This window comes from Phocaeicola salanitronis DSM 18170, from assembly GCF_000190575.1.
Lineage (GTDB): Bacteria > Bacteroidota > Bacteroidia > Bacteroidales > Bacteroidaceae > Phocaeicola > Phocaeicola salanitronis.
In genome coordinates, this window is the sequence record NC_015164.1 from 2,620,001 (window position 1) to 2,677,671 (window position 57,671).

At 48.1% G+C, this 57,671-nt stretch carries 41 protein-coding genes, 1 tRNA gene and 1 rRNA gene (2 of these 43 running past the window's edge); 27 read left to right on the forward strand and 16 right to left on the reverse strand.

What is annotated here, in order from left to right; all coding sequences use genetic code 11:
• Window positions 1-1,351: ribosomal RNA gene (locus tag BACSA_RS11360) — 16S ribosomal RNA — on the reverse strand (it extends 181 nt beyond the left edge of the window).
• Window positions 1,352-1,984: 633 nt separating this feature from the next.
• Here BACSA_RS11360 and BACSA_RS11365 point away from each other — a divergent pair.
• The 3 genes from BACSA_RS11365 (at window position 1,985) to BACSA_RS11375 (ending at window position 4,770) form a co-directional block, all read left to right on the forward strand.
• The gene (locus BACSA_RS11365) at window positions 1,985-2,605 is read left to right on the forward strand and encodes a CatA-like O-acetyltransferase, family 2 (RefSeq protein ID WP_013618241.1); all 621 of its coding nucleotides are present in this window, start codon (window positions 1,985-1,987) and stop codon (window positions 2,603-2,605) included.
• Between the two features lie 242 nt (window positions 2,606-2,847).
• Entirely contained in the window at window positions 2,848-4,137 is a 1,290-nt protein-coding gene (locus BACSA_RS11370; RefSeq protein ID WP_013618242.1) for an MATE family efflux transporter, read from the forward strand.
• The gene (locus tag BACSA_RS11375) at window positions 4,138-4,770 is read left to right on the forward strand and encodes a CatB-related O-acetyltransferase (RefSeq protein ID WP_041584007.1); all 633 of its coding nucleotides are present in this window, start codon (window positions 4,138-4,140) and stop codon (window positions 4,768-4,770) included. It abuts the gene before it with no gap.
• Between the two features lie 46 nt (window positions 4,771-4,816).
• Here BACSA_RS11375 and BACSA_RS11380 read toward each other — a convergent pair.
• The 3 genes from BACSA_RS11380 to rbr form a co-directional block, all read right to left on the reverse strand.
• A tRNA-Asp gene (locus BACSA_RS11380) sits at window positions 4,817-4,890 on the reverse strand.
• A 169-nt stretch (window positions 4,891-5,059) separates the two neighbouring features.
• Window positions 5,060-6,340: a phosphopyruvate hydratase gene (gene eno, locus BACSA_RS11385; protein WP_013618244.1), complete on the reverse strand. Its 1,281-nt coding sequence runs from the start codon at window positions 6,338-6,340 to the stop codon at window positions 5,060-5,062.
• 162 nt (window positions 6,341-6,502) lie between these two features.
• The gene (rbr, locus tag BACSA_RS11390; RefSeq protein WP_013618245.1) at window positions 6,503-7,081 is read right to left on the reverse strand and encodes a rubrerythrin; all 579 of its coding nucleotides are present in this window, start codon (window positions 7,079-7,081) and stop codon (window positions 6,503-6,505) included.
• A 217-nt stretch (window positions 7,082-7,298) separates the two neighbouring features.
• Here rbr and BACSA_RS11395 point away from each other — a divergent pair, with 217 nt between their 5' ends.
• Window positions 7,299-8,984: a SulP family inorganic anion transporter gene (locus tag BACSA_RS11395; RefSeq protein ID WP_013618246.1), complete on the forward strand. Its 1,686-nt coding sequence runs from the start codon at window positions 7,299-7,301 to the stop codon at window positions 8,982-8,984.
• A 541-nt stretch (window positions 8,985-9,525) separates the two neighbouring features.
• On the opposite strand, the gene BACSA_RS11400 is transcribed toward BACSA_RS11395, so the two are convergent.
• On the reverse strand, window positions 9,526-11,523 hold the full coding sequence (locus BACSA_RS11400; RefSeq protein ID WP_013618248.1) for a protein-disulfide reductase DsbD family protein: 1,998 nt from the start codon (window positions 11,521-11,523) through the stop codon (window positions 9,526-9,528).
• A 180-nt stretch (window positions 11,524-11,703) separates the two neighbouring features.
• Window positions 11,704-13,095, reverse strand: coding sequence for a tRNA (N6-isopentenyl adenosine(37)-C2)-methylthiotransferase MiaB (gene miaB / locus BACSA_RS11405; RefSeq protein WP_013618250.1), 1,392 nt, complete (start codon window positions 13,093-13,095; stop codon window positions 11,704-11,706).
• Between the two features lie 284 nt (window positions 13,096-13,379).
• Here miaB and BACSA_RS11410 point away from each other — a divergent pair, with 284 nt between their 5' ends.
• Together BACSA_RS11410 and BACSA_RS11415 are read left to right on the forward strand one after the other, a co-directional pair.
• Entirely contained in the window at window positions 13,380-13,718 is a 339-nt protein-coding gene (locus BACSA_RS11410; protein WP_013618251.1) for a hypothetical protein, read from the forward strand.
• Between the two features lie 25 nt (window positions 13,719-13,743).
• On the forward strand, window positions 13,744-15,240 hold the full coding sequence (locus tag BACSA_RS11415; protein ID WP_013618252.1) for an acetyl-CoA hydrolase/transferase family protein: 1,497 nt from the start codon (window positions 13,744-13,746) through the stop codon (window positions 15,238-15,240).
• 168 nt (window positions 15,241-15,408) lie between these two features.
• On the opposite strand, the gene BACSA_RS11420 is transcribed toward BACSA_RS11415, so the two are convergent.
• Together BACSA_RS11420 and BACSA_RS11425 are read right to left on the reverse strand one after the other, a co-directional pair.
• Window positions 15,409-17,820, reverse strand: a complete 2,412-nt coding sequence (locus BACSA_RS11420) for a glycoside hydrolase family 2 TIM barrel-domain containing protein (RefSeq protein WP_013618253.1) — start codon at window positions 17,818-17,820, stop codon at window positions 15,409-15,411.
• A gap of 237 nt (window positions 17,821-18,057) precedes the next feature.
• Window positions 18,058-20,409: a glycosyl hydrolase 115 family protein gene (locus BACSA_RS11425; RefSeq protein ID WP_013618254.1), complete on the reverse strand. Its 2,352-nt coding sequence runs from the start codon at window positions 20,407-20,409 to the stop codon at window positions 18,058-18,060.
• Window positions 20,410-20,776: 367 nt separating this feature from the next.
• Here BACSA_RS11425 and BACSA_RS11430 point away from each other — a divergent pair, with 367 nt between their 5' ends.
• Genes BACSA_RS11430 through BACSA_RS11440 form a run of 3 tightly spaced genes read left to right on the forward strand, consistent with a single transcriptional unit; the run spans window position 20,777 to window position 26,657 of the window.
• The gene (locus BACSA_RS11430) at window positions 20,777-24,025 is read left to right on the forward strand and encodes a SusC/RagA family TonB-linked outer membrane protein (protein WP_013618255.1); all 3,249 of its coding nucleotides are present in this window, start codon (window positions 20,777-20,779) and stop codon (window positions 24,023-24,025) included.
• 11 nt (window positions 24,026-24,036) lie between these two features.
• Window positions 24,037-25,464 (forward strand): RagB/SusD family nutrient uptake outer membrane protein, encoded by a 1,428-nt coding sequence (locus tag BACSA_RS11435; RefSeq protein WP_013618256.1) that lies wholly within the window; start codon window positions 24,037-24,039, stop codon window positions 25,462-25,464.
• A 20-nt stretch (window positions 25,465-25,484) separates the two neighbouring features.
• Window positions 25,485-26,657 carry a TlpA disulfide reductase family protein gene (locus tag BACSA_RS11440; RefSeq protein WP_013618257.1) on the forward strand — a complete coding sequence of 391 codons (1,173 nt, stop codon included), beginning with the start codon at window positions 25,485-25,487 and terminating at the stop codon, window positions 26,655-26,657.
• Window positions 26,658-26,722: 65 nt separating this feature from the next.
• Here BACSA_RS11440 and BACSA_RS11445 read toward each other — a convergent pair whose 3' ends face one another.
• Both BACSA_RS11445 and BACSA_RS11450 read right to left on the reverse strand, forming a co-directional pair.
• Window positions 26,723-27,535 carry a M48 family metallopeptidase gene (locus BACSA_RS11445; RefSeq protein WP_013618258.1) on the reverse strand — a complete coding sequence of 271 codons (813 nt, stop codon included), beginning with the start codon at window positions 27,533-27,535 and terminating at the stop codon, window positions 26,723-26,725.
• Between the two features lie 54 nt (window positions 27,536-27,589).
• Window positions 27,590-28,021, reverse strand: a complete 432-nt coding sequence (locus BACSA_RS11450; RefSeq protein ID WP_013618259.1) for a DUF3592 domain-containing protein — start codon at window positions 28,019-28,021, stop codon at window positions 27,590-27,592.
• A gap of 480 nt (window positions 28,022-28,501) precedes the next feature.
• Here BACSA_RS11450 and leuS point away from each other — a divergent pair, with 480 nt between their 5' ends.
• The 8 genes from leuS (at window position 28,502) to BACSA_RS11490 (ending at window position 38,156) form a co-directional block, all read left to right on the forward strand.
• Window positions 28,502-31,336, forward strand: coding sequence for a leucine--tRNA ligase (gene leuS, locus BACSA_RS11455; protein ID WP_013618260.1), 2,835 nt, complete (start codon window positions 28,502-28,504; stop codon window positions 31,334-31,336).
• A 94-nt stretch (window positions 31,337-31,430) separates the two neighbouring features.
• A complete protein-coding gene (locus tag BACSA_RS11460) occupies window positions 31,431-32,327 on the forward strand; it encodes a YitT family protein (RefSeq protein ID WP_013618261.1) in 897 nt (298 codons plus the stop codon).
• 104 nt (window positions 32,328-32,431) lie between these two features.
• Window positions 32,432-33,019: a non-canonical purine NTP diphosphatase gene (locus tag BACSA_RS11465; RefSeq protein WP_013618262.1), complete on the forward strand. Its 588-nt coding sequence runs from the start codon at window positions 32,432-32,434 to the stop codon at window positions 33,017-33,019.
• A gap of 94 nt (window positions 33,020-33,113) precedes the next feature.
• Window positions 33,114-33,536, forward strand: a complete 423-nt coding sequence (locus tag BACSA_RS11470) for a hypothetical protein (protein ID WP_144005221.1) — start codon at window positions 33,114-33,116, stop codon at window positions 33,534-33,536.
• 215 nt (window positions 33,537-33,751) lie between these two features.
• On the forward strand, window positions 33,752-35,509 hold the full coding sequence (locus tag BACSA_RS11475) for a tetratricopeptide repeat protein (RefSeq protein ID WP_013618263.1): 1,758 nt from the start codon (window positions 33,752-33,754) through the stop codon (window positions 35,507-35,509).
• Window positions 35,510-35,649: 140 nt separating this feature from the next.
• Entirely contained in the window at window positions 35,650-36,039 is a 390-nt protein-coding gene (locus tag BACSA_RS11480) for a DUF3244 domain-containing protein (protein WP_013618264.1), read from the forward strand.
• A 36-nt stretch (window positions 36,040-36,075) separates the two neighbouring features.
• A complete protein-coding gene (locus BACSA_RS11485) occupies window positions 36,076-37,722 on the forward strand; it encodes a hypothetical protein (RefSeq protein ID WP_013618265.1) in 1,647 nt (548 codons plus the stop codon).
• 11 nt (window positions 37,723-37,733) lie between these two features.
• A complete protein-coding gene (locus tag BACSA_RS11490) occupies window positions 37,734-38,156 on the forward strand; it encodes a hypothetical protein (protein ID WP_013618266.1) in 423 nt (140 codons plus the stop codon).
• 166 nt (window positions 38,157-38,322) lie between these two features.
• On the opposite strand, the gene BACSA_RS11495 is transcribed toward BACSA_RS11490, so the two are convergent.
• The 5 genes from BACSA_RS11495 to nadA all read right to left on the reverse strand — a co-directional run bounded on the left by BACSA_RS11495 (window position 38,323) and on the right by nadA (window position 47,460).
• Window positions 38,323-40,614 (reverse strand): hypothetical protein, encoded by a 2,292-nt coding sequence (locus BACSA_RS11495; RefSeq protein ID WP_041584011.1) that lies wholly within the window; start codon window positions 40,612-40,614, stop codon window positions 38,323-38,325.
• A 17-nt stretch (window positions 40,615-40,631) separates the two neighbouring features.
• Entirely contained in the window at window positions 40,632-41,534 is a 903-nt protein-coding gene (locus BACSA_RS11500) for a hypothetical protein (RefSeq protein ID WP_013618268.1), read from the reverse strand.
• A gap of 216 nt (window positions 41,535-41,750) precedes the next feature.
• Window positions 41,751-43,970, reverse strand: coding sequence for a hypothetical protein (locus tag BACSA_RS11505; protein ID WP_013618269.1), 2,220 nt, complete (start codon window positions 43,968-43,970; stop codon window positions 41,751-41,753).
• Between the two features lie 25 nt (window positions 43,971-43,995).
• Entirely contained in the window at window positions 43,996-45,858 is a 1,863-nt protein-coding gene (locus BACSA_RS11510; RefSeq protein WP_013618270.1) for a hypothetical protein, read from the reverse strand.
• Between the two features lie 609 nt (window positions 45,859-46,467).
• Window positions 46,468-47,460 carry a quinolinate synthase NadA gene (nadA, locus tag BACSA_RS11515; protein ID WP_013618271.1) on the reverse strand — a complete coding sequence of 331 codons (993 nt, stop codon included), beginning with the start codon at window positions 47,458-47,460 and terminating at the stop codon, window positions 46,468-46,470.
• A 454-nt stretch (window positions 47,461-47,914) separates the two neighbouring features.
• On the opposite strand from nadA, the gene BACSA_RS11525 reads away from it, so the two are divergent.
• A complete protein-coding gene (locus tag BACSA_RS11525) occupies window positions 47,915-48,442 on the forward strand; it encodes an RNA methyltransferase (RefSeq protein WP_041584379.1) in 528 nt (175 codons plus the stop codon).
• Window positions 48,443-48,450: 8 nt separating this feature from the next.
• Here the strand turns inward: BACSA_RS11525 and BACSA_RS11530 are convergent, their stop codons facing one another.
• Window positions 48,451-49,050: a DUF4294 domain-containing protein gene (locus BACSA_RS11530; protein WP_041584380.1), complete on the reverse strand. Its 600-nt coding sequence runs from the start codon at window positions 49,048-49,050 to the stop codon at window positions 48,451-48,453.
• 100 nt (window positions 49,051-49,150) lie between these two features.
• Here BACSA_RS11530 and BACSA_RS11535 point away from each other — a divergent pair, with 100 nt between their 5' ends.
• The 9 genes from BACSA_RS11535 to folK form a co-directional block, all read left to right on the forward strand.
• Window positions 49,151-51,193 carry a helix-hairpin-helix domain-containing protein gene (locus tag BACSA_RS11535; protein WP_013618275.1) on the forward strand — a complete coding sequence of 681 codons (2,043 nt, stop codon included), beginning with the start codon at window positions 49,151-49,153 and terminating at the stop codon, window positions 51,191-51,193.
• 401 nt (window positions 51,194-51,594) lie between these two features.
• Window positions 51,595-52,374 (forward strand): radical SAM protein, encoded by a 780-nt coding sequence (locus tag BACSA_RS11540; RefSeq protein WP_013618276.1) that lies wholly within the window; start codon window positions 51,595-51,597, stop codon window positions 52,372-52,374.
• A 233-nt stretch (window positions 52,375-52,607) separates the two neighbouring features.
• Entirely contained in the window at window positions 52,608-53,513 is a 906-nt protein-coding gene (locus BACSA_RS11545) for a class I SAM-dependent methyltransferase (RefSeq protein WP_041584381.1), read from the forward strand.
• The gene (locus BACSA_RS11550; protein WP_013618278.1) at window positions 53,510-54,379 is read left to right on the forward strand and encodes a cell division protein FtsX; all 870 of its coding nucleotides are present in this window, start codon (window positions 53,510-53,512) and stop codon (window positions 54,377-54,379) included. Before BACSA_RS11545 ends, BACSA_RS11550 begins: the two co-directional genes overlap by 4 nt.
• A gap of 25 nt (window positions 54,380-54,404) precedes the next feature.
• Window positions 54,405-54,659 (forward strand): DUF3098 domain-containing protein, encoded by a 255-nt coding sequence (locus BACSA_RS11555; protein WP_013618279.1) that lies wholly within the window; start codon window positions 54,405-54,407, stop codon window positions 54,657-54,659.
• Complete coding sequence (locus BACSA_RS11560) at window positions 54,659-55,516, forward strand: undecaprenyl-diphosphate phosphatase (RefSeq protein ID WP_013618280.1); 858 nt, start codon at window positions 54,659-54,661, stop codon at window positions 55,514-55,516. Before BACSA_RS11555 ends, BACSA_RS11560 begins: the two co-directional genes overlap by 1 nt.
• Window positions 55,516-56,211 carry a tRNA pseudouridine(55) synthase TruB gene (truB, locus tag BACSA_RS11565; protein WP_013618281.1) on the forward strand — a complete coding sequence of 232 codons (696 nt, stop codon included), beginning with the start codon at window positions 55,516-55,518 and terminating at the stop codon, window positions 56,209-56,211. Before BACSA_RS11560 ends, truB begins: the two co-directional genes overlap by 1 nt.
• Before the next feature lie 102 nt (window positions 56,212-56,313).
• Window positions 56,314-57,369 carry a tRNA preQ1(34) S-adenosylmethionine ribosyltransferase-isomerase QueA gene (queA, locus tag BACSA_RS11570; RefSeq protein ID WP_013618282.1) on the forward strand — a complete coding sequence of 352 codons (1,056 nt, stop codon included), beginning with the start codon at window positions 56,314-56,316 and terminating at the stop codon, window positions 57,367-57,369.
• A gap of 2 nt (window positions 57,370-57,371) precedes the next feature.
• Window positions 57,372-57,671, forward strand: partial view of a 2-amino-4-hydroxy-6-hydroxymethyldihydropteridine diphosphokinase gene (gene folK, locus BACSA_RS11575; protein ID WP_013618283.1) — the 5' portion only. 177 nt of this gene lie beyond the right edge of the window; the window shows 300 of its 477 coding nt (coding positions 1-300); it begins with the start codon at window positions 57,372-57,374; its stop codon lies beyond the right edge, outside the window.

The following is a 57,671-nucleotide window of genomic DNA, read 5'->3' on the forward strand; positions in this document are numbered from 1 at the left end:
CGATTACTAGCGAATCCAGCTTCGTGGAGCCGGGTTGCAGGCTCCAGTCCGAACTGGGAGGGGCTTTAGGGATTGGCGCTCCGTCGCCGGATGGCGGCCCTCTGTACCCCCCATTGTAACACGTGTGTAGCCCCGGACGTAAGGGCCGTGCTGATTTGACGTCATCCCCACCTTCCTCGCATCTTACGATGGCAGTACCGCCAGAGTCCCCAGCATAACCTGATGGCAACTGGCGGAAGGGGTTGCGCTCGTTATGGCACTTAAGCCGACACCTCACGGCACGAGCTGACGACAACCATGCAGCACCTCCACGGATGTGGTTGCCCACTTGCGCGTTTCCGCGCAATGCATCCGCAGTTCAAGCCCGGGTAAGGTTCCTCGCGTATCATCGAATTAAACCACATGTTCCTCCGCTTGTGCGGGCCCCCGTCAATTCCTTTGAGTTTCACCGTTGCCGGCGTACTCCCCAGGTGGGGCACTTAACGCTTTCGCTAAGCCGCCGGCAGTATATCGCCGGCAGCGAGTGCCCATCGTTTACCGTGCGGACTACCAGGGTATCTAATCCTGTTTGATACCCGCACTTTCGAGCATCAACGTCAGTTGCGGCCTAGCAGGCTGCCTTCGCAATCGGGGTTCTTCGTGATATCTATGCATTTCACCGCTACACCACGAATTCCGCCTGCCTCGAACGCACTCAAGAAAGCCAGTTTCAACTGCAATTTTACGGTTGAGCCGCAAACTTTCACAGCTGACTTGACATCCCGTCTACGCTCCCTTTAAACCCAATAAATCCGGATAACGCTCGCATCCTCCGTATTACCGCGGCTGCTGGCACGGAGTTAGCCGATGCTTATTCATAAGGTACATACAAGCTCCCACACGTGGGAGGTTTTATTCCCTTATAAAAGGAGTTTACAACCCGTAGGGCAGTCATCCTCCACGCTACTTGGCTGGTTCAGGCTCTCGCCCATTGACCAATATTCCTCACTGCTGCCTCCCGTAGGAGTTTGGGCCGTGTCTCAGTCCCAATGTGGGGGGCCTTCCTCTCAGAACCCCTATCCATCGTCGCCTTGGTGGGCCGTTACCCCGCCAACAAGCTAATGGAACGCACCCCCATCGCACACCGGATCGCTCCTTTAATGGCGCTGCCATGCAGCCACGCCATACCATCCGGGATTAATCTTCCTTTCGGAAGGCTGGCCCGGAGTGTGCGGAAGGTCGGATACGCGTTACTCACCCGTGCGCCGGTCGCCGGCAAGCCTAGCAAGCTAAACTTCCGCTGCCCCGCGACTTGCATGTGTTAAGCCTGTAGCTAGCGTTCATCCTGAGCCAGGATCAAACTCTTCATTGTAGAATATCTTTTTCTTTTAAATGAATCCTGTCGACTGGCTCCCGTTCGTCTCTTGAATTGACGTCTCTTTTCCTTTCCTTGAATCGTACTACGTTGTTCCTATCCAAATAATCTCATAGAACGTCGCTCCCCTTACCGTTACAGCCCCTCTCAGGGGGCGTCCCTTCCGGAAAGCGAGTGCAAAGGTACAGACTTTTTCAGAAACTGCAAACAATTCGAAAACTTTTTTTGATTATTTTTTATAAAAACAATAAGACACGCTGTAAACCAGACAGTTAAATAATAAAAAGGAAAAAGGAGAAAAGAAAAAAGGCAATAGGGCATATACATATTATTATACATGCGCGCATTATTATACATGCGCGCATACGAACGCAAGCAGAAGCAGAAAGAAAAGGCATGGCAATTACTTGCATGAGTTTATGAATATACTTGCAAGAGCCGATGAAAGGGCATAACCGCCAACCCGAAACATAAAAAGGGCATCCGTTGCCATGAAACAAATGTCCATAGCACCGGAAACCTCCGTCCGCATTGGCTTCTGCCTTGCCTGTTCAATAATAATGTCTCTTTTATTCTATTTGCGTTCAGACAATTGCCTTATTTTTGTGCATTCAAAAACGAAAAATAGAAATGAAAGAAGTAAATCCGAAAGAAACGACCCGTGCATACGCATTTGAAATGTGGATAGATGCCCCCATGCCCATGCTCACCTTTTTCAAGACCATAGATGTAACCCGCCTTGCCCGGATAAGCAAACGGACTGGATTAAAGTTCAATATGCTGATGTGCTGGTGCATCGGACGGGCAGCACGCCATATCAAAGAGTTCTATATGCTTCCGGTCGGTAAAAAATTGATAGAATATGATAACCTTGCCGTTTGTGCCGTTGTGGCTAATAGAGAAGGAGAAATAAGCTCCTGCGACATTCCTTTTTCTAATGACCTGAAACAATTCAATGAAGATTACCTGCGGCTGACCAGGCAAGTTGCTGAAAGTTGTCAGAATCATGACTTGACGGATTGCATGGTGATTGGCACATCTGCCCTTGTGCAATATGAAATAGACGGAGCGGTAGGTATGTACAGCGGAGTGTTCAATAATCCGTTTCTGATTTGGGGCAAATACAAACGGCATTTATGGAAACGGACACTGGTTGTTTCTTTTCAGTTTCATCATACCCAGATGGATGGCGCGCATGCTTCGTGTTTTTTGGAGAATCTGCAAAAAGAAATCAACTGTCTGGTGGTATAATCAAGAACAAATGTTATCTTTGCAGAACTAACAGAAAAATACCAATTGTTCAATCCTATGAAATGGCAAGTGTGCATATAGCTGCGCTTAACGGATAGCATTTCAGTCATAGCTATTCAGCAACGGACAGGCTTATAACAGGTTTGTCCTTTCTTGTTTTGCCATTATTCCAAATTTATAATTATGCGATGTGCCATGCCGCTACGTGCAGCAGGACTTGTCGCATCATATCAAGTTGAACAATGAACTATACATATAAACATATTTGGCTCATCGCTTTTCCTGTAATGATGAGCATCCTTATCGAACAACTTATCAATATCACCGATGCCATTTTCTTGGGGCATGTGGGAGAAATAGAATTGGGTGCATCCGCCCTTGCCGGGATTTGGTATCTGGCTATCTATATGCTCGGCTTCGGTTTCAGTTTGGGCTTACAGGTCGTTATCGCACGGCGCAACGGCGAGCAGCATTATTCCGAAACGGGCAAGACATTCTTTCAAGGATTGTTTTTCCTATCAGGACTTGCTGTCTTTTTATGTCTGCTCTCTAAACTGTTTTCTCCAATGATTCTAAGTCGGCTGATAACTTCTGCGGAAGTCTATCATGCCGTAATTGATTATTTGGACGGACGAATTTGGGGGTTGCTGTTCTCCTTTCCGTTCCTTGCCTTGCGTTCGTTTTTAGTAGGCATTACGCAGACAAAAGCCTTGAACATGGCGGCTTTCACAGCCGTGCTGGTGAATATTCCGATGAATTGGTTCCTGATATTCGGATTTAATATGGGCATATCAGGAGCGGCCATCGCATCCTCTTTTGCCGAAGCGTGTTCATTGGCGGTGCTGGCGATTTATGTCTTACGCAAAATGGATAAACGGCTTTATGGTCTACATTGCAGGTTAGATAAGAGTGTACTGCTTCATGTCTGCCGGGTGTCCGTTTGGAGTATGTTCCATTCGTTCATCGGTGTAGCATCGTGGCTTGCCTTCTTCGTGTCTATCGAGCATTTGGGAGAGATAGAACTGGCAGCCACCAATGTCATACGCAGTGTTTCTACCTTGTTCTTTGTCATTGTCAATTCGCTGGCGGCTACTACCGGTTCGCTGGTAAGTAATTTGTTGGGAGCCGGACAAAAGAAGCAGGTAGTCCCGCTGTGTAACCGAGTTGTCCGTTTAGGATATGCTATCGGTTTACCTTTAGTTATCCTTGCTCTGATTTTCTATCATCCAATTATCAGTGTCTATACGGATAGTGCGGTTCTGATGCAGATAGCCCATCTGCCCTTTGTAGTCATGCTGCTGAACTATGCCTTTGCCCTGCCCGGCTATGTCTATATAAACGCTGTGACAGGTACGGGAGCGACACGCATGACATTTATTTTCCAAATGATAACCATCGTAGCGTATCAAATCTACCTGTGGAGCATAAGCTGCGTCAGCACTTCGCTTTCCGTGTATTGGACAGCGGAGTATCTGTATGTGATATTGCTCGGTGTATTGTCCATTATCTATCTTAAATATAAACGCTATTGAATGATGAAAAAGATATATCCACGCACAGGTGACACGCAGACCGTGTACCTGAATGCAGTCGTAAAAGACCCCTCTATCATAGTGGGTGACTATACCATCTACAACGACTTTGTGTCCGATCCGCTGCTTTTTGAACAAAACAATGTACTTTACCATTATCCTATCAATCACGAAAGGCTGGTAATCGGCAAATTCTGCTCCATCGCCTGTGGCGTGAAGTTTCTGTTCAACAGTGCCAACCATACCTTGAAGTCCTTATCCTCCTATACCTTCCCACTCTTTTATGAAGATTGGGGTTTGGAAAAATCCAATGTAGCAACGGCTTGGGATAATAAAGGAGACATTGTGATAGGCAACGATGTATGGATAGGTTACGAAGCGGTTATCATGGCTGGTGTGCATATCGGTAACGGAGCAATCATAGCTGCCCGCGCCGTGGTGACGAAAGACGTTCCGGCCTATACGATAGTCGGCGGTGTTCCTGCCCGACCGATAAGAAAGCGCTTCGATGAAGATACGATACACAAACTGGAAGCATTACAATGGTGGAATTGGCCAACTGAAAAGATACGTCAATATCTGCCCAATATCAACAAGGGAAATATAAATGAGTTATTTGAAATAAAAATTTAAGAAAACGCCCGGATTTACACGTTTAATGTAAATCCGGGCGTTTATGCGGTGCGTACGGGACTCGAACCCGTGACCCCATGCGTGACAGGCATGTATTCTAACCAACTGAACTAACGCACCATTTTTTCTTTTGTTGCTATCTCTCTCGATTGCGGTTGCAAAGGTACAACTATTTTTTAAACCTGCAATACATTTCCCTGTTTTTTTTCATTTTTTCTTCATTTTAGGAGAAAAAGGGGAGAATTTCAGCTGAAATCCCCCCTTTATAACAAGCTTCAAGTGATTTTTTTCATTTAATACGCTTATATCCGTATACTGCCAAGTCGCCCAATTCTTCTTCGATACGGAGCAACTGGTTGTATTTCGCCATACGGTCCGAACGGCTCAGCGAACCGGTCTTGATTTGTCCGCTATTCGTTGCTACAGCTATATCGGCTATGGTGGCATCTTCGGTTTCACCCGAACGATGGGATGTAACCGTAGTATAACCATGGCGGTGTGCCATCTCGATAGCATCCAGCGTTTCGCTAAGTGAGCCTATCTGGTTTACCTTTATCAATATGGAATTAGCACATCCCATGGCAATGCCTTTCGAAAGGAATTCTACATTGGTTACGAACAGGTCATCGCCTACCAGCTGGCAACGTCCGCCGATACGTGCCGTCAGTTTCTGCCAGCCTTCCCAGTCGTTTTCACTCATACCGTCTTCGATAGAATCAATCGGATATTTGTCAATCAGCTCTTCCAGATAAGCGATTTGTTCATCCGATGTACGTTTCTTTCCTTTTTCCCCTTCGAAAATGGTGTAATCGTATACTCCATCCTTATAAAACTCAGATGACGCACAGTCCATACCGATTTTCACGTCCTTGCCTGGTTCGTAGCCTGCTGCCCGAATAGCGTCAAGGATGGAGTCAAGTGCGTCTTCCGTGCCATTCAATGTCGGAGCAAAACCTCCTTCATCACCTACCGCCGTACTCAGTCCACGGTCGTGCAAAACCTTCTTTAAGGCGTGGAATACTTCTGCACCCATACGCAAGCCTTCACGGAACGAAGAAGCACCTACCGGACGAATCATAAACTCTTGGAATGCAATCGGGGCATCGCTATGCGAACCGCCATTGATGATGTTCATCATCGGAACCGGCATTACATACGTATTTACCCCTCCGATATAGCGATAGAGAGGAATGTGCAGGTAATTTGCAGCAGCTTTTGCCACGGCAAGCGAAACGCCCAAAATGGCATTGGCACCCAAATTCGATTTTGTCTTGGTGCCGTCCAGTTCCAACATTTTCCGGTCGATGGCACGCTGTTCCAGTACAGACCAGCCCGTCAAAGCCGGAGCTATGACCGTATTGATATTCTCTACAGCCTTCAATACACCCTTACCGCCATAGCGTTTCGGATCTTTATCGCGAAGTTCCAACGCTTCGTGCTCGCCTGTAGAAGCTCCGGACGGAACCGAAGCACGTCCCATTATACCAGATTCCAGCATTACATCCACTTCTACGGTAGGATTGCCACGCGAGTCGAGCACTTCACGACCTATGATTGATTTGATTTTCATACATTTATTGATTTTAAAAGTTATTTTCTATGTCCGCAAAATTGCAAACTTTCATCTGTTTTGTCAATACCTGAAAGTAGGTATTTTAAACCGCAAGGGACACAGAAATACCCCTGTATCCCTGTGTCCCCTGTGATGAATTACCGAGCTGTCAAGCAAGGCTTAATAGTTCGTTTTCTGCACTTCAAAGTAAGCTTGTGGATGCAAGCAAGCCGGACAAGTTTCGGGAGCTTCCGTACCTACATACAGGTATCCGCAATTACGGCATTGCCATACCACTTCGGTATCTTTCTTGAACACCTTACCTTCTTCTACATTCTTTGCCAGTGCAAGATATCTTTCTTCGTGCCCCTTTTCGGCAACAGCTATTTCACGATACATCTTGGCGATAGCAGGAAATCCTTCTTCATCGGCAATATCAGCAAACTTCGGATAGTCCAGAGACCATTCCTCATTCTCGCCTGCTGCAGCAGCCTTCAGGTTTTCCAGCGTAGTTCCGATGACACCCGAAGGATAGCTGGCTGTGATTTCCACCATTCCGCCTTCCAGCCATTTAAACATCCGCTTGGCATGTTCTTTCTCCTGATCTGCAGTTTCGGTAAAGATAGCGGCAATTTGTTCATATCCTTCTTTCTTTGCCGCACTTGCAAAATAAGTGTAACGCATTCTTGCCTGTGATTCGCCAGCAAATGAAATACCCAGATTCTTCTCTGTTCTTGTTCCTTTAATACTTTTTCCCATAATCGTTAGTTATTTAGTGGTTAGACATTGTTTTCTTTTCAACATTACAAAGATAGCATTATTATTCAAATTTGTAATTATTACAATCCATCTTTTATGTTCTATTAAGACTTTCTTGCCTTTTCTTAAAAGATTAACGGGAATGTAGTCGTTTATGTTCGGATAAATATATACTTTTGCACTTCTTTTTTATTATTTTAATTATTTCAATAGGTATATGAAGACATTTCAGTTTAAGCCGAAGCTGGTAGATACGCTTCGGAACTACACCCGGTCGGACTTCTCTACCGACCTGATGGCAGGCATCATCGTAGGCATCGTAGCCCTTCCGCTTGCCATTGCTTTTGGCATCGCTTCGGGAGTAAGTCCCGAAAAAGGCATCATCACCGCTATCGTAGCGGGATTCATCATCTCGCTTTTGGGCGGGAGCAAAGTACAGATAGGCGGACCTACGGGAGCCTTTATCGTTATCATCTACGGCATTATCCAGCAATACGGACTGGAAGGACTGATGATAGCGACCTTAATGGCGGGCATACTTCTTATTATATTAGGAGTATTCCGGCTGGGCACCATCATCAAGTTCATTCCCTACCCCATCATCATCGGTTTCACAAGCGGTATCGCCCTGACCATCTTCACCACACAGATAGCTGATGTATTCGGCCTGCAATTCGGAGGTGAGAAGGTGCCGGGCGACTTTATCGGCAAATGGATACTCTATGCACGCCATTTCGATACCGTCAACTGGTGGAACGTAGCGGTCAGCATAGCCAGCATCCTGATTATCGCACTCACGCCCAAGTTCTCGAAAAAGATTCCCGGCTCGCTGGTAGCGATTATCCTTGTGACCGTAGCGGTATACCTGATGAAGATGTACGGAGGTGTGACCAGCATCGACACCATCGGCGACCGCTTCAGCATCCAGTCACAATTACCCGAAGCTACCGTACCTTCGCTCGACTGGGAAGCGGTGAAGAACCTTTTCCCCGTAGCGATAACCATCGCCGTGCTGGGGGCAATAGAGTCTTTACTCTCCGCCACCGTAGCCGACGGAGTCATCGGAGACCATCATGACTCAAACACCGAACTGGTGGCACAGGGCATTGCCAACATTATCTCACCCATCTTCGGCGGCATTCCTGCCACGGGAGCCATTGCCCGCACCATGACCAATATCAACAACGGAGGCCGCTCGCCGATAGCCGGTATCGTTCATGCCATCGTGCTTCTGCTCATCCTGATATTCCTGATGCCGCTCGCCAAGTTCATCCCGATGGCGTGCCTTGCCGGCGTGCTGGTAGTAGTATCCTATAACATGAGTGGCTGGAGAGTATTCAAAGGGCTGCTGAAAAACCCGAAATCCGATGTCACCGTATTGCTTATCACCTTCTTCCTCACCGTGATATTCGACCTGACCGTGGCTATCGAAGTGGGGCTGGTCATCGCCTGCGTATCGTTCATGAAACGAGTGATGGAGACCACGCAGATATCGGTCATTACCGATGAAATCGACCCCAACAAGGAATCGGACGTGGAAACGCACGAAGAACACTTGGTTATCCCCGAAGGCGTGGAAGTGTACGAAATAAACGGACCTTACTTCTTCGGCATCGCCACCAAATTTGAAGAAATCATGGCACGGCTGGGCGACCGCCCGCAGATACGCATCATCCGCATGCGCAAAGTGCCTTTCATCGACTCTACAGGCATACACAACCTGACTACCCTGTGCGAGATGTCACAAAAGGAAAACATCCACATCATCCTTTCGGGTGTCAATCCGCAGGTGCACGACGTATTGGAACGGTCGGGCTTCTATACTTTGCTGGGCAAGGAAAACATCTGCAGCAACATCAATGAAGCACTCGATGTGGCACGGAAAGAGCTTGGCGTAAGCTGATGCCTTAATCTGTTAAAGACTTTTGAATAAGAAGGTACGTTTCTTAAAGCATGTTATAAAACACGTTTTTATAACCCTAATGCTTGCATATTTCCCAGAAGTCCGTACCTTTGCAATGTGTTTTTCATAGTATTAGATTTAAGGTTAACAAAGGTTGGAGTACAGCGGTACTCCTTTTTTTATGCCCGTACGCGATTACGTCCATCCGTTTCTTTTCCAAGCCAAGCCATAACATTCAGTTAGCTTGATAATCCAATCCGCATGGCTGCGTAGCCTGTAAGATTATTAATCTTCACGCCGGAGGATTATTAATCTTCACGCTGTAAGATTAATAATCTTACAAACGATGCAGCTATATTGCGAAGAAGTCAAAGCTTGCTTGTCATGCCGGATTTGTAATCTGACTCTTCAATTACACCGGATTTGCAATCCTGCGTGACGCTGGCGAATAAGATAAATGCATTGCCCGATAAAGAAAATAGCAAAAGCAGATGAAGATATATAAGCCGGAAAAGCCAGTATATCTTCATCTGCAGGGCACTTATTTCTTGTAGTTTTTCAGTCCTGTCTGAAGGAAATCAACGTATTTAGCGATGTCCTCGTCGTACGAATACGACTTGTTGAGCGGATTGCCTTCATTGTCTATCAAGACGTAGAAGGGCTGGGCATTGGCACCGAATTTCGAACGTTGCAGGTAACTCCACTTGTCACCTACGGTACGAAGCGTGCGTTCCTTGCCGTTTTCCATAATCTTGATAGGTTCGGGCAGTTTCGCTTTCTCGTCCACGTAGAGCGTGATAAGCACATAATCATCGGTCAGCATCTTGCTTACCTGCGGGTCGGTCCATACCGCCAGTTCCATCTTGCGGCAGTTCACGCATCCGTAGCCCGTGAAGTCTATCATTACCGGTTTACCCTGTTGGCGGGCATATTCCATACCTTCGTCAAAGTCCTGGAACTTGGCGTGTACTTCGTTTTCATACAAGTTAAAGTCTTGTGTCTGCATCGGAGGAGCGAACGCACTGACCGCTTTCAGAGGAGCGCCCCACAAGCCGGGCACCATATAGACCGCAAAAGCGAGCGAGATGAGGGCAAGGAAGAAACGTCCCACGCCCACCTTCGTCGAATCGTCATCGTGCGGGAACTTGATTTTGCCCAACAGATAGAAGCCCAACAAGCCGAAGATGACAATCCACAAGGCGAGGAAGGTTTCGCGGTCCAGCAAACGCCAGCCGTATGCCAGGTCTGCCACCGAAAGGAACTTGAGGGCGAATGCCAATTCTAGGAAGCCCAATACGACCTTGATGACGTTCATCCAACCGCCCGACTTCGGCATCGACTTGAGCCACGAGGGGAACATCGCAAAGAGTGTAAACGGCAAGGCAAGCGCTATGGCAAAGCCCAGCATACCCAATGCCGGGGCGATAATGCTGCCCGTAGTGGATACTTCCACCAGCAGGAAACCGATAATCGGTCCGGTGCACGAGAAGGAAACCAGCGAAAGAGTAAATGCCATCAGGAAAATACTGAGCAGCCCCGTAGTAGACTCTGCCTTGCTGTCGACTGCATTGCTCCATTTCGAAGGCAGGGTGATTTCGAACGCGCCGAAGAACGAAGCGGCAAACACTACCAGCATCAAGAAGAAGAAAATATTGAAGATAGCATTGGTCGACAAGGCATTCAGCGCACTCGCACCGAATATCAACGTAATGGCAAGCCCCAACGCTACGTAAATCACGACAATGGACGCACCGTATGTCCACGCGTCACGGATTCCCTTCCGTTTGTCTTTCGAGCGTTTCAGGAAGAAGCTGACCGTCATCGGGATGATGGGCCATACACAGGGAGTAAACAGGGCAAGCAGCCCGCCGATGAATCCGGCGAAGAAGATGTATACCCACGAATGCGTATCCTGTTGCTGGGTTTCGCCGAACTCGGACAATTCCTTGACGACCGGCTTCCAATAGTCAGCCGTGCCTTCCAGTTGGGCGGGAGCAGCAGGGAGAGAATCTGTTTCTGCTTGCGCCGCTATTGCTTCCGGCTTTTCTTCTGCCGGTTGCTCCGCTACAGCCGATGCGCCCGCCGCCGTTCCGCTATACGAAAAATCAACGGCGGTAGGAGGCAGGCAATTCTCATCGTTGCAAGCGCCGTATTCCAAATATCCCTTTACCACATAGTCGCCTCCGGTGAGCCGCACTTTCTGGACAAAGGTCGCATTCTTTTCAAAATAACGCACCTGCATGGAGAAAATCGGGTCCATCTGCTCTTTTTCCCCTTTGCCCGGAACCAGTTTGCCTACCAGTTCCGCTCCTTTTATTTCATCTACATTAAACGTTGCAGAGGTAGGCCCTCCGTCTCCCAAATCCGTAGAATACACATGCCACCCGGCATCAATCGTACCCGTAAATACAATCTCGGCTTCCGTAGCCGAAAGTTCTTTCCATTCAGCCTTGAACTTCACCGGGTCTTGCATCTGGGCAAACACCGGCAGGCAGAGCAAGAAGGCAAAAAGCCAACTGAGGGTCATTCTTGTTTTCATTGTTTCGTTTAGTTTTAAGTAAGTGTACAAAATTAAATGATATTTATTAGAAACACAGATTTTCGCAGATTAACGCAGATTAGAAACAGATAATTAGAATAATAATCTGCGAAAATCCGTGTTAATCCGCGTTTCTGGACTGACAGACTAATTTTCGACATCTACTTATTGGATTAAGTTCTATCCTATATTGTCTGCATTTCCAATCTCCACTCCTTTCAGTGTAGCCGAACTCGACTCGGTGATACGTACCTTCACGAAATCGCCTATGCGGTGCGTGCCTCGGTCGAACACCACGACTTTGTTCTGCTCCGTGCGTCCGAACAATTGCTCCTTCGAACGCTTGGACACGCCTTCCACCAGCACTTCGAATGTCTTGCCTACGTCTTTTGCATTGCTTTCGGCAGACAATTGGTTCTGGAGTTCTATCAACTCGTTCAGGCGGCGGATTTTCACCTCTTCGGGCACATCGTCGGGCAAATGCTTCGAAGCATACGTGCCGGGACGTTCCGAATACTTGAACATGAAGGCGGAATCGTAGGCACATTCGCGCATCAGCGAAAGGCTCATCTGATGGTCTTCTTCCGTTTCCGAGTGGAACCCGGAGAAGATGTCGGTGCTCAGCCCGCAATCGGGGATGATACGCCGGATGGCAGCTACCCGCTCCAGATACCACTCGCGGGTGTACTTGCGGTTCATCAGCTTCAGGATGCGCGAGCTTCCGCTCTGCACGGGCAGGTGGATGTGCTTGCATACGTTGGGCACATCGGCTATCACTTGGAGCGTTTCGTCGCTCATGTCTTTCGGATGCGAGGTCGTAAAGCGCACGCGCATGCCGGGTACTGCTTCTGCCACCGTGCGCAACAGCATGGGGAAAGTAATCACCGTCCCGTCCGCCTGCTCGAAGCGGTACGAATTGACGTTCTGCCCCAACAGGGTCACTTCCTTGTAGCCCTTTTGGCAGAGGTCGTTCACCTCGTTCAGGATGCTTGCCACGTCGCGGCTCCGTTCCCGTCCGCGGGTGTAAGGCACAATGCAGTAATGGCAGAAGTTGTTGCAGCCGCGCATAATCGATACATAGCCCGACACACGGTTGCCACAGATACGCGAAGGAATCACGTCGCGGTAAGTCTCGGTAGTGGACAATTCCACATTGATGGCTTTCTCGCCTGCTTCCACCGAAGCAATCAGGTCGGGCAGGCTCAGGTAAGCGTCCGGTCCCGCCACCAAATCCACGTGGTGGTTCTCAATCAGGTCCTCTTTTACCCGTTCCGCCATGCAGCCCAACACACCTACGATAAGGTGTTTCCGTTTCTTTCTCAATGCATGGAAGAATTCCAGCCGGTTCAGAATCTTTTGCTCGGCATTGTCACGGATGGAACAGGTGTTCATAAATACGGCATCCGCCTCGTCCAGCGTGCCGCAAGGCTCATAGCCCGCCATTTGCATAACGGAAGCCACCACCTCGCTGTCGGCTACGTTCATCTGGCATCCGTAAGTCTCAATAAACAGTTTTTTCGTTTCTTTTCCGGTCGCGGATTTAAAGTCCGTTCCCGCAGTCTGGTTTGTCATACGATTATTTATTATTGGTTACTAATGGATTTTCACCACAGAGTACACAGAGGCTCACAGAGGAAACAAGTTATTTCTTATTCCGCGAAAATCCGCGCCAATCTGCGTTTCAATATAAAAAGAACTCTGTGTGCCTCGGTGTTCTCTGTGGTGAAAATTCCCCCGCAAAGATAAGAAATCTATTCCGTTCCGCATGAATAAGTGATAAGTTCTTATGTTTCTTTGCCGGAAAATTACTATCTTTGGGCGATTCCTTTCACACCTTTTATTAATTAAGAACGGATATGAGCAACATTCTCGTCATTCTGATATGCATCGTGATTATCGCTTACAAGGTAATGACCCAAAAGCCGAAAGCACAAAAGCCTGCCGCTCCGAAGCCGGTCATCGGCTTCCCGGAAGAAGCGTATGAGGAGGAGGCGGAAACGCCTCTTCGGGAAGAACAGCCCAAGCCGCGCAAGGAGCCGGTACGCTACACGCAACAGATGCGGAAACCTGAGCCGATGACCTCTGCACCGCCTGCGGCGAAACCTCAGACCGAAAAGAAAGGAATCAGCCTCCGCACACGGGACGAAGCCCGCAAGGCATTCATTTACTCGGAGATATTCAAACGGAAATACTAATACATATTTTTAATACCTGAACACTATGAACTACAACCGAATGACGGCAGCCGAAGCTGCCAGCCTGATACAAAATGGCGAAATCATTGCACTGAGCGGCTTTACCCCGGCAGGAAGCCCCAAAGCCGTAACCGCCGAACTGGCAAAACAAGCCGAAGAAAAACACGCGCGGGGCGAAGCGTTCCGCATCGGAATCATTACAGGAGCATCGACCGGAGACTCGTGCGACGGCGTGCTGACACGGGCACACGCCATCCAGTTCCGCGCACCCTACACCACCAACACCGACTTCCGCAAGGCGGTCAATAACGGCGAAATCAACTACACCGACATCCACCTCTCGCAAGTGGCACAGCGCCTGCGCTCCGGATTCCTGGGACACGTCACCACCGCCATCGTAGAAGCCTGCGAACTGACCGACGACGGGCGCATCTACCTCACAGCCGGCGTAGGAATCACCCCCACCATCGCCCGCCTCGCCGACCGGGTCATCATCGAACTGAACGCGGCGCACAGCAAACGCATCATCGGCATGCACGACCTCTACGAAATGGAACGCCCGCCTTACCGCCGCCCCATTCCCATTGTCCGCCCCAGCGACCGCATCGGACTGCCCTACATACAGGTAGACCCCCGGAAGATAGCCGGAGTGGTAGAAGTGAACATCCCCGACGAGGCACGCGGATTCAGCGCCCCCGACCCCGTGACAGACAAGATAGGGCAAAACGTAGCCGACTTCCTTGCAGCCGACATGAAGCGGGGCATCATCCCCTCTACCTTCCTGCCCCTGCAGTCGGGCGTAGGAAACATCGCCAACGCCGTGCTGAGCGCGCTGGGACGTGATTCGAGCATCCCGCCCTTCGAGATGTACACCGAAGTCATCCAGAACTCCGTCATCACCCTCATCAAGGAAGGGCGCATCAAGTTCGGAAGCACCTGCTCGCTCAGCGTCACCAACGACTGCCTGGACGACATCTACCAGAACATGGACTTCTTCGCCCACAAGCTCGTGCTCCGTCCCTCGGAGATATCCAACTGCCCCGAAGTCATCCGCCGCATCGGCGTCATCACCATGAACACCGCCATCGAAGCCGACATCTACGGCAACGTAAACTCCACCCACATCTGCGGCACAAAGATGATGAACGGCATCGGAGGCTCGGGCGACTTTACCCGCAGCGCCTACATCTCCATCTTCTCGTGCCCGTCGACCGCCAAGGGCGGATGCATCAGCTCCATCGTCCCTATGGTGTCGCACCTCGACCATAGCGAGCACTCCGTCAACGTCATCATCACCGAACAGGGCATCGCCGACCTGCGCGGCAAAAGCCCGATGGAACGCGCACAGGCGGTTATCGAGAACTGCGCCCACCCCGACTACAAGCAACTCCTGTGGGACTACCTGAAGATTTCCACCAAAGGACAAACCAGCCACAGCCTCTCCGCCGCCCTGGGCATGCATCAGGTATTCCTGAAGAAAGGTGACATGCGCCTGACAGACTGGAGCGAGTTCGCCGGCTGACGCTTGTTTTTTCACCGCAGATTACACAGATTTATTTCTCTTGAACCGCAGATTGGCGCAGATTCACGCAGATTATTTTTATATTTTAATCTGCGGAAATCTGCGCCAATCTGCGGTTCAAAAGAAAATAACTTAAAAAATCTGTGTAATCTGTGGTGCCCCCACCAATCAATGCGTCTGCAACTTGGTCTTCACCGTGCGGAATCCTTCGCCTTCGGCGGTGAGGGTGATTTCGCCCGGCGTCTTTCCGGCACGGAGGATGACCAGCGCCGAACCGTTGAACAGCTTGCGGCGGTTGGTGGCGTGAAGCTCGTCAGAAACCATGTTGCCGTTGTCTACGGCTACGATGCGCGCGTCACCCTCTACCGTGAACGTCAGCTGCGTGTCGGCTTCGGGCACTTGGCGGCCCCGGCGGTCTACGGCTGTGACGCGCAGGTGCTGCAGGTCGGTGCCGTCGGCTTTCCAGTTTCCGTTGTCGGGGATTACCTCCAGCCGGACTGCCTTTCCGGTGGTTTCGATGCGGTGGCGTGCCACTTCCTTACCGGCGGTGCGGGCAATGGCTTCCAGCGTTCCGGGACGGTAGACGATGTTGTCCCATTTTATCCGGTTGCGCACCTTGGGGTTCTGCCGGTCGTTTTGCTGCACGCCGAGGCTCTTGCCGTTCAGCCGGAGTTCCACCTCGTCGGCATTGGTGTAGGTGTAGAGCGAGAGTGTGTCGCCTTCCCGGCGGTTCCAGTGGTCGCTCATGCGGTCGGTTCCGGTCTGTACGCCGTTCCACATCGCGTCGGTGTTGGCGTCTATCACGCCGATGTGCACCAGCGGCTCATCGGTGAACATGCTTTTCAGGAAATAGGCTATCGGCTTGGGCTGGAGCGAGATGTCGAATGCGCCCTGCGTCCATCCCTTGGCGGGCCATCCCTGACTTTCGCCTAAGTAGTCGATTTGTCCCCAATACGCCAGCCCGATGACCTTGTCGAGGTCCATTTCGTAGAAGTTCGGCCCCATGCCGCTGGTGTTCGCCTCGCTCTGGTAGAACATCAGGTTGGGGAAGCGGCGCGCGTCGCCGGGGAAATACATGTAACGGTAGTTATAAGAGGCGATGTCGGTTTCGTGCACCAGCGGGGCAGGCAGCGAGTCGGTTTCCAGGCTGCGGTAGCGGGGATGCATGGCTACGGTGACGAGGCGTGTGTCGTCGTAGCGCTTCAGCAGTTCGCGCTGGAGGCGGTAAGGAGTGACGCCCCAGTCGGCAAACGGCAGGTTCCAGTATTGCTGCAGCTCGTTGCCCAGGCTCCAGAACACCACGGAAGGATGGTTGCGGTCGCGCTTGATGAACTCCGGAATGTCTTTCTGCCATAAGGAAGCCCACTCGGCACGTCCGCCGCAGTATTGGTCGAGCCATTTGTCGTAAAGCTCGTCGACCACCAGAATGCCGTATTTGTCACACAAATCCATGAAGCCTTCGCTGTAGGGGTTGTGCGAGGTACGGATATGGTTCACGCCGAACGATTTCAGCAACTGGATGCGTTTCTCGATGGCACGGTCGTATGCCGCCGCGCCCAACGCGCCCAGCGAATGGTGGTTGGCGATGCCTTTCAGCAACACTTTCTTTCCGTTGAGCTTCATGCCGAAGGCGGGCGAGAACTCTACCGTGCGCACGCCGAAATGTTCGCTCACGCGGTCTGCCACCGTGCCGTCTTCGTGATAGAGCGTCATCTCTACCTTATACAGATGCGGACTTTCGCAGTCCCACAGACGGGGATTTGCCAGCCGGACCGGCTTCAACCGGTATTCGCAGGTGCGCATCCGGGCGTTGAAAGGCAATTCGTCTGTCTGGCGCGCCACTACCTGCCCTTCGGCGTCGGTTATCACCGTTTCGGTCTTCAGCGTTTTCTGCTTGGTGTAGCAAGCCATCTCCGCCTGAATGTTCACCGTAGCTTCCGCAGCGGAAACCTGCGGCGTGGTGATGTAGAGCGGATGACGCATGAAGTACACCTTCGCGTCGGTCACCACCAGACGCACGTTGCGGAACAGTCCGCCTCCCGTGTACCAGCGTGAATTCAGCGGCTCGCGCGTGTCGGCTTTCACGGCAATTACGTTCGGTTTGCCATACTGCAGGCGTTTCGTGATGTCAACCTCGAAGCCCACGTAGCCATAATCCGTCCCGCCGATGTACTCGCCGTTCAGATACACATCGCCCACATACATGATGCCTTCGAAGTCGATGACGACGCGCTTGTCTTTCCACGCCTCATCGGGGATAAAGGTCTTGCGGTACCAGCCTATGCCCATTTCCTTGAATCCGCGGCTGCTCAGACGGCTGCGGATATTGGCTCCGGGGTCGTTGTTGCTGGCCCGCTCGTCTGCCGTAGGCGGCACCCACGGCTGCTCAATCTGGAAATCATGCGGCACGTCCACCGTGCGCCAGCCGCTGTCATCGAATGCGGACTGCTCGGCATCCGCCTCGTCTCCGGCATGAAAACGCCAGCCGAAGTTGAAGTCCAGCACTTCTCTTCCTTCATTCATCGCTTGCACCGCTCCCGCCATCAGGAACGCCGCAAGCAGCAAAAACAGTTTTTTCATGGTTCTTTATAATTAACAATTAACAATTAATAATTAATAGGAAGCCTCCACCAACCTCCCCCATGAGGGAGGCTTTTGATAACTAAAGTATTTATTACGTCACGCCGGATTTGTAATCCGGTGTAATTTGATTTGCGGATTTGCAATCCGCAACACCCACGTGGATAATTCGGATTACAAATCCGAACACTCGATTACGGCGGATTACAAATCCGCCGTGACGTAAGGCTCTCTGTGTTATCTGTGTGCTATATTGTACACATACACTTGGTCGAGCACTACGCCTTCGTCCAGCGCTTTCACGCTCACCTTATGCGCCGCTCCCGAAGCCACGGAGAACGACACACGGCGGATGGTCTGGTTTGTCAGCCTGCCCTGCTTCCATTCCTCGCTTCTTCCGTACGTGCGGTACGAAATTACGTCCGACTGCTTTCCGTCTACCTCTACCCGGATGCGGAGGTCTTTTCCGTCGACCGGATGGGTGGGCACGAAGCGGAGTTCTATTTCTACGGAATCGGACGGACAGGCGTCAAAGCTGAAAGCGAGGGATTCACCCTTTGCGATGCCTGCCGCCATGCCTTCGTAGCCCAAACCTTCGTACACAACGGGAATGCCGCCCGTGGCTTCCAGCGCATTCCATTTATGCAGATATGGACGGTCGGACGGCAGGGAAGCCTCCGCCTGCGTTTCGGGAATGGGAAGAAATACCGCCAGGTTGCGCGGCTTGTAGTCCATGATGCCTTTCCACTTCGGCGTATTATACCGCCGGGTAAGGGAAACGATGCTGTCGAAAGCCGCTCCGCTCTGCTTCCAGTCCGCCTTTCCATGACGGGCAAGCTGGGCGTACAGGCATTTCTTGTTCATTTCGGCAGCCCCCTGCACGGGATACTGCACCAGCTGATAATAAGCGCCGCGCCGCGCTTCCGGCATCCGGCGGCTCCACACCTCGGCCTGGTCTTCCAACGCCTGATAAGCCTGCAAGCGCCCGCGGATAAACGCTTCGCTCCACGGCAAATCGCATACCACCTTATATTTCGGGTCTTTTTCCTCCGTCCGGGTATTCCCCATAAACTCCGGCTTGCGGATATGGGCAAGGCGGTAATGCTCCTGCATCATCGGGAGCAGGTAAGCGGATGCCTGCGCGCCGAACTCACGGGCGAGGAAGTTCCCCAAATGGCGGGTCACCCCCTCCTCTTCCACCCTGTGTATGTTCCATGCCATATCCATGAACAGCTCGGTCTGGTATTCGGCAGGCTTGATGTCGCCCACGTTCAGAATCCACATCTTGCGGATGCCCTTGTCGTATGCCGTCTTCATCTGCTGGTAAATAAGGTAAGGGCTCGCAGTGGAAAGCCACAGGTAGTCGTGCGGACGCCCCCAATAAGAGACATGGTAGTAAATGCCGTTTCCGCCCGGTCGGGCAGCTTCTTCTTCGGTAGGGAAATGGGTGATGTATCCGTAATTGTCGTCACACCACATCAAGGTGACGTCTTCGGGCACCTCCAGCCCGGCTTCGTACACGTCCAGCACCTCCTTGTAAGGTATCAGCACCTGAGGCACTTCCGTCACTTCTCCCTTGTATTCCGCCAACAGCTTGCGCTGGTCTTCGATGATTTGGGTCAATGCTTTCTTCTGGTCTTCCACGGTTTTGGCGCCTAACATGCCGCTATCGTGCACCCCGCGCATGCCCAACGTATAGATGTCGTCCGAATGACGGAGCAGTTTCACCCGTTCTTCCCAAAACGAAAGCACGTTTTCGCGGTTGGTCAGGTAATTGTATTCGCCCTTCCCCACCTTGCGCCATTCGCCGTTGGTGTTACGCATCATCGGCTCGCAATGCGACGTGCCGAGATAGATGGCATACTTGTCCGCCATTTCCTTATTGCCTTCGGTAAAGAAGAAAGGCACCGAACACTCGTGCATCGCCGGCCAGAACGTATTGGCACGCAGGCGGAGCAAGAGTTCGAAGATACGCGCGTGGGTCTTCGGGCCTATCTGCCCTTTCACGTCCGAAGGCTCGTAGTTGGTGTAGCTCCAGGGCATCAGTCCCCAATCCTCATCGTTGATGAAGATGCCCCGATAGGGCACGAGCGGATAATCGGTCTTCGTAAATCCGGCCGCGATACGGAACTCCCGCTTCTTATCGGGCACAACATCCGCCCACCATTCCCACGGCGATACGCCCAGCATACGCGAGAGTTCCAGCACCCCGTATGCCGTGCCCCGCTTGTCGCTTCCGGCTACCAGGAGTTTCCCATCCTTCAAGACGGTGATGAAAAACGCCTCCGGATGATTCCCTAAATATTCCGAAGGGTTGATTCCTTCTTTCCGGGCTATCCCTTCCAGCAGCTTGCTTTTCCCCCACGTACCGATATATACATCCCCCTCGGATTCTTCTACGGAAAATGCCTGCGAAAGCACGGCTTCGCAATCCCGGTTCAGCAAGTCCAATGCCACGTGCACTACCGGCTCTTCCTCCGCCTCGCAAGCCACGCGCATCTTGCCTCCCGTTTTCCATACAAAATCTGCCGCGCTCAACGAACATACGGCAATCCAACACCAGATTACAGTCAGCACTCGTTTTCTCATGGTTCTAAATGTTTAATGATTTCTGCAAAGAAAAGGGTTTTCTGCTTTCGTGTACATGGTTTATTGTATTTTTATATGGAAATTTGTGTCTTATCCGCTTATTTGCCCTTCAATAGACCGGATTTGGGACAGCCAAAGGCGGTATAGAGTAACACGAACGCCCTCATCGGGACACATGACCTTTCGTGCCGGGCTACACGAACGGTCATGCCGGGCTACACAGCCGCTCGCATTATTTAGCCCATATAAGCCTGCTCCATTATCTGTCAATTCCCGCTATATTTTTAAACTTTTCTTTCATACATTAAAATAAATATGTAATATTGCGACAATTTAACGAACGAATCACATTAACCAAGACAAAAGTATGAGACGAACGACATCTTACCGCTGCCGTTTCTTCCTGATCCTGACAGCTATCTGGCTGCTTGCCCTCGAAGGAATGGCACAAGGCGCGTACAACCGTACCATTCACGGTATCGTGACCGATGAAAACAACGAACCGCTTCCTGCGGCATACGTCAAACAGGTAGTTGAGGCAGAAGGCAATTCCATTGCCGGCATCATCACAGACATGAACGGTCATTTCAGTCTGACACTTCCCAAATCAACACAAGAAATCGAGGTTTCCTTTGTAGGCTACGAAACCCAGCGGGTCCGCCTGACAGCAGCTTCCGATTATGCCATTCACCTCCAGCCCGCTACCGAACTGCTGGACGAAGTGGTAGTGACGGGTTATCAGACCATTTCGAAGGAGCGGGCTACAGGAGCTTTCTCGAAAGTAAACGCCAACCAGCTGGAAACCCAACGCATACCGGACATCAGTTCGATGCTGGAAGGACGGGTGGCAGGATTCAGCGACGGGCAAATCCGTGGAGTCACTTCCATGAACGGACTGACTACCCCTTTGTATGTCATCGACGGTTTCCCTGTAGAGAAGACTACCAATGACGGTTACGGCAACTGGATAGAAAGCGTGCCCGACATGAATCCTGAAGACATTGAAAGTATTACCGTACTGAAGGATGCAGCCGCCACTTCCATTTACGGAGCACGTGCGGCAAACGGCGTTGTGGTTATTACTACTAAGCGTGCCAAGAAAGACCAGCTCAACATTTCATTCTCTGCCACACTTACCGTACAGCCTTATTCTACCTATGCCGACAAGTATCTTGCTGATGCTGCCACTATGATAGGACTGGAAAGAGAATGGGCAGCACAGAATCCTAATTTGCAGGGAGAAGGGGCTTCTGCCTATGCGCAAAGCCTGTTGGATGACAATACATACACGTCGCAAGGAATCCGCGCCTTGTTAGGGTATTATGCCGGAACACTGTCCGAAGCCGACATGAACGCGCGCCTGACATCACTGGCATCGCGCGGTTATCGTTATTACGATGATATAGAACGCTACGGCATGCGCAATCCTTTTACGCAACAATACAACCTGAGCATCGGTAAAGGAAGTGAGCGGAACACCTTCAATGCCTCGGTCAGCTATCAGGGACAACAGATGAGCGACAAGTTTTCGGATAACCGCTCCATTGGTATCAACCTGCAGAACTCGACCCAAATTACCCGATGGCTGACCTTGGAGGTAGGCACTTACCTCAATTACGGAAGCGGTACAACGCAAAGTTACAGTCTTTTCTCGCCAGGATATACGTATATGCCTTACGATGGATTGATGAACGATGACGGTACGCGGTATACCAACCAGCAGGAAGACCGTTACAACGCATCACAAATGAGTACGCTGGTTTCCAACGGGCTGTACAACCTCGATATTACGCCATTGGACGAAACTGGAATGAATCTGACAGACCATCGTAATTTCAGCAATCGTACTTTCGCTCGCCTGAGTTTTAAGTTTACCGACTGGCTGAAATATACGGCTTCGTTTCAGTATGAATATGCGAACTACACGACCGAACAACTCCAGAATAAGGAATCATACAGCGTGCGCAACACCATTAATACATACGCCTCGGCAAACGGTGATGGTACGGCTACGTTCAATATCCCTTACGGCAATATCTTCTTTACAACGGCAAACGTAACCCATGCCTATAACTTCCGCCAGCAGCTGGACTTCAACAAGACATTCGGCGGCATACATGAGGTAACGGCACTTTTCGGAACCGAGACGCGCGAAAACAAGAATAACTTCGACAACCGTACCTTATATAATTACGACCCCGACCTGCTGACGTATTCACTCATCGACCAAGCTGCGCTCAGCACCATGGGAAGCATTTGGGGATGGGGCAGCTTCGGCATCAGCAATGTGGCTTACATCAACGAACTGACCAACCGGTACGTATCGTTCTATGGCAATGCAGCCTATACATACGATAGCAAATACACCGTGACCGGCAGCATCCGATGGGACAAGACAAACCTGTTCGCCACCGGTTCGAGATACCAGAAACGCCCCATTTGGTCGGTAGGTGCGGCATGGAACGTCAACCATGAAAAGTTTATGAACGATGTAGAGTGGGTAAATATGCTCAAATTGCGCTTCAGCTACGGTATCGGGGGTAATATCGCCAAAGATTCGGCTCCTTATATGACTGCTTATTATAACAATAATATGCATGTGGGCGGAATTTCGGGAAGCATACAAAGCCGTCCCAATCCCGACCTGCGTTGGGAGAAAACCACTACTGTCAACATCGGTATTGACTTCTCCCTCCTGAAAAACCGGCTGAACGGTTCTATCGAATACTACAATAAGAAAGGTTCCGATTTGCTTGCCAATACAAACGGTGTGCCTACCGAAGGCTGGGGATACAGCACCTATACCATCAACAACGGAAAGATGACCAACCAAGGATTCGAACTTTCGCTTTCAGGCACCGCCATCAGCACACGAGATTGGACATGGGACATCGGCGGTGTATTGGGATACAACAAGAACAAAGTGACATACGTTAATGTAGAAGCGCCGGTTTCGTATCTTGTCATCGATTATCCTTCTGCCTATCCACGTGTAGGAAACCCGTATAATGCTATCTATGGATACAAGTGGGCGGGATTGAGCGAAAACGGTACACCGCAAGTCTATGATGCGGAAGGGAACCTGTTTACCGACATGGAACCGACCGAAATAGAAGACCTTATTTATTTAGGAACTACGGTACCTGTCTATAGCGGAGCCATCAACACCTCCTTGCGTTGGCGCAACTGGGAACTGGCGGCACAGTTCCTTTTCGAAGGCGGACACAAGATGCGCAATACTAACGTGGCTTATCTTTCAGGCATGGGTCCTGTAAGTAAGCGCATTGCCGAACGTTGGCAACAGCCCGGTGACGAAGCACATACGGATGTGCCGCGCTACATTTCTTCGGAAAGCGAGCTTTACAACTACAACTATTATAATATGTATGCACGCTCATCGGTCAATGTCATCGACGCCAGCAATTGGCGGATGAAAAACTTATCGCTCACTTACCGCCTGCCCGCCAGTGTGTGCAGCAAACTCTATGTAAAAAACGCACGCATCATGATAGGCATGGAAAACGCGTTTACCGTAGCCAAAAGTGATGATGCCAAATACTTGCTGGGTGGCTATGCCAAGCCGAATTACCTCTGTGGTATTTACTTGAACTTTTAACTCTAACGACAATGAAACTTATGAAACAACTTATCTATACATGCGTGTTGATGTGCTGCGTGATGTGCAGTTCTTGCAACGATTACCTGGACATCGTGCCGAAAGGCAATAAAATCCCGACCACCCTTGCCGATTACGAAGCCCTGCTGCGCGATGAATACACCATCGGGCAAACGTCCATCAGCAACGCCCTTTACCTGCTGAATGACTATTACGTAACGGTCTCTAACCTGAATAGCCCCACCCTGACCCGCGCCAACTACATGTGGGACGAGACTGCTGATCGTATCTTGTTGAACAATGCCGATGAAAGTACATATTATCAGCTTTATGCTGCTATCTCTTCGTGCAACCTGATTATAGAAAACGTGCCTTCTGCCACCGAAGCCACTGATGCCGAACGGGCGGAAGTCATCGCTTATGCCAAAGTTATCCGTTCGCTTTGCTATTTCGTCTTGGCAAACTATTATGCCGATACGTATGATGCGGCAACCGCCGGCGAAAAGCGGAGCGTACCCCTCATTACAAGCGCCAATATCAACGCTCCTTCGCAGCAAGTAACCATACAAGCCATATACGACTTCATCATCCAAGGAGTGCAGGAAGCTATCGGCGAAGGATTGCCCGAACAATCGATGACCGTGCTTCATCCCAATTTGGGCGCCGCATACGCCCTGCTGGCGCGTGTGTACCTGCAAATGCAGAATTACAGCGAAGCATTAAACTACGCCAACCTGGCTTTGGAACAAAACGACCAGCTTTACGACTGGAACGCTTATTACGATGAACATCATTCCACGATTGAGAATCCGGAAGACTATACCGGACTACCCACGCCTACCGATTACTCGTATGTGGAGAACTATTATTTCCGTTGCGGAAACGGTTCGCCCAACTACACGACCAATGAACTCAATATACCGGTAGAGCGTGCCGAACGTTTTGAAGAGGGAGATGCACGTTTCTTATCCCGTTGGAAACTTTATTCGCAAAACCAAGATACGTACTACCGTGGAGTAGGAAACGGTTATTTCAACTGGGGAGGACTGACCACTACAGAAGTTTATCTTATCAAGGCAGAATGCCAGGCACGTCTGGCACAAGGAGGAGATTTCACAGAAGCGATGAACACCCTGAACGCTGTGCGCCAAACCCGTATCCGTCCCGAAGTATACCAGCCGCTGACTGCCTCGACATTAACCGAAGCTATCGAGCTGATTCGCCGTACCAAAGACAATGAACTGATATTCTCCATTGTACCCTTTGCCGATGCACGCCGCTTCAACCAAGAAGGTACGTATGCACGCACCATGACGAAAACCTACGAAGGTGAAACCTATACGCTTCGTCCGGATTCTCATCTGTGGACCATGCCTTTCCCGGCAGGTGCTATTAACAATCCCGGAAACGGAAGCATTCAACAAAACGTGTCTAAATAAAAATACATAAAACAACAAGTATGAAAGTAACAAACTTAATGCAAATCTTGCTGCTGGGAACCCTTACGGCAGCTTGTACATCCCAAGCCCCTAAAGACGGCTATCTGATAAGTGGAACGATTGAAGGATTTCCAGACAGTGCCTACGTGCAACTCATGCCAGTATGCCACGAAGAAAGTGACCCGATAGCCGACACTCTGGCAATCGGGGGCAAATTCACCTTTACCGGAAAAATGGAAGAACCCCGCGCCGTATTACTTACCGTAAAAGACGCCTACGGCTCACGCCGCCTGATGCTGGAAAATACAGCTATCGAAATCAAAGGTGCGGTTGTATCGGAAGATGTGAATGGAACTCCCTCGTATAGTCTCGACAAGTTATCCGTAAGTGGGTCTCCCCTGACAGCCCGTTACGATTCGCTGATGGCGGTACGCGGTCGTATGGATTCTCTATTTAATGCCAACCAGCAAGAACATAAAGCTCTCCTCGATGCTATACAAAAAGCCTATCAGGCAAAAGACCAGGCAAAAGTGGCAGAGTTGCGTGCAAGCGAGGCCGGTAAGCAAATGGCAGAAGATGAAATGCGTTTCTTCCAGACCGTAGATTCCGTTTATCACCAAACGGTAATGGAAAACAAGGACACTTACTGGGGACCGTTGCTGATGATTTCGCTCACTTCTTACATGAATGAAGGCATGCGCTCGTGGTACGAAGAACTCTCACCTGCCGCACAAGCCTCTTATTATGGAAAACTGGTGAAAGACGAACTTTACCCAACCGGTAAAATTGGTGATAAGATGCCCGGATTCTCAGTAAAAGACGCATCAGGAAAGGAAATCACCCTCCAAGAACTTTGCCAAGGAAAGAAATACATCCTGATTGACTTTTGGGCATCGTGGTGTAATCCGTGCCGCAAGGAAATTCCTAATATCAAAAAACTTTATGCGCAGTACGCTTCTGAAGGTTTTGAGGTAATCAGTATTTCCATTGATAAGAAAAAAACCGATTGGGAAAAAGCTGTAAAAGAAGAACAGTTGAAATGGCCTAACTTCTTGGATGAAACCGGAGTGGCAAAGCTTTACAAGGTAAGAGCTGTTCCGACCATGTATCTGATAGATGCCGAAGGTCGGATGGTCGGTGATAATCTGAGAGGAGAAGCGTTGGCAGAAAAACTCGCCGAACTCTTCAATTAATCTCAACCTTATACCGTCCCCCCCCGGATTGTTTCTCTATCTTAACAATCCGGGGGGATTTTTATTTATTCTTCCGGCATCTTGTTTTCGGGCTTTTCGATGCCGTCTGCCGTAGCTCGTTCTTCCATTCTCTGAATGCGTGTGTCGAGGTCGGGATGAGTGGAGAACAGTTGGTTGAGCTTGCTGGAACCTTGTGCGCCCGCCTCTTCCTGCAAGGACTTCAGCTTTTGAAACGATAATGCCATCGCCCACGGGTTCTTTCCGCACTTCTTCAGAAACTCATAACCGTAATCGTCCGCGTCACGTTCCTGTTTCTGCGAATAACGTGCGTTGACCAAGGCTTCACCCAAGTCACCCAGTTGCGATTCGGTCAGGGCAGCCGCCTTTCCGCCTTTCGACGAAATGCCGTCCTTCAAAGCAGAAGTAAGCAGGGCGGTACGGAAACCTTTCTTCGAGTCACGATGGGCGATGTGACCGATCTCGTGCCCGATTACTCCCAGCAATTCTTCATCGGTCATGATGTCCATCAGCGAGGAGAATACGCGGATACTTCCATCGGCACAGGCGAATGCGTTCACGTCAATCACATAATATACCTTGAAATTCAAGGGAATGCCGTCGGCATCGGTCAAGCCTTCGGTCAGTTTCTTCAGACGGATTGTGTACGGGTTATCATCGGCACACACCTGATTGTGTTCGTCCATCCAGTCGATGTATTCTTTCACGTATTCCGCCATCTGCTCGTCGGTGAGCGTTGCCGCCTGCACGGTCTTCGCCGCGCCGCTGATTGCTTTCTTCAAGTTGAACTGAGCCAGTACGGGGCAAGTACCCGAAATGCAGAGCACCAGCAAGAGTGCCTTCAAAATTCTTGTCTTCATAATCTTTTGTTTATTTTGGTTAAGTATCATCCTTTTACAGCATTCCGACAACGCCTACGATGCTTTCGCGCCTTTCCGCTTTTCCTTTCGCAACACAAAGCCTATCCATGCGATGCCCAGTCCGACCGCGCTGAAGAACCCGTGCAAGCAGCCTTCATGTACGGGGAAACGTACCTCGCGCACATATTCCGGATTGTAAAGCAAGGCAATCTCCCTTCCTTCGCGCATGCCGAGCGCCAGATAGACTTCCTTTGAGGTGTACATCTCGCCGAACTCCACCGTTTCGTAGCGCACATCGACACGATGTTCCCACCGCATCTTGCGGTACTTGTACACCCGTTCCGACTCTATCCGTTCCACCACTCCGCGGGCAGGAGTCCAGTCTTTCACTATCATGCCCAGCGAAATGAAGCCGCCTATTCCCAGCGCCAGCATCACAAAGCCGATAAGGAAACAGGCTACGTAAGCCATATCATGAGATTTCATAAAGCCTCTTGTTCGTTTACATTCACGAGGGTAAATATAAACAAAAGTACACACATAAGCAAACATGTGCATAAAGATATTGTCAAAATACCGACAACCTGCCAATCCCTTTCCGTACAAGATTATGCACACCCGAGAAAGCAAGCGGTCGTTTCAGGAGTTTCATCTGCAAATAACTATAGTTTCAACAGGATAAAACTATAGTTTCCCCCTGTTAAAACTTCCTGAAACTATAGCCGCCTTATGCAACGCATGCATCCGGAACACGCATAAGAAGCGCATTTATCCACCCATTCCACTTGATGTTATCCACAACCTATAAACACCTACGAGGCAGTTTCAACAAACTTTTCAACCGTTTATTCACCGCTTATCAACAAAATCCTTAGCGGATAGAAGCGCTTGTCTCCTATTTTTTGTATCTTTGCGCAGCCTATAATAATATAAGGTGTAAAATCAAAATCACAACACAATATCACCATGGAATATAATTTCAGAGAGATCGAAAAGAAATGGCAACAGAAGTGGGTGGAACAGAAAACCTACCAGGTTACCGAAGACGAATCGAAACAGAAGTTCTACGTGCTGAACATGTTCCCTTATCCTTCGGGAGCGGGACTTCACGTAGGCCATCCGCTGGGATACATCGCCAGCGACATTTATGCCAGATACAAACGCCTGCAAGGCTTCAACGTGCTGAACCCGATGGGATATGACGCCTACGGGCTTCCGGCGGAACAATACGCCATCCAGACCGGGCAGCATCCTGCCATCACAACCCAGAACAATATCAACCGCTACCGCGAGCAGCTGGACAAGATAGGATTCTCGTTCGACTGGGACCGCGAAGTGCGTACCTGCGACCCTAAGTATTACCACTGGACGCAATGGGCTTTCCAGAAAATGTTCAACAGCTTCTATTGCAACACCTGCGGCAAGGCACAACCCATCGAAAAACTGATAGAGCACTTCGAAAAGCAGGGTACCGAAGGGCTGGACGCAGCTTGCTCGGAAGAACTGAGCTTCAACGCCGACGAATGGAAGGCAATGAGCGAAAAGCAGCAACAGGAGACCTTGATGAACTACCGCATCGCCTACCTGGGCGAAACCATGGTAAACTGGTGCCCGCAACTGGGTACGGTGCTGGCAAACGATGAAGTGGTAGACGGTGTAAGCGAACGCGGAGGCTATCCCGTAGTGCAGAAGAAGATGCGCCAGTGGTGCTTGCGTGTGTCGGCATACGCAGGACGCTTGCTTGACGGACTGGACCACATCGACTGGACCGACTCTTTGAAAGAAACCCAACGCAACTGGATAGGCCGTTCGGAAGGTACGGAAGTGCGGTTCAAGGTGAAAGACCGTGACCTCGAATTTACCATCTTCACCACCCGTGCCGATACGATGTTCGGCGTGACCTTCATGGTACTGGCTCCCGAAAGCGAACTGGTTCCGCAAGTCACTACCGACGGACAGCGTGCCGAAGTGGAAGCTTATCTGGACCGTACCAAGAAACGTACCGAACGCGAACGCATCGCCGACCGCCGTGTGACGGGTGTATTCAGCGGCTCGTATGCCATCAATCCTTTCACGGGCGATGCCGTACCTATCTGGATAAGCGACTATGTATTGGCTGGCTACGGAACCGGAGCCATTATGGCGGTACCGGCACACGATAGCCGCGACTATGCTTTTGCCAAGCATTTCAACCTCCCCATCGTTCCGCTGGTAGAAGGATGTGACGTAAGCGAAGAAAGCTTCGATGCCAAGGAAGGTATTGTATGCAATTCGCCGAAAGCCGGTGTGACGCCTTATTGCGACTTGAACCTGAACGGCCTGACCATTAAGGAAGCCATCGCCGCTACCAAAGAATATGTGAAAGCACACCACTTGGGACGTGTAAAGGTGAACTACCGCCTGCGCGACGCTATCTTCTCGCGCCAGCGTTATTGGGGCGAACCGTTCCCGGTATATTACAAGGACGGCATGCCTTACATGATTGACGAAAACAAGCTTCCGCTGGAATTGCCCGAAGTCGACAAGTTCTTGCCTACCGAAACTGGCGAGCCTCCATTGGGACACGCTACAAAATGGGCCTGGGATGTAGAGAAAGGCGAAGTGGTAGAGAATACGAAGATAGACAACGTGCATGTATTCCCGCTCGAACTGAATACCATGCCGGGCTTTGCCGGTTCGAGTGCCTATTACCTGCGCTACATGGACCCGCACAACGATAAAGCACTGGTATCGGAAAAGGCAGACCGTTACTGGCAGAACGTAGACCTCTACGTAGGCGGTACCGAACATGCTACGGGGCACCTTATCTATTCCCGCTTCTGGAACAAGTTCCTGTTCGACCTCGGCGTAAGTGTCAAGGAAGAACCGTTCCAGAAACTGGTGAACCAAGGCATGATTCAGGGACGGAGCAACTTCGTATACCGCATCAAGGATACCAACACCTTCGTCTCTCTCGGTCTGAAAGACCAATACGACGTGACACCTTTACACGTAGACGTGAACATCGTGACCAATGACGTGCTCGACATCGAAGCCTTCAAGAACTGGCGTCCCGAATATCACGATGCCGAATTCATCCTCGAAGACGGCAAGTACATCTGCGGCTGGGCGGTAGAGAAGATGAGCAAGTCGATGTACAACGTGGTGAACCCCGACATGATTGTCGAGAAATACGGAGCCGACACCCTGCGTATGTACGAAATGTTCCTGGGTCCGGTAGAGCAGTCGAAACCTTGGGACACGAACGGCATCGACGGTGTGCACCGCTTCCTGAAGAAACTCTGGAACCTGTTCTACGGGCGTCAGGGCGAGTTCCTGCCTACGGAAAGCGAAGCTACGAAAGAAGAACTGAAGTCTATCCATAAACTGATAAAGAAAGTTACGGGCGACATCGAGGTCTTCTCATACAATACCTCTATCAGTGCCTTCATGATTTGTGTCAATGAACTGACCGCGCTGAAGAGCCGCAACAAGGCAGTGCTGACCGACCTCGTTATCCTGCTTGCTCCCTTCGCGCCTCACCTTGCCGAAGAGCTCTGGGAAGCGTTGGGACACGGCACCACCGTATGCGATGCCCAATGGCCTGCATGGAACGAAGACTACCTGAAGGAAGACACGGTGAAATATACCATCTCTTTCAACGGGAAAGCACGTTTCACCATGGAATTCCCTGCGGATGCCGACAACGACACCATACAGGCAGCGGTAATGGCGGAAGAGCAGTCTCAGAAATGGATTGAAGGCAAGACTCCGAAGAAGGTCATCATCGTGCCGAAGAAAATCGTAAACATCGTGTTATAAATAAAAGAAACGCAGATTAACGCAGATTTTCGCAGATTAAAAATAAAAAAAATCTGCGTCAATCCGCGTTAATCTGCGTTTAAACCAATTATCTATGGAGTTAGCATTAATCAAGAAGATAAGCCGCGAGTCGAAAGATTACCTTGCCATTACTTTCGGGCTGGTACTCTACGCGCTGGGCTGGGCGATGTTCCTGCTCCCCTACCAGATTACGACGGGAGGCGTGACGGGTATCTCCGCCATTATCTATTACGCCACAGGAGTAGAGATACAAGTATCCTACTTCATTATCAATGCCATATTCTTAGGCTTTGCCCTGAAAATACTGGGACCGAAGTTCAGTGTAAAGACCGTATATGCCATCTTTATGCTGACCTTCCTGCTCTGGCTCTTCCAGTGGCTGCTGAAAGACGATGCCGGACACCTGCCCCAACTCCTCGGACCGGGACAAGACTTCATGGCGTGCGTCATCGGAGCCGGCATGCTTGGATTCGGTATCGGCATCGTGTTCTGCAACAACGGAAGCACGGGCGGCACCGACATCATCGCCTGGATTATCAATAAGTACAAGGACGTGACGCTGGGACGCATGATGATGTACTGCGACATCGTCATCATCTCGTCGTGCTATTTCATCTTCCACGACTGGCGCCGCGTGCTCTTCGGCTTCTGCGTGCTCTTCATCATGAGCATCGTGATTGATTATGTCATCAACAGCGCACGCCAGTCGGTGCAGTTCCTCATCTTCTCGCGCAAGTACGAAGAGATAGCCGAAGGCATCTCCACCCGGATAGACCGCGGTGTCACCCTGCTTGACGGGCAAGGATGGTACAGCAAACAGAATATCAAGGTAGTAGTGGTACTGGCAAAAAAGACCCAGTCGCTCGACATCTTCCGCCTCGTGAAAGACATCGACCCCAACGCTTTCATCTCGCAAAGCAACGTCGTAGGCGTATACGGAGAAGGATTCGACAAGCTGAAAGTGAAATGAATTTTATAAAAAGACGAACACAGAGACACGGAGACACAGAGAAAATAAATAAAAAAACTCCGTGTCTTTGTGTCTCTGTGTTCATTTAAATTTCCATCAACGCAATGAAAAAGAAACTCGTTTTTGCAACCAACAACGCGCATAAGCTCGAAGAGATACGCGCCATCCTCGGCGACAAACTGGAGATATTGAGCCTGAACGACATCAATTGTCACGCCGATATTCCTGAAACCGCCGATACCCTCGAAGGAAACGCCCGCCTGAAAGCCGGATACATCTACCAGAACTACGGCATGGATTGCTTTGCCGACGATACGGGACTGGAAGTGGAAGCCCTCGGCGGCGCACCGGGCATCTACTCGGCACGCTATGCCGGAGGCGAAGGACATGACTCGGAAGCCAACATGCGCAAATTGCTTTCCGAAATGGAAGGAAAGGAAAACCGCCGTGCCCGCTTCCGCACCGCCATCTGCCTCATCGAAAACGGCAAGGAGCATCTGTTCGAAGGCATCGTGCAGGGCAACATCATCGAAGCACGCCGCGGCACCGCAGGCTTCGGCTACGACCCCGTCTTCCAGCCCGAAGGCTATGCCGAGACATTTGCCGAAATGGGAAACGAAGAAAAGAATAAAATCAGCCACCGTGCCCGTGCCGTGCAGCAGCTGGTGGAATACTTACGCTCTGAAAACTAAAATGCGGCACCGATGTAGGCAGGAAATCGCAATGTGCGAAAACCTCCTGCAACATGCAGCAAGGAATCGGAGGCCTACGAAAACCTCCTGCAGCGTGCAGCAAGGAATCGCAAGCCTGCGAAAGCTTCCTGCAGCGTGCAGCGAGGAATCGCAAGCCTGCGAAAGCTTCCTGCAGCGTGCAGCAAGGAATCGCAAGCCTACGAAAGCTTCCTGCAGCGTGCAGCGAGAAATCGCAAGCCTGCGAAAGCTTCCTGCAACGTGCAGCAAGGAATCGCAAGCCTACGAAAGCTTCCTGCAGCGTGCAGCAAGGAATCGCAAGCCTGCGAAAGTTTCCTGCAGCGTGCAGCAAGGAATCGCAAGCCTGCGAAAGCTTCCTGCAGCGTGCAGCGGGAAATTGCAAGCCTGCGAAAACTTCCTGCAGTCTCGTCACGCCGGATTTGCAATCCGCATCATAAACAAACGGAATCGGATTTTTAATCCGATTCTTTCATTACGCCGGATTACAAATCCGGCGTAATATAAACCCAATTACCAGTCCAGATACTTGAAGTTTGAGGCATACGAAGAGTTGCCATAAAGATACGGCGCAAAATGAAGATATGCTTTACTTTGCCGTTTCAGATTATCTTCACTGGTAGTAGCGGTTATCTGGAATTGCCTATAAAGTATATCTTCGTTTTGGAAGCATATTAAAACATTTGTATTTTTGTGCACGGATTTGAAAAAATAGATATGAAGTGGCACAATCTTTTATACCTCTTTATCTTGGTCGGTTGGTTGACGGCTTGCCATACCAACCCGCATACCGCACGCCTGTTACAGCAAGCTGATTCACTACTGAACGTACAACCGGACAGTGCCCAGATGCTGCTGCACACCTGGGCAGACAGCATGACCTGCCAACCCGAAGAGCTGCAGATGTATTACCGCTTGCTTTGCGTCAAAGCCGATGATAAAAACTACATTCCCCATACTTCGGACAGCGTGATTCTTCCGATAGTCGCCTATTATAAAGACCAACGGAATAAAACCCGTCTGCCCGAAGCCCTCTACTATGCTGGACGGGTTTATAGCGACTTAGAAAATGCTCCGCGTGCGTTAGAATATTTCCAGCGTGCCATCCATGTAATGGAACGGGAAGAACTGACCGATTATAATCTGTCGAGCCGCATCTATAGCCAAATGGGCACGCTTTTCGTCTATCAAGAACTTTACGATGAAGCTTCCGAAATGTACCGCAAAGCCTATCAATATGATTTATTGCTAAAAGATAGCGCAAACCTTGTCTTCGATTTGCGGGATATCGGACGGGGTTTCGCATCAACCGACCGACAGGATAGCGCAATCTATTATTACAACCGGGCGAGTGAAATGGCTTTGCTAATAAAAGATAGTACACTGCTTAGTATGGTTTCTTTAGAACTGGCAGGAACTTATATTGATTGGGATAAGTATTCACAAGGATATGAAAAACTACAAATTGCACGATTAAAGCTTGATACACTTAGCATATCTGCATATTATACCGCCATGGCTCGCTATTATCACTTTACAAATCAGTTTGATTCCGCCGCATATTTTTACCAAAAGAAGCTCGGTTTGCCTTCATTCCTCCACAAAGCTGGAGCCTACGAAGGTTTAGCTGATATAGCCCGCCATCAAGGTGATATTATCAAAGCTTTAAATTATTACGAACAATACATGCTCTACGAAGACTCCTTGCAGCAAACCGTCCGCACGGAAGCCGTAGACAGAATACATGCGCTATATAACTATCAACAATTCAAAAAAGAAAACGTATTTCTTAAGCGGCAAGCCTTCAAACAGAAGCGGCTTATCTTTGGAATAATTTTTTCTTTTTTATTTCTTTTATTAATAGGCATTGTTTTTTGGCAAAAACACAAACGGAAAGAGCAAACTATCCTGCTCCAGCAAGAAAAGTTGAAAAGGCTGCAAGAGGAACAATTCAAATATAGCCAGGCACAAATTGTTGCCAATAAAGAGAAGATAGAAAAACTATCGGCTTTATTGCATAGCGCAGAACAAACGAATGATAAGCTACGTCAAAACTTGCTGCAAGCCCAAAAAGAATGGATAGAAAAAGCAAACGTACAAATCGAAGCCGCACAGATTGTCAAAGAATCATCGTTGGCGAACTTGCAACAAACCGAAATATGGAAAAAGCTGCACCAGCCTATGGATAAAAACGAAACCATCAAAATGACAGATACAGACTGGGCGGAATTAACCCAAGCCGTTGAAGAAACCTATCCTCATTTCGTTCAACGGCTGAATGAACTTTGTCCGCTTTCGCAAAAAGAGCTGCAAGTGTGCCTGCTGCTAAAAATCAATGTACCTTTAACTCTTATAGCAGACATTGTATGCAGCTCGAAGCAAGGAATTTCTTCACTCCGAGAAAGGCTTTACAAAAAAATCTCTGGAGAAAAAGGAAAACCTAAAGACTGCGACAACTTCATAAGAAACCTCTAATTTCATTATTAACAAGACGTTATAAGCAATACGCAAAAATACGCATTCTACTTGCGTACTTTTTGCGTACTGATTTTTGCTGCCCTTTCCTATCTCCTCCATACCTTTGCGTCATCGAAAAACTTAAAAACTAAAAGAAAATGAAACACATTTTTATTACATTACTAATGTTATTTATGCCTGTATTAACAACAATCGTTTTCGCTAATAAAAAGATAGAAATGGAGAAAATGATTATTTTAAAAACTCATTATCACGACTCAGAAAGAGAATCAAGAGACAAACGTACCATTACATTCATTCCTATTAAAGCATCATATGACAATACGGATATTTATCTCAAATCTTGGATACAAATAGAAAACGCTACTATCCGGATAAAAGATAAACGGGAAAATATAATGTATGAGCTATGTACTACCCTATCCGCCAACGAAGAATTTTCTCTTCCTATTCATTTAGGCAAAGGAATCTATACGTTGGAAATAGTGAACGGAAACACCTGTTATTATGGAGATTTCGAAATCTAATATAAAGGTAAAAGTTTAATTTAAATTGATTTACGTATGAAAAAACTAAATGTTATGTTGACATTGTTGTTGGCAACAGCATGTGCTTGTACCGACAATCTATCAGAAGATGTCGCTCCCTACAATGAACAACCGCTTTCGCGCTCAATGAATGCGACTTTAACTACTGAAGAAGCTCAACAGCAATTCGCTGAAATCTTATCGAAAGCCGTTTACGACCATGTAGAGCTTCGTAATTTCCTTAAAGCACAAGCCTTAAAACAGTTCGACAACGACTACGATGTGTTCTATCCGTTGGTAAAAGACGAACAAGTGGGCGATTTAGGAACATTTCGTGAGGTTTTGCTTGGCTATATTCCCGAAGCCGACTTATGTACTATCGAAGCCGCACTTCCGCTTCTGAACATCTACGTGCCTAATCTGTCGCTCTTCGTTGATGTAACTCCCGAAAATTGGGACACAACCGACCAAGATGTACCCGTAGCCGTCAAAAATCAAGACGAACCCAACACACTCATGTACCTGAATGGAGAGTTTGTAGACAAAATGGCTGGTGATGAAATCCCCGATTTCCATTTTCTTTATATAAAGAATAACGAACGGGTAAGAAAGACCCGCTCCAGAAACATCAACGGCATGAACGGATACGAGTTTATAAGCGAAGTGTTCGACGGCACACGTTCTAAACCACAAGTAACATCGTGTGCCGTACAATCACGTGCTACCAGCTCGGCATACGATATCGACTGGGTTCCGGCAAGCAAGATAGATCCGGTAGTTATTACGGCATGGAAAACCATGAAAAATAATCCTTCTCTGCAACGAGACAACATTTATTACGGCATGACGCCAACCAAAACAGAAGGGACGTTAAATAGGACTATAGACGAGTATATCTACCGCTTCCAAATAGACCCGGCAGCTTACTACTCTATTGCAGACCAAAAAGGAACGGGAGATAAAAAAGACGACCCGATGATAAAAGATGAAACACTGGAAAAAAAAGGTGGATATTATTCTGATGAAGAAACAATAAGCAGATTATGGACAGAAGGAAATTTTGAATTTTGCATTCAAGTCTTCACAGGAACAAACAATATAAAAGAACTGACCCCAAGTGAATACGTTTTTAATATCAAGCCTCAAGAATTATTTAATATTGTCATCACCAAATGGCGGAAACACCGCACATGGTTTAGAAAAGCCAAATATTATTGTAAAATAGAACCAGATAAACTGGAACGAAAATGGGTTTATCCTCGTGAATTAAAATATGCACATGATAACCGACTTCCTAAATGGGACATAAGCACTCAGTCGTTGGAAAGATTTGTTACTATTTTCGAGTTCGATGAAGATGAAACGTATGAAATGACTCAAAGTAAAGTAACTACTTATACGCACAATTTTAAAACAAGTGTCGAAGGAAATGTAGGAAATAACAAATGGGGTGCAAAAGTAGGATTAGGTTATGATTCTACTACATCCACACAAGTAGGTTCAACCATAAAAATATCAACAACTAAAGGCAGCGACCAATTGGGTACATTAACTTTTTATTTCTATGACAGTATTATCATAGAAGAAAATTCCAGCAAAGGTTATCGTCTCAAAAATGTAAGCAATGGAACTGTAACAATGACGTTAATGCCTATGACCGAAACTTTTTCACGTGGTAACTAATTCTATTACATATGAAATATGTCTACTACTTTTTTATAATAGCCTCGCTTTTCTCACTCGTTTCATGTAGTGACAATGAAAGCGAGTATGAACCAATCTATTCGCCTGTAGGAAACACTTATGAAAGTCAAGGCTTGTCCCTTTTCTTCGAAAGTGCTGACTCTGTACAATTTCAATGTCTGTATCCTTGGGATAAAGATATAAAAGGAAAAGCAGCATATAAACAAAATGGTGCTCTTCTATGTATAGAAAGCCCTTTCGGATATGGTATTCGTCCTACTCCCGAAGATTTAACCATTCCCTACTTTTATGAATTTTGGGGAATCGTAAAAGCAGACCGTTTAGAGAATGTTTCCTGTTTTTTCATCGGACCGCATGAACAGCTTCAATACATGGATTATGACGGAACCTTTTATCTGATAAGAGATAAATAAGGAGTTCCAACAATTGTTAGAAGCATTTTAGATACTTCATGAAAACGCATCTAAATTTGATACCGCAAAAACGTATGTTTTGGAAAGGTATTTTGTAAAATTTAGATGCGTTTACCATTTCGAATATTCCAAACAATATACTGTCGTTTGTCTTTGTACTTCAATCTCAGTACATATACTCCACCTCCGACTTGCGGAAACGCAGCACGCGGGTGTCCTTGGCTGCGCCGCCGTTCTTATGCAAATAAAGCGCATCGTTTTTCCCGGGAATAAACCAACCTGTACCTTCCGGCGAGTGTACGCCAAAGAGTATATTGTTGTAATGCCCGTTATGGAAGACACCTTCGCTGTCGTTCCACTGCGATGCCACGCCATACCACGTAACCGGTTCATGCTCGGGGAAATCGGGGCTCCACATCTCGATGAGAATCAGGCTAGGCAAGGCTACATTGCCTACCGTCACATCGTTTCTCCGCTTCTGCAGCCGCTTCACCTGGCTGTGCCCTTCCCACGGAGTGCGCAGCGTGTGCGTGCCGTTCCACATCACCCATACATAATCGGTTGCGTCAAAGATGCGGTTGAAATCTTCCATCGACGGAAGTTCGTAACCTTCGGGGGCAAGCGCATCGGCAGGCAGGCGGTTGATATGCACGGACACCTGGTGATTGTAGCCATCCAATGCCGCCGTACCGTTTTTGTCTATTACCTGCAACCCTGTGCCGCTGTCACCTTGATATGCCCATTTCCACAAATCAAAAAACGCTTCGGGCGGGCACGCTCCCAAGTACTCGAAAACGGTCTGGCCTGCGCGGCGCGCCGGATCATCGGACGAAAGCACCTGGTCTTCGAACGAGCGGGAATCACCACGGGCATTGTACTTGCACCACCAGATGCCGTGCATCCACGTCACTGGCAATCCATAGTTGCGGCGAGACACGGTATATTCCTCGCGCTGCGAGCCATCGGCACGGTTGCGGATGACCAGCGTAGCCGACTGCCTGCGCCCGTTTGCCGTAACGTCATTCGGCCGCCAGCCTGCCAGCACCCGATACGCACCTTCTCCGCTTCTTACAGAAACAGGGTCAAGCTTTATCCACGCATCTTCGCCCGCTTCGTATTCCACCGTCAATTCTTTCTCTGCAGGCAACGTAAATACACCCAGCTCATTATCTATATAACGGTCGAAATCGAAGGCATACGTCCCGACGGCATACTGTAATTTTCCCGAAAGCCGGCTGGGGTTCCCGGCAAGCCTCAGCGTGATTACATCTTCAGGATACACGTACTGCATTCCTTTACGGCGAAAGCGAAGAGCGGTTTCGACAGGTGGCTGTCCGGGAGGGAAAAGCGGCTTGCGGATACGGAACCGCTGTCTGCCCTCAAACAGCCCCTGACCGGCAAGCGGCTCCACTTCCAACGATGCCGAAGCATCTACCGGGAGCAATTCCAATTCATCGTCACACGCTACTGCCAGTACCATTTCTACAGGTCCGTATGGCAGATTCACGCCATCTTTCCCTGCGGTCACTTCGGCTCCGGCAGGCAATTCTGACGCCGCGGCATCTACTTGCGGAGGGGCAGTCAGGTCGGGATATGCTGCCGTACTATCTCCCTCTCCCCAAGCTTCCACCGTCAGTTGTGCATCAACCTGCAGAACGTCTTTCCGCAATACGATGGCATATACCGTATTGCGCCGGATATCTGACGGCAACGGCTGTTCGAAAGCATACACCTTGCCATTTATTTCTGCTTCCAGACTCACCGACAAATCCGGATTAGCCTGTTCGTACACATACAGTATCCCTAACGAATCGCGTGTCAGGGGCGCATCCGGCGTACTGATGATGCAGTCTTCCTTGACTGTCCCTTCGGGCGAACGCACTGCATCCCCCGGAAAAAGATAAGCCTGCCGTGCCACTTGTTTCACCGCAAAACGCTTCACCGATACCGTCCCTTCCGGTACTTCTATCCGGAAATCGAAACGGGCTACTCCACGCGTTAAAGCCAACGGTATTGAAACAGCCTTTCCCATCTTGCCTGACAAGTCTGCTTTTCCGGTAAAATAATTCGATACCTGGTGCTGGTCAGCTGTCAGTACAGTTTGCAACCAATCTGTTTCTTTTGTCGTTCCTTCTTCACACACAGGTTCTTCATTTGCTATTACATAAAGTGTACCCGAAAGCCGATCGAGCGGCAGACGATAATCATCTCCCCCGACCGATAACGGCTCATACACTTTCTGCAAAACGCCTTCTTCGAAACGGTATGCCCTAAGCGATGTTATCTCGTCTTCTCCTGGAAGCGGAGACGGCTTTCCAGCTACCTGAAACGAAGCTCTGCTGATACATAGTTCCGCTGTCCCGGAGGAAACAGTTTCCTCCTGTTCCCATCTGTCGGAACAGGAAGAGATAAACAGCAGGCTACAGAGCAAACCGATTATATACAACCTTGTTTTCATAAACATGCCTTAAACGTTTAAGAAGCATGTTTCGCTTCCAGTTCCGTATCATTGCCTGGCTCCCATTCATCGAAGCTCACATTCAGATTCACACTGATATAATCTTTACGCACGATAATCTTATTGACTGTATTGCGTATCACAGGTTCCGATAAAACCTTGGTCAGTGTCTTCCGCTCGCCGTCAATCACTGCGGTAACACTTACCTCCAGCCCTTCATTTGCCTGCTCGTACACGTACAACACACCAGGAGTATTTGCCGTAAGCGGCCGGGAGAATACGACCGTTGTATCCTTGCGCTCTACTCCTGTGGGCGAATGGGCATCCGGATTGGCAAACAGATAAACCGAACGTGCCACATTCTTCAATGTCAGACTTTCGACAGATGCCGTATCTGCCGTTTGCAGGTCAATGTCAAAGCGTGCCATTCCTCGTTTCATCGACAAGGGAAGCTCGGTCTGCGACTTGTCAAAGCTATCCAGACTCAAACTGCCGCTAAAGAAGTGCACTTCCTTCCCTTCCTTCAAGTTCAGCACGGTCTGTTTCCATTCGTCTTCGGTGATGCGCCGGTCGTGCAATGCGTTCAAATCAATCATTCCTTCGGTATTGGCAATCACATACAGCGCCCCTTCATAATCGGTCAACTGTAAATTGAAAGCGGAACCATCGAAAGCCAAGTCGTCATACACCTTAACCAATGTTCCTCCGATAAACTGACAAGCCTGTATATGCTCTACCTTGTCTTCACCGTCTACAGTGTCAGCCAGCTGGTCATAACCTGCTACTCTGGCTTTGACAACCGGCTTTACAGCCGTTTCTTCATTACCGGGATGCTCAGAATCGGCACAAGCCATTGTTCCGAACATACCAAACAATAAACTTCCCATCCATACTGTTTTCGCGTTTGTCATTTTTCTCATACACTTTTTGTTTTTGATAAGAGCCTGTCGTTTAAATTTTGCTCAGGTTAATTTTGCGAATTGTTTTCGAGGATGTTTTTCTGATTTTATGAGGAGGATAGCGGGCTATCTGACGAATAAAATCGGGAAAACAGACCGGAAACAAACGCAAAAGAACCTGATAGAATATTGCTTTATTGGAAAATTTAAACAGGCTCTTATCATTTGTTCAACAATTTATTCATATATATATTCCACCGGTTTCTTTATGCAACGTATCGTACGTGTTTTTGTATTGTTCTGCGGCACATACTTCAACCAGTTCTCACCCGGTTTTTCTGTATGCGCATATCCTTCCATTACCCACGTGTTCGAAGAATGCCCATGCGTGGCAAGCAACAACGACATCCGGGCAATGTTTCCAGGAGTGGTGTTCCATTGATGTCCCAACCCACAAAGTACCCAGCGGGCACCTTCGTACTGAAACTCATAAAAAGCAATTACTCCATACAGATGTCCTTCGAACGATACTTCCCGTTCGGTTATCGTGACCGTCAGCTCCTGCCCTGCCGCATTCCGGTACGTATGCGTTCCCTGTCCGCCCAAATTGAAATCCGTATTCCGGGTAAAAAAGGCATAATCATCGTAATCAGGTATCTGATATCCTTCAGGAGCCATTTCTTCGGAAGATAACAGACCGAAATTTTCGGCAGAGTTTCGCATACCTTCATAATAAAAAGCCGTTTCGTTGTGCTTCAACGGATATCCGTCGGGATAACCTGCCTGATACTGATATCCCAGCAAATGCAACAATTCATTTTCGTCGCACGTGCTCAAATAAGTTGCCAAGTCTATTTCCTTTGCCGGATCTGTACCGACCAATATCTGGTCGCTGAATGTTTTCACATTTCCGCGCAAATTGTATTTAGACCACCACGTCCCGTTGATGTTCACCACCGGAAGCCCCCAGTTTCGCCGGCGTATCACATATACTTCCCGGTTCTTTCCATCTGCATCAGATATGACCAACCTGCCTTCCTGCACACGTCCGTCCGCCTGAGGGTCGTTCGGTTTCCATCCGCCTACGATGCGGTAAGTTTCTCCATCAGGCGCCAGCTTTATCCAACGGGAAGTGCCAGAATCAAACTCCATACCGACTATCTTGCCGGCAGGAAGAGTCAAACGCCCCAATTCACCCTCAACATAACGGTCGAAATCGCATATTCCCTGCTCGTTCAGCTTGATTTGTCCTTCCAGTCGGATGGGACTGGGTTCGACCACCAAAACGATTCTGCCCGCATACACGTTTTGCCGATATACCTCCAAGTATATATATTCCTCTTCTGTTCCGGGCATCCGCATACTGGTCGAAACAGATATGTCGGCTATTGGTTGCAGCCCCCTGCCTGCCACCCGTTGTACAACAACCCCGTCTACCTGCCCTTCTATTTCTACATCCGCCCCGGATTCTCCCAGCAATACCAGATGTGAATCGGAACGTGTATAAGGGATGAATACCGTATCTTTCGAAAGGTTGACACGGACACCTTCCGACAAGCGGGAAGCATCCACATCGACCAGCCCATTCAATTGAAGACCGGACTCTGTCTCACCACCAGCTTGCCAATTGTCTTCGGTCACCGATACCGACAGGTTTCCCCCTCTTCCATAAACCGAGAGTGTATAAACCACATTGCGCCGGATTGCGGCAGGCAAAGAAGTTTCCAACCGATGCTGCGCTCCATCAAACGAAGCCAGTATTTCCACCTGCAACTTGTTATTTGTCTGTTCGGGCAAATAAAACAAGCATTCACTACCATTCTCAAAAGCTACATATTCTTTCCGAAAATCATACGTAGAGGCACCATCTGGTGTTTCTACCGATTCCTGACCATTCAAATAACCTTGCCGGTAAATATGGGAAACCGTAACACGGTGTACCTTTACTCCTTTATCAAAAGAAGAAAGGTCTATCCGCGACACGCTACGCCTCAGCGATACTTCGCTTTTCCCCGACGAAATCCCGTTCGGGTCCATCCATCCGCTCATTGCCAGACCACCTTCTTCGGATGCCAATTCATCTTTATCGGCACTTAGTTTCAGAAACTCCGATTTGGTTGTTACATCAGGCAACACCTCCTGCAAATTCCTTACCTTTCCGGCATTGGCAAGCAGGCAGATTTCTCCTTCCGCCCTTTGGGGATGAAAGATATAGCTGCCGTCTTCTCCCGCACGGAATGAAGTAATGATTTCTTTCAGCACCTCCCCTTCAAACCGATATCCTTGTATCGTCAGGATACGTGCATCCTGCTCTATCCCATTCCCTTCCAAATCATCCACCGACACACGGGCAATGATTTCTCCTTCCGACACCGAAGGGACCGACATCGTTTCCCGGGTACATCCTGCAAGCAACAGGCCTCCCAATGCATATAAAATGATTCTCTTTTTCTTCATAACTCCTTACATTTTAAACTTCTCATTATTTATAAAGAGCCGGACTCTGTTTGCTTTTCAGATAATCAGGCGAATCAATAGGCATCAAATACAAATGGTCTACATAAAACTGATTCATCAGCTCCTGTGCCCACGGCCCGTAAGTGAACGCACTATCGTGACTATACCCCATAACGTGCCCCAGTTCGTGAAACATCACCTCGCAGGCATACGTATCGGTATAATGGCTGAGCCAAGCACCCTGATACGCCCCGAACACATCACCTCCGCCCAGCCCAAGCACTCCATTTCCCGTATAGACCAATCCTACCCGCAATGAACGAGGCTGGCGCATCTGTTTCAATACGGTTTCAGCACTTACCTTGTCGGTTACTCCTCCATTTCCGTAAAGACGGTCCTCGTTGGCACGCAAGATATCCTCGTGTTCTTGCATATCAATCATATAGGTGAAATTAAGGAAAAACGCCACCACTTCACGGCAATGCACCGGACGGATTCCCATCCAGTTTCCTGCCGGTCCGCCATTAGGCTGGTCGGGATCACCTCCATACAGGTTGAAAGTCACCTTCCAACCATGACGGATAGCTTGCAACTTTTCCCAATAAGCATCGCCCGAAATCACTTCGTAACTGGCATCAAGGGCAGCCGTCAACGGTTGCGGAGGCACTTTTATCCATTTCCCCGAAACGGTACGATACATACATTCTGAAGTGAAAAGCGGAATCTGACCGTAAAAATCGGCAAAAGCCGGTACCGTATCAAAGTAAGCCAAGTCAATGTATTCATCGCTCACCGAAGGAAAACGGGCACGCACCAGCACATCACTCAAGTCACGCGGTGAATAAAAGCGCATGTGCAAACGCCCGTCATCGGTTATCTCTACCTGCAAAGGCTGAGAAGTGTCGAACGAACGCTGGCGGGTATCCGTATAGATTTCTTTCCGCTCTTCATCTTGCAAGATTTTCGCGTGCCCGCCTTCTTCATACGCCATTGAAGTTACAAACATCACTCCTGCCTTATCATCGGGATGTACAACCGGAGTATGCACCCGATAAATACGGTTTGAAACCAACGAATCGACGGTAAAATCATACGTTCGCTCTATCTGATTCTTCCGATAATCGCGTGTCAATACCGTGACCGCTCCCTGCAGAGGCACTTCACCGGAAGCTGGAGGCAAGCAAAAAGAAGCTACCGAATCCAGCGGCCAGACCACAGGCTGCATATCCGCTTCGCCCGAAAGCGAACCGTCGCCCGAAAGAGTCGTATAAAAAGACACTGCATCCCATATCACTTCCTTGTGTACGACCGCGGTACGCACGTAAGGATTGCGAAAAGCGAACGAAAAGTCCACCCTGCCGGCTATCCGCCGTTGCACAATCTGCCCGGGTGCCGAAACAATAATCTCGGCTCCGCCTACACCCGGTTTCCGGGAAACAGAAAAAGAAGTACGTGAATAGAAATAATCCGCTTCCAGCGGTTTCGACAATTGAGCAGGAAATATCAGCCAAGGCTCGGATACATTATTCAGTTTGCGGATAGAAACCCCATCTTGTCCGGCATCCCCCCGGATACCCAATACCAGCAAGGTATAATCTCCTTCCTGTAAACCTTCAAGGTGTATTTCTGAAGCTGCATAATCATAAAATCCTTTCAGGTTGGTCACTACACGCCCTGCCTCGTCCGCTACATAAAAAACAACACGGTCGTATGTCCTGCCCTTGCTTGTAACAAGGCGTGACGGAACATCTTCACCTTCATAATCGGCACATTGCAAGACAAAGACTGCCTTGCTTCCCTCCCCTCCTGGAGGTTTCATCCACTCTTCCCGGCTACAAGCCGCCAGCATCAGACTGCATAAGAACGTAATCCAAAAACTTTTTTTCATCTTGTCAGTTGGTTGATTAAATAAATAGTCAATCAATTACAAACGGCCGGAACTCTTTTCCGGCACCAGCAATACAACAACCGATAACCGCTTTTTGTTCAGACGGGACAAAGATGATGATGCAACGAATGTCTAATCTATATTGAAGCCAGGGTACATCAGCCAATCCAGCTATCTGCATTGGCTGATGAAACTATATGCCAATGCAGATGCGAATAGCTGGCATTCCGTTTCCATTTACCTTCCTTTTACGTTCTTGATATCAAAACCGTATGTTTTTGATATGGAAACCGTATGTTCTCCAATTGGAAACCGTACGGTTTTGATATGGAAAACATAAAAAGGAGATAGTTAAAAAGGAAATAGAAGGAAAACTGAATGGAAAAGAAACCTATCTCTCAAATAAAACCGGACGAAGCATACAGACATAAAAAAAGGAGTACCGCTGTACTCCAACCTTTGTTAACCTTAAATCTAATACTATGAAAAACACGATGCAAAGATACGGGTTTCTCTGAATATAGCAAGTATATAGACTTAAAATCTTATGTTTTATAACACGTTTTAAGAATCTAACCTTCTTATTAAAAAGGCTTTAACAAAAATGTATCAAAGCCCTAACTTCGAAGAGATTTCAAGCATGCGCTGAATGGGGATGATTGCCTTTTCCGCAATGCCGGGCTCCACCTTCACTTCAGGCCATTCGTATTTCAACGTATTATATAACTTTCCGAGCGTATTCAAGCGCATGAAATTACATTCGTTGCAGGCACAAGTGCTGTCTTCGGGCGGTGCCGGAATGAAATGCTTATCCGGACATTTCTTGCGCATCTCGTAAAGGATGCCACTCTCTGTAGCTACAATGAAATCTTTCTTTTCGCTTCCCATGGCATACTTCAACAATCCGGCGGTAGACGCTACCTTATCCGCCAGTTTAGCCACCGCACCTTTACACTCCGGATGAACCAGCACCGCCGCATCAGGATACTGTTTTTTCAACTCCAGAATCTTTTCTACCGAGAATTTCTCGTGCACATGGCAAGCCCCGTCCCACAAGAGCATATTCCTTCCCGTAATGGCATTAATGTAATTTCCTAAGTTCTTATCGGGACCGAAAATAATCTTTTGATCTTCCGGAAAACTTTCTACGATTTGTTTGGCATTGGTCGATGTAACCACCACATCGGTTAGTGCCTTTACGGCTGCACTGGTATTCACGTACGAAATCACCGTATGTCCGGGATTCGCTTCAATAAATTCCGCAAGCTTATCCGCCGGGCAGCTATCCGCCAACGAACATCCCGCATTCAAGTCGGGTATCAGCACTTTCTTATCCGGACAAAGGATTTTGGCGGTCTCACCCATAAAATGCACACCGCACATTACGATAATGTCCGCATCGGTCTTTGCCGCCCATTGCGCCAATGCCAGACTATCGCCGATAAAATCGGCTATCTCCTGAATCTCGTCCGCCTGGTAGAAATGCCCCAAGATAACGGCATTCTTTTCTTTACACAAGCGTTTGATTTCCGCCTTTAAGTTCACGCCTTCGGGGATTGCTTCATCCACATATCCCTTCTTCAACCATTCCTCTTTTCTCATATTAAAATATATTTCTTTTCTTTTTTCAAAAAAATTTATGATGGTAATAATAGCCCGTTGATAGTGTTCGTAAAAATCGGATAAAATAGTTGCTTTTTAAGTTATAAGTGTCTGATGTATGGCTATTCAAGTTTCATCAACAGGCTTATGGCTTGATTTTATTCTCTTTACGTTTGCTATTCACTAACGGTTGGTAACATGCAAAGTTAAAAACTTTCTCTTGAACTGCTTTGTTTTTTGTGCTAAAAAATATGTTTAAACCGGTGATGAAACTTTCGGGTTCAATATTTGGATAGTTCGTTCGATTGTGCCCATAAGCATTTCTACGAATAAAGCAAGTATAAGTTTTCATTTTCTATGCTTGGTTTTTATACAGGTTTTCCACCGTTTTTAACAGGGTTATGAATATACTTGTTATCTTTGCAAATAAAAAAATACCCATTATATGGCTGAATTGCGGAAGTTAAAAGTTACAGAGATGAACCGCCTGACGGTGGAAGAGTTTAAAGAGGCGAAAAAGATTCCGTTGGTGGTAGTGCTGGATGATGTGCGGAGCCTGCACAATATCGGTGCGGTATTCCGTACATCGGATGCGTTCTTGGTCGACTGCATTTATTTATGCGGCATTACCGCTACTCCTCCTCATCCGGAGATGCACAAAACGGCATTAGGGGCTGAATATACAGTAGACTGGAAGTATTTCCAGCATACGGAAGATGCTGTAAACGAGCTTCGTACAATGGGATATACCTTATTTGCTATTGAGCAGTGCGAAGGAAGTATCCTGTTGGATAAATTGGTTTTGGAACCGGATAAAAAATACGCGGTTGTGTTGGGAAATGAGGTGAAAGGCGTGAAGCAGGAAGTGGTGAATCTATGTGACGGGTGCATAGAAATTCCTCAATTCGGTACCAAACATTCGTTGAATGTATCTGTAACGGCTGGAATTGTTATTTGGGAATTTGCGTGTAAGTTAATATAAATGTTTATTCACAATTGTCCGTTTTCCACCAGTACAACAACCCGTTCGGTTAATTTATCTTCGTCTTCCGGATGATATTCTTTCTTCAGGCTGGCACCGAAGAGTGCGGCAAAAGTCTGGTAGAATCCGGCTTTGAAGGGACCCATAAATGCTTTTACCAATTGAAAGGAAGATTGGTTGCATTCTCTGTTTATCAACTTTATCAACAGCTTGCCTTGTGCGAATGTTAATTTCTTCATGCGAGGCGTGTATTGCTCTTTCAATCCTTTTTCTACCCGCTTGATATGGCGGTTGCGTGCCTCTTCGTCAGGCAAAGTCATTAAGTATTCGTAAGTTTCGATTACCGCCCGGTTCACTTCTTTGGCAATGGGAAGTGTTTTCTTTACGTCTCTTACCAGTTTATTGTAATATCTGCGTTGGCGTTTGTTTTTAAAATGCAATTCAGGATATACATATACGGTTCTTAGCGTTATACAAGGTATAGTGTCTCCTTTGTACACAATAACAGGTACTTTGTACAGCGTTGTGCCATTGGAGGAAGTTTGCGCTTGGGTTTTCAATGCGAAAGCGAAGAGCACGAAAAGCACTATGTATAAACTATTTTTCATCATGCGCAAAAATAGGAATAATTATGATTTGTGATAAACACTACGTAGAGGTTATACGAAAAATTAACGTATTTCCTTTTGTTAATAACTTGTGAATAATATGTTGAAACGCATGTTTGTTTTTTGGATATTAGGATGTTATGTATTAACACCCTTGTTTGCCCAGTCCGATTGGCTGGAATGGAATGAAGACATATCGGCTCCCGAAGACTTGGAAGACTGGAGAGAAAAATACGAGGAGTTAAGCGAAATAGCAGAACATCCTTTTAATATCAATGCCATTACCAAGGAAGAATTGGAGCAGCTTCCTTTCTTGTCCGATAAGCTGATAGAAAACATCTTGTATTATGTTTATAAATACGGACCGTTATTGACCAAGAATGAATTGCTGGGTGTTGAAGGGATGGACTGGCAAACCCGGAAGTTTTTAACAGACTTCATCTATATCGGACCCTCTGAGAATGAACGGGATAAGTTTTCATGGAAAAACCTGTGGAAATACAATAAACAGGAGTTATTAACACGTCTGGACATCCCTTTCAACACCAAGGCGGGCTATGCCGATTATGATGCGGAAACCTTGGCGGAAAGCCCTAACAAGCGTTATTATGGCGACCCGTTCTATCACAATGTGCGCTATCGTTTCCAGTACAATAAGCAAGTGTATGCCGGATTGACCGCCGAAAAAGATGCGGGAGAGCCGTTCTTCAGCCAATATAACCGGAAGGGGTATGATGCTTATTCGGGTTATCTGTTCCTTTCGAATCTGAAGAGACTGAAAGCCTTGGCTATCGGAAACTATAAGGCGAACTTCGGGTATGGACTGGTATTGAATATCGGAAGCTTTACGATGGGAAAAGGAACGATGAACCGGAACCGTTTCGGGCAAGGGTTTACGAAATATACTTCGACCGGAGAAGGAGAATATCTGCAAGGAATAGCCGCTACGTATCAAGTGGCGAAACGCTGGCAAGCGTCTGCCTTCTATTCATTCAGAAAGCAGGACGCACGTGTGGAAAACGAGTTCATAAGGTCGTTGAAAACCGATGGATATCACCGGTTGAAAAAAGATATGGAAAAGAAAAATACCGTATCTAATCATTTGACCGGATGCAACTTAACTTATAATGGAAAATTCACAGAGTTCGGTTTAACTGCTGTGTATAATCATTTCAACAAGGTGTTAAATCCCGATGCACGCGCTTATAATCTTTATTATCCTCGCGGGGATTATTTCTATAATGTAGGAGTGAATTACAAATTCTTTCTTCATCGCTTTACGTTTTCCGGCGAGACGGCTATGGATAAATCGGGAAAGATAGCTACGCTCAATGCAATCAGTTATCAACCGGGTGTGAATACCAATCTCTTAGTTATTCACCGTTATTACGATAAGCGCTACCAGTCGCTTTATGGAAACGCGTTTGGCGAGAATTCGAGGCTTCAAAATGAAACGGGAGCTTATTTAGGATTGGAAACCAGTTTCTTAGACAAGTTCAAGTTGTTGTGTTATGGAGACTTCTTTCATTTCTTCTATCGCAGGTATCAGGTAGACCGTGACCATACTTCGGGATTCGATGGCTTATTCCAGTTAAGTTATTCACCGTTCAATTCACTATCGATGTTAATAAAGTACACGTATAAGAACAAGGCGAAAAACTATACTTCTCCCGATGAAACGAAGTTTGTTTTGCCTTACGTAAGGCAACGTTTGCGTTATCAGTGTTCATCGGTATGCAGTGAGTATCTTTCCCTGAAAGGGGTAGCAGAAGGTGTAATGGCTTCGTATAACGGATGGGAAAAGTCGAAGGGAGGATATGTGAGTGGCACGGTGAAGGGAAATATTCCAAGCATTTCCCTTCAGGCATCGTTAACCGGAACCTGGTTTCACACGCAAGATTACGATTCACGTATTTACGTGTACGAGCCCGGTTTGCTTTATGCTTTCTCCATGAACTCATTTTACGGCAAAGGAACCCGCATGGCAATCAACCTGAAATATACATGGAAGAACCGGTTCATGATTCAAGCCAAGTGGGGCTGGACGCATTACAAGGACCGGAACCGCATCGGTACGGATACCGAGGAGATACAAGGAAGCGATAAGGCGGACTTGCAGGTACAAGTAAGGGTGAAATGGTGAATGTTTTGCTTATAATGCATGTGCCAAACGAAGACGGATTTCCGTTACAGGGCGTTACAAATCGTTACAATTACAATTATTGAAAACGAAAAAGAAGGGAGAATGCTTTCAACAATAAGTTATATTATATATAAATATATATATTTATATATAATATAACTTATACGTGTAACTTTTCTTTTTTGAACCGCTCTTATGAAAGTCCGATTTTAGTAATTGTAATAATTGTAATTGTAACGATTTGTAACGCTTTGCAGTTACGTGCCGTTATCATCTCCGGGTCAGCTATGACATCATTCATTGGAAAATTCAAAAGGCTCTCAAAACATTCTGTTTGCCATGCACGATATGTGATTTAGAATGTGTACATTTGCATCAAAACATAAAATGTAAGATAGCTTATGTCAACTGTAATATACCCCTCTCCTATTTTCGGACCGGTGCATAGCCGCCGGTTGGGAGTTTCGTTAGGAATCAACTTGCTTCCCGCCGACGGGAAGTGCTGTACGTTCGATTGCATCTATTGCGAATGCGGATACAATAAAGACCGCCGTCCCCGCCTCAAGCTTCCTACGCGTGAGGAAGTGCGCCGGGCTTTGGAACAACGTCTGATGGATATGCGGGCGAACGGTCCTGCCCCCGATGTGCTGACCTTTGCGGGAAACGGAGAGCCTACGCTTCATCCGCATTTTAAGGAAATCATCGAAGACACCATTGCCTTGCGCGACCGCTATTTCCCTGACGCGAAGATTAGCGTATTGAGCAATTCCACCCAGATACACCGCCCGGAAGTGTTCGAAGCGTTAAGCCGTGTGGACAATAACATCTTGAAGCTGGACACGGTAGACGAAGCTTATATCGGCAAGGTAGACCGTCCGACAGGACCGTATGACGTAAGCCGCATCATTCAGGGAATGAAAGCTTTCCGTGGCAATCTGATTATCCAGACCATGTTCTTGAAAGGGAAAACCGATGAGGGCGAGGATGTGGACAATACCTCAGATGCTTTTGTGCTTCCCTGGTTGGAGGCGGTAAAAGAAATCGCTCCCCGTCAGGTGATGATTTATACGATAGACCGCGAGACGCCCGATAGCTTCCTGCAAAAAGCCACCCATGAGGAGCTCGACCGTATCGTATCTCTCTTGGAGCAGGCAGGCATCCGGGCAAGTGCTTCGTACTGAAAGGTGCGGCATGCGCATATACTTGCATCCGGGCACGCAACTATATGCGCCGGGCGATGCATATAGCTGCATCCGTCGGGGGAGATATATGCGTTTTCATCCCCGCCTGATTGTGTGGAGAGAGGAAGGCTGCACAGGCATCGGTCGTGAGGGCATAATATCCTTAAAGAAGTTTAACAAAAGCGTGTTTATAACCGATTTATTTGTTATTTTGCACCAAATTAGGGAAAGAAGTGAACAGACTGCACATAGATACATGCCCGCTTTGCGGAAAGAGCCATTTCGAGAAGGTGATGACCTGCACCGACCACTATGCCACAAATGAACCGTTTGACATTTGCAGGTGTGTGGCGTGTGGTTTTCTTTTCACGCAAGACGCGCCCGACGAGAGCGAGATTGGGAGGTATTACGAATCGCCCGATTACATCTCGCATACAGATACGCGACGCGGGCTTGCCAACCGTCTGTACCATTATGTAAGGCAATACATGCTTCGCCGGAAAGCCCGCCTCATCAAGCGGTGTTGCGGCCTGAGCCGGGGACGTTTGCTGGATATCGGTACAGGTACGGGGTATTTCCCTCATTTCATGCAAGAGCGTGGCTGGCGGGTTTCGGCTATCGAGAAAAGTCCGCAGGCAAGGGCTTTCGCGCACGAGCATTTTGACCTGGAGGCGGATGCGCCCGAAGCGTTGGATACATACGAAGCGAAATCATTTGATGTAGTGACGTTATGGCACGTGATGGAACATTTGCAGCATCTCAATGAGACGTGGGAACGGCTTTATTCCATCTTGGACGACCGGGGCATTCTGGTCATAGCCGTACCCAATCCGACTTCGTCCGATGCGCGGCATTATAAGGAGATGTGGGCGGCATACGATGTGCCAAGGCATTTGTGGCATTTCACACCTGCCGTGATGCAGCAGTTCGGAGCCAAGCATGGATTTATCTTGACGGAGCGGCATCCGATGCCGTTCGATGCTTTTTATGTGTCGATGCTTTCGGAGAAATACCGCAAGAGCGGCGTTCCTTTCCTGAAAGGAATGGCGGAAGGGGCGGAAGCAGGGCTGGCTTCTTTGATGAAGAAGGAACGGAGCAGTTCCATGATTTATGTATTTCAGAAAAAAGTGAAGGCATGAGCAGGCGGACGAAAGCATCTTTTGATATGCAATTCATTACATCCAGCATCAGTACCATGTTGGTATTGGTTTTGCTGGGGACGGTTGTTTTTTTCGTGATGGCGGCAAACAACCTTTCGGTGTATGTACGCGAGAACATTGCTTTCTCTATCTTGATAAGCGATGACATGAAAGAGGCGGACATCCTCCGGTATCAGAAGGAGCTGAATCAGGAAGCGTATGTCAAGCAGACTTCGTACATCTCGAAGCAACAGGCTTTGGAAGAGCAGACCGAAGCCATGGGTACCGACCCGGCTGAGTTCTTGGGCTATAATCCGTTTACGGCATCGATTGAGGTAAAGCTGAATGCCGATTACGCCAATTCGGACAGCATTGCATGGATTAAGGACGGGATTCTTTCGCATAAAGGTGTGCTGGAAATAAATTATCCGCAAGACTTGCTGGATGCCGTCAACCGGAATATCCGTAAGGTCAGTGTGGTGCTGCTAGGGCTTGCCGCCTTGTTGACACTGATATCTTTTGCCTTGATAAACAATACGATAAGGCTCACCATTTATTCCAAACGTTTCCTGATACATACCATGAAGCTGGTAGGGGCAAGCTGGTCGTTCATCCGGCGTCCGTTCCTGATGCGTAATGTGTGGGTAGGGATGCTGGCGGGGGCTGCCGCCGATGCGGCATTAATCGGGCTTGCGTATGCTTTGGTAAAATACGAGCCTGATTTGTTGGCGGTTATAACGCCGGGAGTGATGATAGTTGTCATGGTTTCGGTGTTTATATTCGGGGTGGTAATCACTTCCCTTTGTGCGCTGATATCCATTAACCGGTATCTCCGCATGAAAACGAATGAGTTGTATTATAATTAATTTCATAACATTTTATTTATACGGTATGGATAAAAAGAACTTTGCCTTTGATAAGACCAATTTCAAGCTCTTGGCGATAGGAATGGTCGTGATTATCATCGGATTCCTGCTGATGTCGGGTCCCGGTTCGACCGAAACGGCATTCGAGCCTGACATATTCAGCGTACGCCGCATCAAAGTGGCGCCTGCGGTTTGTTTCTTGGGATTTGTCTTTATGATTTACGGAATACTCCACAAGCCGAAAGACCAGGCGGAGGACACTAAAAGCGAAGGGAAGTGATGGAAGGGGATTTGAACGTATTTCAGACCATCATCATTGCGATAGTAGAAGGGCTGACCGAGTTTTTGCCGGTATCTTCTACGGGTCACATGATTATCACCCAGCACGTGTTGGGAGTGGAAAGCACCGAGTTTGTAAAAGCATTTACGTTTATCATCCAGTTTGGAGCCATTCTGTCGGTGGTATGTTTGTATTGGAAACGTTTTTTCCGCCTCAACCATACGCCTGCACCTGAAGGGGCTTCGGCACTTAAACGCTTTCTTCATACCTACGATTTTTACTGGAAGCTGTTTGTCGCTTTTATCCCGGCGGCTGTATTGGGGCTTTTGTTCAGCGATATGATAGACGCTATGCTGGAAAGCGTGATTGTGGTAGCGGTAATGCTGATTATCGGAGGTGTGTTTATGTTGTTTTGCGACAAGCTTTTCGGAAATGGAAGCGAAGAGACAAAGCTGACCGAGAAACGCGCCTTTTATATCGGATTGTTTCAATGTATCTCCATGATACCGGGTGTGTCCCGTTCGATGGCGACTATCGTAGGGGGTATGGCACAGAAGTTGACGCGTAAGGCCGCGGCGGAATTCTCGTTCTTCCTGGCTGTGCCTACGATGTTTGCCGCTACGGTGTACAAGATGTTCAAGTTGTTTATGGAAGGCGGGACAGAGATTATCGTAAGCAATATGGAGGCTTTGATTATCGGGAATGCAGTGGCTTTTGTCGTGGCAATGCTTGCCATTAAGTTTTTTATCAGCTTCGTGACGAAATACGGGTTTGCCGCATTCGGGTGGTATCGCATCATTGTAGGCGGCGTGATTTTGATAATGAGTTGTTTGGGATATAATTTAGAGCTTGTTTGATGAACTTTAAAGAAGGAGAGGTGTTGTATTTTGACAAGCCGTACCGATGGACATCGTTTGCGCTTGTCAATAAAATAAGGTATCACATCAGCCGGAAATTAGGTGTGAAAAAGATAAAGGTAGGACATGCGGGAACGCTCGACCCTTTGGCTACAGGAGTGATGATTATCTGCACAGGGAAAGCGACAAAACGGATTGAAGAGTTCCAGTATCATACTAAGGAATATGTGGCTACGTTGCAATTGGGCGCTACAACCCCTTCGTATGATTTGGAAAAGGAAATCGACGCCACCTATCCTACGGAACACATTACCCGGGAATTGGTAGAAGAAACATTGCAGCGGTTTGTAGGGGCGATAGAACAGATTCCTCCCGCCTTTTCGGCTTGTAAGGTAGACGGGAAACGCGCTTACGAACTGGCACGTAAAGGCGATGAGGTACAATTGAAACCGAAGACTTTGGTAATAGATGAAATCGAATTGTTGGAATGTAATTTGCCTGAGATAAAAATACGCGTGGTATGCAGTAAAGGTACTTATATCCGTGCGTTGGCGCGTGATATTGGTGAAGCGTTGCATAGCGGTGCACATCTGACAGGACTTATCCGTACGCGGGTAGGAGACATTGTTCTGGAAGATTGTATGAAGGTAGAAGATTTTGAAGGCTGGCTGGAGCAGCAAGAAATAGATTTTTAGTTCTTTAGATTTTAAGTTCTTAAGTTCGAAGTCACAAACCCACAAACTTAAAAGCTCAAGAACTTAAAAACTCACAAACTCATAAACTTAAAACTCAAAGATATGAAACTATCACAATTTAAATTCAAGTTGCCGGAAGAAAGAATAGCGTTGCATCCGGTAAAGTACAGAGACGAATCTCGGCTGATGGTGGTACATAAGTCTACGGGAGAAATTGAGCATGTGATATTCAAGGATATCCTGAATTATTTTGATGACCAGGATGTGTTTATTTTCAATGATACAAAAGTATTTCCTGCCCGTTTATATGGAAATAAGGAAAAGACCGGCGCGCGTATTGAAGTTTTCTTATTGCGTGAGTTGAACGAAGAATTGCGTTTATGGGATGTTTTGGTAGACCCTGCCCGGAAAATCCGTATAGGCAATAAGCTTTACTTCGGCGATGATGATTCGATGGTGGCAGAGGTGATAGACAATACGACTTCGCGCGGGCGTACCTTGCGTTTTCTTTATGACGGTCCGCATGATGAATTCAAGAGAGCGCTTTATGCGTTGGGTGAGCCTCCATTGCCTCCCTTTATCCGCCGTCCGGCAGAACCCGAAGATACGGAACGCTTCCAGACCATTTTTGCCAAGAACGAAGGAGCCGTGACCGTTCCGGCTGCAGGATTGCATTTCAGCCGTGAGCTGATGAAACGCATGGAAATTAAAGGGATAAACTTTGCGTTCATTACCATGCATTGCGGATTGGGTTGCTTCCGCGATATCGATGTGGAAGACTTGACCAAGCATAAAATGGATTCGGAACAAATGTTTATCAATGCAGAGGCTTGTAAGATTGTAAATACAGCTAAAGACAACGACCATAAAGTATGCGCGGTAGGTACAAGCGTGATGCGTGCCGTAGAAACGGCTACAGGAACCGACGGGCATTTAAAGGAATATGAAGGTTGGACCAATAAGTTTATCTTTCCGCCATACGACTTTGTGTTGCCCGATGCGATGGTGACCAATTTCCACATGCCTTTATCCACCATGTTGATGTTAACCTGTTCATACGGAGGTTATGAGTTGATTATGGATGCCTATCAGATGGCTTTGAAAGAAGACTACCGTTTCGGAACATACGGGGATGCCATGCTGATTTTGAATAAATGATTATGGCACATGTTTATTTAGGTTTGGGAACGAACTTAGGAGATAAAGCGGCAAATTTACATAGAGCCGTTTGTGGTATAAGCGAGAAGATAGGGAAAGTGCTTTCCCTATCTTCTTTTTATGAAACCGCTCCTTGGGGATTTACGTCGGAAAATAGTTTTCTGAATGCGGCGGTATGTGTTGAAACATCTCTATCGCCATGGGAAGTATTGCATCGGACACAGGAAATAGAGCGCATGTTAGGGCGTACCCAGAAATCAGAAAGAAACGTGTATCACGACCGCATCATCGATATTGACCTT

Bases quoted from the DNA above. Each gene is read 5' to 3' on its own strand.
- BACSA_RS11445 (WP_013618258.1), bottom strand. From the start codon at position 27,535: ATGAAGACAAGAATTTTGAAGGCACTCTTGCTGGTGCTCTGCATTTCG.
- BACSA_RS11540 (WP_013618276.1), top strand. From the start codon at position 51,595: ATGTCAACTGTAATATACCCCTCTCCTATTTTCGGACCGGTGCATAGC.
- BACSA_RS11490 (WP_013618266.1), top strand. From the start codon at position 37,734: ATGAAATATGTCTACTACTTTTTTATAATAGCCTCGCTTTTCTCACTC.
- BACSA_RS11555 (WP_013618279.1), top strand. From the start codon at position 54,405: ATGGATAAAAAGAACTTTGCCTTTGATAAGACCAATTTCAAGCTCTTG.
- BACSA_RS11415 (WP_013618252.1), top strand. From the start codon at position 13,744: ATGAACTACAACCGAATGACGGCAGCCGAAGCTGCCAGCCTGATACAA.
- leuS (WP_013618260.1), top strand. From the start codon at position 28,502: ATGGAATATAATTTCAGAGAGATCGAAAAGAAATGGCAACAGAAGTGG.
- eno (WP_013618244.1), bottom strand. From the start codon at position 6,340: ATGAAAATCAAATCAATCATAGGTCGTGAAGTGCTCGACTCGCGTGGC.
- BACSA_RS11400 (WP_013618248.1), bottom strand. From the start codon at position 11,523: ATGAAAACAAGAATGACCCTCAGTTGGCTTTTTGCCTTCTTGCTCTGC.
- BACSA_RS11495 (WP_041584011.1), bottom strand. From the start codon at position 40,614: ATGAAAACAAGGTTGTATATAATCGGTTTGCTCTGTAGCCTGCTGTTT.
- BACSA_RS11500 (WP_013618268.1), bottom strand. From the start codon at position 41,534: ATGAGAAAAATGACAAACGCGAAAACAGTATGGATGGGAAGTTTATTG.
- miaB (WP_013618250.1), bottom strand. From the start codon at position 13,095: ATGACAAACCAGACTGCGGGAACGGACTTTAAATCCGCGACCGGAAAA.
- BACSA_RS11480 (WP_013618264.1), top strand. From the start codon at position 35,650: ATGAAACACATTTTTATTACATTACTAATGTTATTTATGCCTGTATTA.
- BACSA_RS11440 (WP_013618257.1), top strand. From the start codon at position 25,485: ATGAAAGTAACAAACTTAATGCAAATCTTGCTGCTGGGAACCCTTACG.
- BACSA_RS11460 (WP_013618261.1), top strand. From the start codon at position 31,431: ATGGAGTTAGCATTAATCAAGAAGATAAGCCGCGAGTCGAAAGATTAC.
- queA (WP_013618282.1), top strand. From the start codon at position 56,314: ATGAAACTATCACAATTTAAATTCAAGTTGCCGGAAGAAAGAATAGCG.
- BACSA_RS11425 (WP_013618254.1), bottom strand. From the start codon at position 20,409: ATGAGAAAACGAGTGCTGACTGTAATCTGGTGTTGGATTGCCGTATGT.
- BACSA_RS11395 (WP_013618246.1), top strand. From the start codon at position 7,299: ATGAAGACATTTCAGTTTAAGCCGAAGCTGGTAGATACGCTTCGGAAC.
- BACSA_RS11560 (WP_013618280.1), top strand. From the start codon at position 54,659: ATGGAAGGGGATTTGAACGTATTTCAGACCATCATCATTGCGATAGTA.
- BACSA_RS11475 (WP_013618263.1), top strand. From the start codon at position 33,752: ATGAAGTGGCACAATCTTTTATACCTCTTTATCTTGGTCGGTTGGTTG.
- BACSA_RS11530 (WP_041584380.1), bottom strand. From the start codon at position 49,050: ATGAAAAATAGTTTATACATAGTGCTTTTCGTGCTCTTCGCTTTCGCA.
- BACSA_RS11485 (WP_013618265.1), top strand. From the start codon at position 36,076: ATGAAAAAACTAAATGTTATGTTGACATTGTTGTTGGCAACAGCATGT.
- BACSA_RS11510 (WP_013618270.1), bottom strand. From the start codon at position 45,858: ATGAAAAAAAGTTTTTGGATTACGTTCTTATGCAGTCTGATGCTGGCG.
- BACSA_RS11420 (WP_013618253.1), bottom strand. From the start codon at position 17,820: ATGAAAAAACTGTTTTTGCTGCTTGCGGCGTTCCTGATGGCGGGAGCG.
- BACSA_RS11550 (WP_013618278.1), top strand. From the start codon at position 53,510: ATGAGCAGGCGGACGAAAGCATCTTTTGATATGCAATTCATTACATCC.
- BACSA_RS11430 (WP_013618255.1), top strand. From the start codon at position 20,777: ATGAGACGAACGACATCTTACCGCTGCCGTTTCTTCCTGATCCTGACA.
- truB (WP_013618281.1), top strand. From the start codon at position 55,516: ATGAACTTTAAAGAAGGAGAGGTGTTGTATTTTGACAAGCCGTACCGA.
- BACSA_RS11370 (WP_013618242.1), top strand. From the start codon at position 2,848: ATGAACTATACATATAAACATATTTGGCTCATCGCTTTTCCTGTAATG.
- BACSA_RS11505 (WP_013618269.1), bottom strand. From the start codon at position 43,970: ATGAAGAAAAAGAGAATCATTTTATATGCATTGGGAGGCCTGTTGCTT.
- BACSA_RS11465 (WP_013618262.1), top strand. From the start codon at position 32,432: ATGAAAAAGAAACTCGTTTTTGCAACCAACAACGCGCATAAGCTCGAA.
- BACSA_RS11375 (WP_041584007.1), top strand. From the start codon at position 4,138: ATGATGAAAAAGATATATCCACGCACAGGTGACACGCAGACCGTGTAC.
- BACSA_RS11450 (WP_013618259.1), bottom strand. From the start codon at position 28,021: ATGAAATCTCATGATATGGCTTACGTAGCCTGTTTCCTTATCGGCTTT.
- BACSA_RS11535 (WP_013618275.1), top strand. From the start codon at position 49,151: ATGTTGAAACGCATGTTTGTTTTTTGGATATTAGGATGTTATGTATTA.
- BACSA_RS11410 (WP_013618251.1), top strand. From the start codon at position 13,380: ATGAGCAACATTCTCGTCATTCTGATATGCATCGTGATTATCGCTTAC.
- BACSA_RS11365 (WP_013618241.1), top strand. From the start codon at position 1,985: ATGAAAGAAGTAAATCCGAAAGAAACGACCCGTGCATACGCATTTGAA.
- rbr (WP_013618245.1), bottom strand. From the start codon at position 7,081: ATGGGAAAAAGTATTAAAGGAACAAGAACAGAGAAGAATCTGGGTATT.
- BACSA_RS11435 (WP_013618256.1), top strand. From the start codon at position 24,037: ATGAAACTTATGAAACAACTTATCTATACATGCGTGTTGATGTGCTGC.
- nadA (WP_013618271.1), bottom strand. From the start codon at position 47,460: ATGAGAAAAGAGGAATGGTTGAAGAAGGGATATGTGGATGAAGCAATC.